The 56,489-nt window shown below is 64.2% G+C and carries 50 protein-coding genes and 1 pseudogene (1 of these 51 running past the window's edge); 20 read left to right on the forward strand and 31 right to left on the reverse strand.

Annotated features, from left to right (window positions below):
* Window positions 1–444: 444 nt before the first annotated feature.
* Complete coding sequence (gene rhtA / locus EGJ22_RS00005) at window positions 445–1,332, forward strand: threonine/homoserine exporter RhtA (RefSeq protein ID WP_029885251.1); 888 nt, start codon at window positions 445–447, stop codon at window positions 1,330–1,332.
* Between the two features lie 189 nt (window positions 1,333–1,521).
* Window positions 1,522–1,803 (forward strand): hypothetical protein, encoded by a 282-nt coding sequence (locus EGJ22_RS00010; RefSeq protein WP_009684158.1) that lies wholly within the window; start codon window positions 1,522–1,524, stop codon window positions 1,801–1,803.
* Window positions 1,804–1,842: 39 nt separating this feature from the next.
* Here the strand turns inward: EGJ22_RS00010 and EGJ22_RS00015 are convergent, their stop codons facing one another.
* Complete coding sequence (locus tag EGJ22_RS00015; protein WP_029885252.1) at window positions 1,843–3,651, reverse strand: aminopeptidase P family protein; 1,809 nt, start codon at window positions 3,649–3,651, stop codon at window positions 1,843–1,845.
* 186 nt (window positions 3,652–3,837) lie between these two features.
* Here EGJ22_RS00015 and EGJ22_RS00020 point away from each other — a divergent pair, with 186 nt between their 5' ends.
* The gene (locus EGJ22_RS00020; protein ID WP_029885253.1) at window positions 3,838–4,950 is read left to right on the forward strand and encodes a DUF3182 family protein; all 1,113 of its coding nucleotides are present in this window, start codon (window positions 3,838–3,840) and stop codon (window positions 4,948–4,950) included.
* Window positions 4,934–5,704, forward strand: coding sequence for a S9 family peptidase (locus tag EGJ22_RS00025; protein WP_029885254.1), 771 nt, complete (start codon window positions 4,934–4,936; stop codon window positions 5,702–5,704). Before EGJ22_RS00020 ends, EGJ22_RS00025 begins: the two co-directional genes overlap by 17 nt.
* On the opposite strand, the gene EGJ22_RS00030 is transcribed toward EGJ22_RS00025, so the two are convergent.
* Both EGJ22_RS00030 and EGJ22_RS00035 read right to left on the reverse strand, forming a co-directional pair.
* The gene (locus tag EGJ22_RS00030; RefSeq protein WP_029885255.1) at window positions 5,683–6,063 is read right to left on the reverse strand and encodes an antibiotic biosynthesis monooxygenase; all 381 of its coding nucleotides are present in this window, start codon (window positions 6,061–6,063) and stop codon (window positions 5,683–5,685) included. The two genes, EGJ22_RS00025 and EGJ22_RS00030, sit on opposite strands and share 22 nt — an antisense overlap.
* Window positions 6,064–6,153: 90 nt before the next feature.
* Window positions 6,154–7,137, reverse strand: coding sequence for a GlxA family transcriptional regulator (locus EGJ22_RS00035; protein WP_029885256.1), 984 nt, complete (start codon window positions 7,135–7,137; stop codon window positions 6,154–6,156).
* Between the two features lie 82 nt (window positions 7,138–7,219).
* On the opposite strand from EGJ22_RS00035, the gene EGJ22_RS00040 reads away from it, so the two are divergent.
* The gene (locus EGJ22_RS00040) at window positions 7,220–7,774 is read left to right on the forward strand and encodes a cysteine hydrolase family protein (RefSeq protein ID WP_029885257.1); all 555 of its coding nucleotides are present in this window, start codon (window positions 7,220–7,222) and stop codon (window positions 7,772–7,774) included.
* 78 nt (window positions 7,775–7,852) lie between these two features.
* Here the strand turns inward: EGJ22_RS00040 and EGJ22_RS00045 are convergent, their stop codons facing one another.
* Window positions 7,853–8,416, reverse strand: a complete 564-nt coding sequence (locus EGJ22_RS00045; RefSeq protein WP_029885258.1) for a helix-turn-helix domain-containing protein — start codon at window positions 8,414–8,416, stop codon at window positions 7,853–7,855.
* 84 nt (window positions 8,417–8,500) lie between these two features.
* On the opposite strand from EGJ22_RS00045, the gene EGJ22_RS00050 reads away from it, so the two are divergent.
* The 7 genes from EGJ22_RS00050 (at window position 8,501) to EGJ22_RS00080 (ending at window position 15,659) form a co-directional block, all read left to right on the forward strand.
* A complete protein-coding gene (locus EGJ22_RS00050) occupies window positions 8,501–9,451 on the forward strand; it encodes a DMT family transporter (protein ID WP_029885259.1) in 951 nt (316 codons plus the stop codon).
* Between the two features lie 150 nt (window positions 9,452–9,601).
* Window positions 9,602–12,517, forward strand: coding sequence for a monovalent cation/H+ antiporter subunit A (locus EGJ22_RS00055; protein ID WP_029885260.1), 2,916 nt, complete (start codon window positions 9,602–9,604; stop codon window positions 12,515–12,517).
* Complete coding sequence (locus EGJ22_RS00060) at window positions 12,517–12,861, forward strand: Na+/H+ antiporter subunit C (RefSeq protein WP_003250128.1); 345 nt, start codon at window positions 12,517–12,519, stop codon at window positions 12,859–12,861. The genes EGJ22_RS00055 and EGJ22_RS00060 overlap by 1 nt, the downstream gene beginning before the upstream one ends.
* Complete coding sequence (locus EGJ22_RS00065; RefSeq protein ID WP_064314351.1) at window positions 12,858–14,537, forward strand: monovalent cation/H+ antiporter subunit D; 1,680 nt, start codon at window positions 12,858–12,860, stop codon at window positions 14,535–14,537. The genes EGJ22_RS00060 and EGJ22_RS00065 overlap by 4 nt, the downstream gene beginning before the upstream one ends.
* Window positions 14,534–15,022 (forward strand): Na+/H+ antiporter subunit E, encoded by a 489-nt coding sequence (locus tag EGJ22_RS00070; RefSeq protein ID WP_009684169.1) that lies wholly within the window; start codon window positions 14,534–14,536, stop codon window positions 15,020–15,022. Before EGJ22_RS00065 ends, EGJ22_RS00070 begins: the two co-directional genes overlap by 4 nt.
* The gene (locus EGJ22_RS00075) at window positions 15,019–15,297 is read left to right on the forward strand and encodes a K+/H+ antiporter subunit F (protein ID WP_029885262.1); all 279 of its coding nucleotides are present in this window, start codon (window positions 15,019–15,021) and stop codon (window positions 15,295–15,297) included. Before EGJ22_RS00070 ends, EGJ22_RS00075 begins: the two co-directional genes overlap by 4 nt.
* Window positions 15,294–15,659, forward strand: coding sequence for a Na+/H+ antiporter subunit G (locus tag EGJ22_RS00080; RefSeq protein WP_009684171.1), 366 nt, complete (start codon window positions 15,294–15,296; stop codon window positions 15,657–15,659). The genes EGJ22_RS00075 and EGJ22_RS00080 overlap by 4 nt, the downstream gene beginning before the upstream one ends.
* Before the next feature lie 12 nt (window positions 15,660–15,671).
* Here the strand turns inward: EGJ22_RS00080 and EGJ22_RS00085 are convergent, their stop codons facing one another.
* The 13 genes and pseudogenes from EGJ22_RS00085 to EGJ22_RS00140 all read right to left on the reverse strand — a co-directional run bounded on the left by EGJ22_RS00085 (window position 15,672) and on the right by EGJ22_RS00140 (window position 34,792).
* Window positions 15,672–15,884 (reverse strand): hypothetical protein, encoded by a 213-nt coding sequence (locus tag EGJ22_RS00085; protein ID WP_029885263.1) that lies wholly within the window; start codon window positions 15,882–15,884, stop codon window positions 15,672–15,674.
* Entirely contained in the window at window positions 15,881–16,351 is a 471-nt protein-coding gene (locus EGJ22_RS00090; protein WP_033744322.1) for a hypothetical protein, read from the reverse strand. Before EGJ22_RS00090 ends, EGJ22_RS00085 begins: the two co-directional genes overlap by 4 nt.
* Window positions 16,352–16,687: 336 nt before the next feature.
* The gene (locus EGJ22_RS00095) at window positions 16,688–16,882 is read right to left on the reverse strand and encodes a hypothetical protein (RefSeq protein WP_029885265.1); all 195 of its coding nucleotides are present in this window, start codon (window positions 16,880–16,882) and stop codon (window positions 16,688–16,690) included.
* A 177-nt stretch (window positions 16,883–17,059) separates the two neighbouring features.
* Window positions 17,060–17,464 carry a TraR/DksA family transcriptional regulator gene (locus tag EGJ22_RS00100; RefSeq protein WP_003250099.1) on the reverse strand — a complete coding sequence of 135 codons (405 nt, stop codon included), beginning with the start codon at window positions 17,462–17,464 and terminating at the stop codon, window positions 17,060–17,062.
* 282 nt (window positions 17,465–17,746) lie between these two features.
* Window positions 17,747–18,520, reverse strand: a complete 774-nt coding sequence (locus tag EGJ22_RS00105; protein WP_029885266.1) for an enoyl-CoA hydratase — start codon at window positions 18,518–18,520, stop codon at window positions 17,747–17,749.
* A 13-nt stretch (window positions 18,521–18,533) separates the two neighbouring features.
* The gene (locus EGJ22_RS00110) at window positions 18,534–19,661 is read right to left on the reverse strand and encodes an acyl-CoA dehydrogenase (protein ID WP_029885267.1); all 1,128 of its coding nucleotides are present in this window, start codon (window positions 19,659–19,661) and stop codon (window positions 18,534–18,536) included.
* Window positions 19,662–19,669: 8 nt separating this feature from the next.
* Entirely contained in the window at window positions 19,670–20,863 is a 1,194-nt protein-coding gene (locus EGJ22_RS00115) for an acetyl-CoA C-acyltransferase (RefSeq protein ID WP_009684177.1), read from the reverse strand.
* A gap of 11 nt (window positions 20,864–20,874) precedes the next feature.
* Window positions 20,875–21,642 (reverse strand): SDR family NAD(P)-dependent oxidoreductase, encoded by a 768-nt coding sequence (locus tag EGJ22_RS00120; protein WP_029885268.1) that lies wholly within the window; start codon window positions 21,640–21,642, stop codon window positions 20,875–20,877.
* Window positions 21,643–21,656: 14 nt separating this feature from the next.
* Window positions 21,657–23,303 carry an AMP-binding protein gene (locus EGJ22_RS00125; protein WP_029885269.1) on the reverse strand — a complete coding sequence of 549 codons (1,647 nt, stop codon included), beginning with the start codon at window positions 23,301–23,303 and terminating at the stop codon, window positions 21,657–21,659.
* A 157-nt stretch (window positions 23,304–23,460) separates the two neighbouring features.
* Window positions 23,461–27,954: an NEL-type E3 ubiquitin ligase domain-containing protein gene (locus tag EGJ22_RS00130; RefSeq protein ID WP_029885270.1), complete on the reverse strand. Its 4,494-nt coding sequence runs from the start codon at window positions 27,952–27,954 to the stop codon at window positions 23,461–23,463.
* 98 nt (window positions 27,955–28,052) lie between these two features.
* Complete coding sequence (locus EGJ22_RS26760) at window positions 28,053–32,549, reverse strand: NEL-type E3 ubiquitin ligase domain-containing protein (protein ID WP_064314416.1); 4,497 nt, start codon at window positions 32,547–32,549, stop codon at window positions 28,053–28,055.
* A gap of 72 nt (window positions 32,550–32,621) precedes the next feature.
* Window positions 32,622–33,635: pseudogene (locus tag EGJ22_RS26345) on the reverse strand (AraC family transcriptional regulator); the annotation flags it as partial.
* 92 nt (window positions 33,636–33,727) lie between these two features.
* On the reverse strand, window positions 33,728–34,792 hold the full coding sequence (locus EGJ22_RS00140; RefSeq protein WP_009684185.1) for an AI-2E family transporter: 1,065 nt from the start codon (window positions 34,790–34,792) through the stop codon (window positions 33,728–33,730).
* Window positions 34,793–34,927: 135 nt separating this feature from the next.
* Between EGJ22_RS00140 and yegQ the strand changes: the two genes are divergently transcribed.
* The 4 genes from yegQ to EGJ22_RS00160 all read left to right on the forward strand — a co-directional run bounded on the left by yegQ (window position 34,928) and on the right by EGJ22_RS00160 (window position 38,246).
* On the forward strand, window positions 34,928–36,292 hold the full coding sequence (yegQ, locus tag EGJ22_RS00145) for a tRNA 5-hydroxyuridine modification protein YegQ (RefSeq protein ID WP_029885272.1): 1,365 nt from the start codon (window positions 34,928–34,930) through the stop codon (window positions 36,290–36,292).
* A 14-nt stretch (window positions 36,293–36,306) separates the two neighbouring features.
* On the forward strand, window positions 36,307–36,735 hold the full coding sequence (locus EGJ22_RS00150) for a DUF411 domain-containing protein (RefSeq protein ID WP_029885273.1): 429 nt from the start codon (window positions 36,307–36,309) through the stop codon (window positions 36,733–36,735).
* Window positions 36,735–37,172: a YqaA family protein gene (locus EGJ22_RS00155; protein WP_009684188.1), complete on the forward strand. Its 438-nt coding sequence runs from the start codon at window positions 36,735–36,737 to the stop codon at window positions 37,170–37,172. The genes EGJ22_RS00150 and EGJ22_RS00155 overlap by 1 nt, the downstream gene beginning before the upstream one ends.
* 75 nt (window positions 37,173–37,247) lie before the next feature.
* Entirely contained in the window at window positions 37,248–38,246 is a 999-nt protein-coding gene (locus EGJ22_RS00160; protein ID WP_029885274.1) for an alpha/beta fold hydrolase, read from the forward strand.
* Window positions 38,247–38,266: 20 nt separating this feature from the next.
* Here EGJ22_RS00160 and zapE read toward each other — a convergent pair whose 3' ends face one another.
* The 5 genes from zapE to EGJ22_RS00185 form a co-directional block, all read right to left on the reverse strand.
* The gene (zapE, locus tag EGJ22_RS00165; protein WP_029885275.1) at window positions 38,267–39,379 is read right to left on the reverse strand and encodes a cell division protein ZapE; all 1,113 of its coding nucleotides are present in this window, start codon (window positions 39,377–39,379) and stop codon (window positions 38,267–38,269) included.
* Between the two features lie 33 nt (window positions 39,380–39,412).
* Complete coding sequence (locus tag EGJ22_RS00170) at window positions 39,413–40,564, reverse strand: PQQ-dependent sugar dehydrogenase (protein ID WP_029885276.1); 1,152 nt, start codon at window positions 40,562–40,564, stop codon at window positions 39,413–39,415.
* 22 nt (window positions 40,565–40,586) lie between these two features.
* Window positions 40,587–40,904: a hypothetical protein gene (locus tag EGJ22_RS00175; RefSeq protein ID WP_009684192.1), complete on the reverse strand. Its 318-nt coding sequence runs from the start codon at window positions 40,902–40,904 to the stop codon at window positions 40,587–40,589.
* A gap of 144 nt (window positions 40,905–41,048) precedes the next feature.
* Entirely contained in the window at window positions 41,049–42,014 is a 966-nt protein-coding gene (gene speB / locus EGJ22_RS00180; protein WP_029885277.1) for an agmatinase, read from the reverse strand.
* A 24-nt stretch (window positions 42,015–42,038) separates the two neighbouring features.
* Window positions 42,039–43,118: an extracellular solute-binding protein gene (locus EGJ22_RS00185; RefSeq protein ID WP_029885278.1), complete on the reverse strand. Its 1,080-nt coding sequence runs from the start codon at window positions 43,116–43,118 to the stop codon at window positions 42,039–42,041.
* A gap of 102 nt (window positions 43,119–43,220) precedes the next feature.
* Between EGJ22_RS00185 and EGJ22_RS00190 the strand changes: the two genes are divergently transcribed.
* Window positions 43,221–44,111, forward strand: coding sequence for a LysR family transcriptional regulator (locus EGJ22_RS00190; RefSeq protein ID WP_029885279.1), 891 nt, complete (start codon window positions 43,221–43,223; stop codon window positions 44,109–44,111).
* Window positions 44,112–44,232: 121 nt separating this feature from the next.
* On the opposite strand, the gene EGJ22_RS00195 is transcribed toward EGJ22_RS00190, so the two are convergent.
* Window positions 44,233–46,659 (reverse strand): TonB-dependent receptor, encoded by a 2,427-nt coding sequence (locus EGJ22_RS00195; protein ID WP_064314352.1) that lies wholly within the window; start codon window positions 46,657–46,659, stop codon window positions 44,233–44,235.
* 124 nt (window positions 46,660–46,783) lie between these two features.
* Window positions 46,784–47,908, reverse strand: coding sequence for a sigma-70 family RNA polymerase sigma factor (locus EGJ22_RS00200; RefSeq protein WP_029885281.1), 1,125 nt, complete (start codon window positions 47,906–47,908; stop codon window positions 46,784–46,786).
* Between the two features lie 134 nt (window positions 47,909–48,042).
* Between EGJ22_RS00200 and EGJ22_RS00205 the strand changes: the two genes are divergently transcribed.
* The gene (locus EGJ22_RS00205) at window positions 48,043–48,525 is read left to right on the forward strand and encodes an LEA type 2 family protein (protein ID WP_009684200.1); all 483 of its coding nucleotides are present in this window, start codon (window positions 48,043–48,045) and stop codon (window positions 48,523–48,525) included.
* A gap of 11 nt (window positions 48,526–48,536) precedes the next feature.
* Here the strand turns inward: EGJ22_RS00205 and EGJ22_RS00210 are convergent, their stop codons facing one another.
* Window positions 48,537–48,800 carry a hypothetical protein gene (locus EGJ22_RS00210; RefSeq protein WP_009684201.1) on the reverse strand — a complete coding sequence of 88 codons (264 nt, stop codon included), beginning with the start codon at window positions 48,798–48,800 and terminating at the stop codon, window positions 48,537–48,539.
* Window positions 48,801–48,922: 122 nt separating this feature from the next.
* On the opposite strand from EGJ22_RS00210, the gene EGJ22_RS00215 reads away from it, so the two are divergent.
* Window positions 48,923–49,243 carry a YqjD family protein gene (locus tag EGJ22_RS00215; RefSeq protein WP_029885282.1) on the forward strand — a complete coding sequence of 107 codons (321 nt, stop codon included), beginning with the start codon at window positions 48,923–48,925 and terminating at the stop codon, window positions 49,241–49,243.
* A 26-nt stretch (window positions 49,244–49,269) separates the two neighbouring features.
* On the opposite strand, the gene EGJ22_RS00220 is transcribed toward EGJ22_RS00215, so the two are convergent.
* Window positions 49,270–49,887, reverse strand: coding sequence for a tRNA-(ms[2]io[6]A)-hydroxylase (locus EGJ22_RS00220; protein ID WP_009684203.1), 618 nt, complete (start codon window positions 49,885–49,887; stop codon window positions 49,270–49,272).
* 154 nt (window positions 49,888–50,041) lie between these two features.
* Here EGJ22_RS00220 and EGJ22_RS00225 point away from each other — a divergent pair, with 154 nt between their 5' ends.
* Complete coding sequence (locus tag EGJ22_RS00225) at window positions 50,042–50,905, forward strand: universal stress protein (protein ID WP_029885283.1); 864 nt, start codon at window positions 50,042–50,044, stop codon at window positions 50,903–50,905.
* A gap of 54 nt (window positions 50,906–50,959) precedes the next feature.
* On the opposite strand, the gene EGJ22_RS00230 is transcribed toward EGJ22_RS00225, so the two are convergent.
* The 5 genes from EGJ22_RS00230 to EGJ22_RS00250 form a co-directional block, all read right to left on the reverse strand.
* Window positions 50,960–51,163 carry a formate dehydrogenase subunit delta gene (locus EGJ22_RS00230; protein WP_009684206.1) on the reverse strand — a complete coding sequence of 68 codons (204 nt, stop codon included), beginning with the start codon at window positions 51,161–51,163 and terminating at the stop codon, window positions 50,960–50,962.
* Window positions 51,160–54,030, reverse strand: coding sequence for a formate dehydrogenase subunit alpha (gene fdhF, locus EGJ22_RS00235; RefSeq protein ID WP_029885284.1), 2,871 nt, complete (start codon window positions 54,028–54,030; stop codon window positions 51,160–51,162). Before fdhF ends, EGJ22_RS00230 begins: the two co-directional genes overlap by 4 nt.
* On the reverse strand, window positions 54,027–55,586 hold the full coding sequence (locus EGJ22_RS00240) for an NADH-quinone oxidoreductase subunit NuoF (protein WP_029885285.1): 1,560 nt from the start codon (window positions 55,584–55,586) through the stop codon (window positions 54,027–54,029). Before EGJ22_RS00240 ends, fdhF begins: the two co-directional genes overlap by 4 nt.
* A complete protein-coding gene (locus EGJ22_RS00245) occupies window positions 55,580–56,062 on the reverse strand; it encodes a formate dehydrogenase subunit gamma (RefSeq protein WP_029885286.1) in 483 nt (160 codons plus the stop codon). The genes EGJ22_RS00240 and EGJ22_RS00245 overlap by 7 nt, the downstream gene beginning before the upstream one ends.
* Window positions 56,063–56,290: 228 nt before the next feature.
* Window positions 56,291–56,489 carry the final stretch of a PaaI family thioesterase gene (locus tag EGJ22_RS00250; protein WP_029885287.1) on the reverse strand. Its footprint extends 299 nt past the window's final position, so the window shows 199 of its 498 coding nt (coding positions 300–498); its start codon lies off the right edge, out of view; the stop codon is at window positions 56,291–56,293.

The following is a 56,489-nucleotide window of genomic DNA, read 5'->3' on the forward strand; positions in this document are numbered from 1 at the left end:
TGTGACTATCAGTCCGTACTCACAAGCACCCACACGAATTGCTTGATTCGATTTGTTAAAGAGCGGTTGGTTAAGAGCGTTTCGTCTCAACCGAGGCGCGCATTCTACGCTTTCCTCATTTGCTGTCAAGCGTTTATTTTGAAGTTTTTTGCGAGAAACTCGTTTAGCTTCAAACACTTGACTCAACACAGTGGCTGGCAGTGCCTGCTACCGCGTTGGAATGGTGCGCATTATAGGGCGGCTTTTTTGTAGGTCAACCTTTAATTTCAATAATTTAGGTTTTCCGCAGAATCCCTGCAGCCGAGCAACAGCGTGCTCGGCCTGCACCCTGCCCTGCACGCTAGCCAGCGCTACAAAACCTCTGCAGGGCACCTTGCCCACTACCCTGCTAATTGCGCACTATATTGCTCACCCGCCCCCCCTCCAAAGGAATGCCGACCTTAAATGAACACCCAGCCCCGCAGCCTGGCCGCCACCCTCTTCCCGATAGGCTTGCTGCTGATTGCCATGGCATCGATCCAGTCAGGCGCTTCTTTGGCCAAAAGCATGTTCCCCATCGTTGGCGCACAAGGCACCACCACCCTGCGGCTGATCTTCGCCAGCATCATCATGCTGCTGATACTGCGCCCCTGGCGGGTTCGCCTGACCGCCAAAACCCTGCGCAACATCATCATTTATGGCATGGCCCTAGGCGGCATGAATTTCCTCTTTTATATGGCACTGCAAACGGTGCCCATCGGCATTGCCGTGGCCCTTGAGTTCACCGGTCCGCTAGCCGTGGCGCTGCTGTCTTCGCGTCGACCCACCGACTTCCTTTGGATCGCATTGGCCATTGTTGGCTTGCTGCTCTTGCTGCCGGCCGGCCATGGCGGGCAAGCACTTGACCCCGTGGGCGCAGCCTATGCCCTGGGGGCGGGTGTTTGCTGGGCACTGTATATCCTGTTCGGGCAACGCGCCGGCGCCGAGCACGGCATCCAGAGTGCAGCCCTGGGCGTGGTGGTAGCCGCCCTGTTCGTCGCACCTATCGGCATCGCCCATGCCGGCAGCGCACTGCTCACCCCGGCGCTGATTCCCGTAGCGCTCGCCGTTGCAGTGCTGTCCACCGCCCTGCCCTACAGCCTGGAAATGGTTGCCCTGACGCGCATTCCGGCGCGCACTTTCGGCACCCTCATGAGCATCGAGCCTGCATTCGGGGCGCTGTCGGGCCTTTTGTTCCTTGGCGAAGTTCTGACAGTCACCCAATGGCTGGCGATCCTGGCGATCATTGCGGCCTCTGTGGGCACCACGCTGTCGATGCGGAAAGAAACCAGCCCACCCATCGCCGCCGACTGATATGAGAAATATTTTCATTTGAGACCGTATTAGTGATTGTCGCGATCGGCCCCGCTGATTAAGCTGTCACAGCATCACGATCTTCACGCGTTCTACTGAAGCGAACACTGGCGCTGAGGAAACTCAGGAAGAACCGAAGCGATAACGACAGGGTCTGACATCGGATTCGCCCTGCATATAAGGACAGGAATGAAACGTATTTTTCTCATCCTGGCCATCTTGGCTATTGCTGGATGTGCCGCCACGGCCAAGACCGAGGTCAAGAAGGGCAAAAAGGGCCTGCATATCAATTGCTCCGGCCTTTCATCCTCGTGGGACAAGTGTTACAGCAAGGCTGCAAGCGCTTGCAGCACCCGCGGTTACCGGGTGGTCGCACGTTCTGGTGACAGCGACGAAGAAGACGGTGACTATTTGTTCGGCATCAACCCAGCGGGCTACACCAGCCGCAGCATGATTGTCATCTGCAAATAGCAGCAAGGGCAGCGCATCGGCTGCCCTCTTTGCCGCGCTTTACAGCGGCGCGGTGCGCGCTTCGAGCCAGCCAAGCGCCTCCCCTTTCAACAACGGGGCCAAACGCTCGCGCACGTGAGCATGATAGCCATTGAGCCACTCCAGTTCGCATTGGGTCAGTCGTTCGGGCAGGAGGCAGCGGGCGTCGATCGGGCACAGTGTCAAGGTCTCGAAGTTCAGGAAGTCACCGAAGGCGCTCGTGCCTGCTTCGCGGTTGACCACCAGATTCTCGATGCGTACCCCCCATTGCCCAGGCCTGTAGGTGCCCGGCTCGATCGAGCTGATCATGCCCGCCTGCATGGCAGTATGGGGCGCCGGTGCCGCCTGGTAGGCAATCACTTGCGGCCCCTCATGCACATTGAGGAAATAGCCCACCCCATGCCCGGTCCCATGCCCGTAGTCGACCTGGTCAGCCCAGATCGGCGCGCGCGCAATGGCATCGAGCAGGGGCGACAGGATGCCACGGGGAAACGTGGCCCGCGACAGGGCGATCATGCCTTTGAGCACGCGGGTGCAGTCTTCCTTCTGCGCCTGGCTGGGAACACCCACCGGCACCATGCGAGTGATGTCAGTAGTCCCCCCCAGGTACTGCCCACCCGAATCGATCAGCAACAGCCCGTTGCCTTCGATGCGTGCATGCGACTGCTCGGTGGCGCGGTAATGCGGCATGGCACCATTGGCATTGAAGGCTGCAATGGTCGAAAAGCTCAGCGACACGAAATTCGCCTGCCGTGCACGTGCGGCACTCAATTGCTCGTCCACGGTCAGCTCGGTGACGACCTCTCGACCAAGGTTGGCTTCCAGCCAGGCGAAGAATTCGCACAATGCCGCCCCGTCTTCCTCCATGACCTGACGGATGTAGGGGAGATCAGCGTCACCCTTGCAGGCCTTGCTCAGGGTGGTGGGGTTCAGCCCCTCGACCAGCGCCACACCCGCCGGCAAGTTGGCCAACAGGCTACAGGTGACGCGTGCCGGGTCCACCAGCAGCCGACTGCCTGCCGCCATGGCAGCCAGCGCCTGCCCTGCTTCGTTGTAGTCGCGCACTTCGACACCGTCGCTCGCCAGTACCTGGCGCAGGTGCGCATCCACCTTGCCTTGGCCAACGAACAGCATGGCCTGCTGCTGGCTGATCAAGGCGAAGGCCAGAAACACCGGGTTGTATGAGACGTCGCTACCGCGCAGATTGAACAGCCAGGCGATGTCATCGAGGGTGGCAATGAAGTGCCAGTCGGCCCCCTTGGCCTGCATGGCCTGGCGCAACTGCGCGAGCTTTTGCGCCCGGCTCGTCGTGGCGTGCGGCTGCAAATGCTGATAGACCGGATTGCCAGGCAGCGCCGGGCGCCCGTCCCACACCTCGCCCAGCAGGTCATGGTCGGTTACCAGCCGCGCCCCGCGCGCCTTCAGGCGCTCTGCCAATTGCCGCGCCGAGGCCAATGCCATGACGGCACCGTCGACTGCCACGGTGCCGTTAGGCTCAGCGTGCTCTCCCAGCCACTCCAGCGCGCCAGGCTTGCCCGGCGACAGCTTCATCAGCTCGATGCCACTGCCGGCCAATTCATGCTCGGCCTGTTCCCAGTAGCGGCTATCGACCCATAGCCCGGCAAACGCCGAGGTCACCACCAGTGTACCCACCGAGCCATGAAACCCCGACAGCCACTGGCGCCCTTGCCAATAGCCGGGCAGGTATTCGGAGAGGTGCGGGTCGGATGAAGGCACCAGCAAGGCATCGACGTGCCTTGCCGCCATGGCCTGGCGCAGACGCATCAGGCGCTGTGGCACGCTGTGTTCAAAGGGGGTCTGCACGTTCATGCGCTCTCCTGCGGCTACATCACGGTTGATCCAATAGGCGGATAATGGAGCAGGCGCCAAAGCCCTGCAATCGCCCAGGCGCGAACCGGAACCGTCCTACACAAGGACCGCCGATCAAGTAGTGCTGAACTTCCCCAGGGTCACGGCTTCACACACTGTACATTCGCCACACACAGGCAGCAGACCATGCCCAGTGCCTGCCCCGCTAAAACTGCAGTCGTGCTGCTCGACACTCGGGAACATACACCCGAGCATGAGCGGGCCGTGCACCTGAAGCTCGCCGAGGGCCTGGCACGCTTGCTGGGCTGCCCCCATGTGCAGCCCACGCGGCTGCCTGTCGCCACCGACAACTACTATTGCATCCCGACCGAAACCCTGACCGACACCGAGCAGGCTGCCAGCCTGGGCGTTGTCAGTGAGTCCGATCTATTCGGCGGCGTGGTGCCCTGCCCCTACATGGCCACCAAAGCCATTTCCCACCCGCTGCCTGCGGGAGCCACCAGCCCTGCGGGCTGGACCGATGGCTTCGCCCGCCAGGCCGGCGACGCCTTGCTGCGCGGTTTTACGGTGTTCAGCAAACCCGATGCCCGCCATGCTGCAGCCTTGCTGTTGCGCGCTGGTCCTGTGCGGGTCAAGCCAGTACGGGCCAGCGCAGGCCGCGGGCAACAGGTGATCACAGAACTGGACCAGCTGACCCCTTTGCTGAACGGTATGGACGACCAGCAGTTGGCGGTATGGGGACTGGTGCTGGAAGAAGACCTGAGCCAAGTGCAGACCTTCAGCGTTGGTCAGGTCAGGGTGGCCGGCCTCACCTGCAGCTACCATGGCACCCAGCAACTCACCCGTGACCATCAGGGCTGCGAGGTGTACGGGGGATCTGACCTGATCGTAGTCCGTGGCGACTATCAGGCCCTGTTGCAACGTCCCCTTGAAGACCACCTGCGGCTGGCCGTGAACCAGGCCATGGTCTACGAACAGGCTGCCGAACGGCATTTTCCGGGTTTTGTGGCGTCGCGGCGCAACTACGATATCGCCCGCGGCACCACTGCCTCTGGCCAGCCATGCAGCGGGGTACTCGAACAATCCTGGCGCCTGGGCGGTGCCAGCAGCGCCGAGCTGCTGGCCCTGCAGGCATTTGCCGACGACCCGGCACTGCAGCAGGTACGTGCGTCCACCCATGAAGTGTTCGGCAGCGCCGACCTGCCCGCGGATGCCACCCTTTTCTACCAAGGAAACGACAGTGAACTCGGACAACTCAGCAAATTTGCGCGGATTCGCGAGCATGGCCATTCAGAGTGAAACCGTCGAACTGCAGGTCGAGAACGACCGCATCGCCGGGACCTTGGTCAGCCCTGGCAGCAAGATGCCAGGTATTCTCTTCGTCCACGGCTGGGGTGGCAGCCAGCAACGTGACCTGGCTCGCGCCCGACACATCACCGGCCTGGGCTGCGTATGCATGACCTTCGACCTGCGCGGCCATGAAAAAACCCAAAGCCAGCGCCTGACCGTTACCCGTGAGCAGAACCTGCAAGACCTGCTGGTGGCTTACGACCGCCTGATCAGCCACCCGGCGGTCGACAGCAACGCCATCGCCATCATCGGCAGCAGCTATGGCGGCTACCTGGCCACCTTGCTGACCCGCGAGCGCCCGGTGAAATGGCTGGCCCTGCGGGTGCCGGCCATGTACTGGGACGAAGAATGGGACAGCCCCAAGCAAGCCCTTGATCGTCAGCGCTTGAACGCCTACCGCCAGCGCCCCTTGGGGCCGGCCGACAACCGCGCCCTGGCCGCCTGCGCCGAGTTCGTCGGTGATGTGCTGCTGGTGGAGTCCGAACAGGACGACTATGTCCCGCACAGCACCTTGATGAGCTACCGCTCGGCATTCGTCAGCGCCCACTCACTGACCCACCGCATGGTCGACGGCGCCGACCACGCGTTATCCAGTGAAGAAAGCCAGAAAGCCTACAGCTCGATGCTGGCGGCATGGGTCAGCGAAATGGTCATCGGTGCCCGCCTGGACCGCTACCCACACTACGCACCGTGGTACGCCTGACCCTCCCCTACCTGGCAATGCAGGCCGCCGTCGGCGCTGCGCACCAAGCTGCGCAAGGTCTGGTAGGCCGCAAAATTGACACCCCGTGCCTGGTGCCGGCGCAACAGCTCGAGGAAGGGTTCCTCGTTGAAATACACGGCCGCCGCCGACCATGCCTGGCGTGACTGCCATTGCAGGTACTGCAGCACCCGGCTGCCATCGTCGCTTGCCTGAATGCTGACGCCTTGCAGGCCTTCGCAGCGCGCTGCCAACACTTCGCTGCGCACCACCAGCGCTTGAGCCAACGCCTGCTGGCACGGGCTTGGCACTTCATATTCGATCATCTGGGTGAACCACAGGGCTTGAGGGTTTGCCGACATCGACAGTCTCCTGGCTACGGGCGCATGCAGCGCGATGCCGAGCAGGGTAAAACCTCAAGTTAAGTCAAGGTCAAGCGGTTTGTGCACGCGCTACGCCGTTACCGCAAAGCGTCGCCGGTACTCACTCGGCGTCAGCCCGGTGATGCGCTGAAAGACTTTGCGAAACGCCCCCGGGTCCTCATAGCCAACCCCCCAGGCGATCTGCTCGACATTGCGCCGGGTGAACTCCAGCAACCGGCACGCGCGCCCTACGCGCACCTGCTGGCAGTATTCGGTGGGGCGCAACCCGGTGGCGGCTCGAAAACGCCGCAGGAACGTGCGCCCTTCCAACCCCGCGCAGGCCGCCATCGCAGCCAGGTCTGCATGCTGCCCGTCACTGCCCTGCAGCCAATGCTGCACTTTCAGGATGGCTTCGTCGCCATGGTCCAGGCGAGGGTTGAACAACGCCCCGGGCAATGCCGCGGTGACAGGTTCAACTGCCAGATAGCGGGCAGTTTCCCGCGCTACCGTCGCCCCCAGAAAACGTTCGAGCAGCCGCAGCCCCAGGTCGGTCCAGGCCATCAACCCCGCCGAGGTAACAATGTCGCCGTCGTCCAGTAGCGGCTGCTGGGTCTGCACGCGCACGTTGGGGAACCGCTGCGCCAGCGCCTGCACGTAGTTCCAGTGGGTACAGGCCGGGCGACCATCCAGCAAGCCACTGGCGGCGATGAAAAACACGCCGATACACACCGACGCCAGCACCGCGCCACGCCCGTGCAACAGGCACAGGGACGACCGATGCTGTTCCAGCAGGTCGCCATGCGGGGCCGATTCCAGGCTTGGCGGGATGATCAGGACACGCACGCCTGCCAGGTCGACAGCCGGGCTGCCAAGCGCCAGTTGCAAGTGACCTGCGACGTCGACCTGCCAGAAGCTGATGCGCACCCGCGGCAACGCGACAGCACCCAGTTCGGCAGCGACCCGATTGGCCACGGTGAAGAGGTCGCGCAGGCCATACAGGGCAGCCTGCTGTACCCCAGGGTAAAGCAACAAGCCGATGTCCAGCCTGGCCGTGTTGTCAGTTTTCACCCGCATAGTGTCGTTCACGCCAATCCTCAGGTCGGGCCCCACAGCCTATAACTAACACCAACCCACGACTACTGCCACAGGAGGCAGCATGAACAAGCACGCGCTGATCATCATCGACATCCAGAACGACTACTTCCCAGGCGGCAAGTGGCCCCTCGATGGGGCTGAGGCAGCGGCCGAAAACGCGGCCCGCGTGCTGGCCGCTGCCCGCACGCGCGGCGACCTGGTGGTGCATGTGCGGCATGAGTTCACCAGCGCCGATGCGCCATTCTTTGCCCCGGGTTCGCCGGGCGCCGCCTTCTACAGCAAGGTCCAGCCGGCTGCAGGCGAGCCGGTGATACTCAAGCACAAGGTCAACGCCTTTCTCGAAACTGGCCTTGAACAAACGCTCCGAACGCATGGCATCGAAGCCGTGACCATCGTTGGCAGCATGAGCCACATGTGCATTGATGCCGCTACCCGGGCAGCCGCCGACCTGGGCTTTGAAGTGACCGTGGTGCACGATGCCTGCGCGACCCTGGCACTGACGTTCGACGGCAAGCAGGTGCCAGCGGCCCAGGTACAGGATACGACCATGGCAGCGTTGGCCTTCGCCTACGCCAAAGTCGTGAAGACGAGCGAAATGGTGGCCGAGCAGGCTTGAGGTGCTCGGGGCGCTTTGCGCCCCATCCCGCCGGCAGATCACTTGCACACCACCACGTGGCGTCGAACCTGCAGGGCCTCAGATCACCACATTACGCACAAACCGCACCGGCACAGTGCCATCGTTCCGGTAGGCGTACTGGCAATTGCTGGGGAATACCTGGAACTGCCCCACCTGCAGGCGATGTTCCATCCCCTCGATGATCAGGGTAAGTTGCCCTGCGCATACATAGATCTGCTCACTCCAACCCTCGGCATCGGCCTCGCTGGCATAACGCTCGCCTGGCGCCAGCGTCCACTCCCACAGCTCGACCTCGCGCCGCGCCGCGCTAGTGCCCAGCAAAACCGCCCGGCTCTGCGGGTGCTCGCCCGCCCAGGCCAGCTCTTCGATACGCCCTGGATCACGCAGGTCCGGCGCCTGAATCAACGTACTGAAGGCCACCCCCAACGCCTCGGCGATCAAATCCAGGGTGGTCAGGCTGACGTTCTTTTCCCCCGCCTCGATGGCCACCAGCATGCGCCGGCTGACCCCCGAGCGTTCAGCCAGCACAGCCTGGCTAATACCAGCGGCGTTGCGCAGGCTGCGAACATTGAGGCTGACGTGTTGCAGCACCGAAGCACGGTGCGCGGATTCTTTGTGCACTATATTGCTCACCGTTGTGTATTGCGCAGTATACTGCCCACTTTGCGGCGATTTTGCGCCGCCTGACGCCGAGTGTGCAAGACCATGATCCAGCCCAGCAGCAAGCCAACCCCCACCGTTACCTTTCGCCTGAGCAGGGCAGAGGTCGTGCTGGTGTTCATTACCATGTTGTGGGGCGGCACCTTTTTGCTCGTCCATAACGTGATGAGTGTCAGCGGCCCGATGTTCTTCGTCGGCCTGCGCTTTGCGGCAGCGGCGTTGTTCGTGGGCGTGGTGTCAGCGCGGGCGCTGCCTGGGCTGACCTTCACCGAGCTCAAGGCCGGCATGCTGATCGGTGTCACGATCATGCTCGGCTATGGTTTGCAGACCATGGGCCTGCAAACCATCAGCAGCAGCCAGTCGGCGTTCATCACTGCGCTGTATGTGCCGTTCGTGCCCCTGTTGCAGTGGCTGGTACTCGGCCGCCGGCCAGGCCTGATGCCCAGCATCGGCATTTGCCTGGCGTTCGCCGGCCTGATGCTGCTGGCCGGCCCGGAAGGCGGCAGCCTGCATTTCAGTGAAGGCGAAATGGTGACCTTGGTCAGCGCTGTGGCGATCGCCGGCGAGATCATCCTGATCAGCCGCTACGCCGGCCAGGTCGATGTGCGTCGGGTCACCGTTGTCCAGTTGGCGACCGCGTCGGTGTTGGCGTTTTTGATGATCGTCCCGACCCAGGAGCGCATCCCCGACTTTTCCTGGCTGCTGCTGGTCAGCGCTATCGGCCTGGGCGCGATGAGTGCGGTAATCCAGGTGGCGATGAACTGGGCGCAGAAGTCGGTCTCGCCCACCCGGGCAACGCTTATTTATGCTGGTGAGCCGGTGTGGGCTGGTATCGTCGGGCGTATCGCCGGCGAACGGCTCCCCGGCGTAGCGCTGCTGGGCGGCCTGCTGATCGTGGTCGCGGTGGTAGTCAGCGAACTCAAGGTACGGCGGCGCAGCGAATGCGCCACAGCGGACGGCGAACAGGTACCGGGTGAGCGTCAGGCAGGCCTATGAAGCAGCCAACTGCAGCTATGCTTTGTAAAAAACTGTTATAAAAAAATCACTTGTCACAGTCTATTTGTAGGATTCTGCGACAGCTTGCGTGTTGGTGATCACCGCCCCCGGCACGTATGATCCTTGCAAACTTCTCCAGAATAGGCCGCTATGTCTTTGATAGTGCTATTGCTTCTGCCGTTCGTGGGCAGTTGCCTGGCAGCCGTGCTGCCGCACAACGCACGAAACGCCGAGTCCATCCTTGCCGGGCTCGTAGCCCTGGTCGGTACCGTCCAGGTAGCACTGCTTTACCCTCAGGTCGCCCACGGGGGCGTGATTCGCGAAGAGTTCCTGTGGCTGCCCAGCCTGGGCCTGAACCTGGTGCTGCGCATGGACGGCTTCGCCTGGCTGTTCTCGCTGCTGGTGCTGGGCATCGGCACGCTGGTGTCGCTGTACGCGCGCTACTACATGTCACCCCAAGACCCGGTGCCGCGCTTCTTCGCCTTTTTCCTGGCGTTCATGGGCGCCATGCTGGGCCTGGTGATCTCCGGCAACCTGATCCAGCTGGTGTTCTTCTGGGAGCTCACCAGCCTGTTCTCTTTCCTGCTTATCGGCTACTGGCACCACCGTGCAGACGCCCGCCGCGGCGCCTACATGGCACTGATGGTAACGGGCGCAGGCGGCCTGTGCCTGCTGGTGGGGGCGCTGCTGCTCGGCCATGTGGTCGGCAGCTACGACCTGGACAAGGTCCTGGCTGCCGGCGACACCATCCGCCAGCACGCGCTGTATCCGGTGCTGCTGCCCCTCATCTTGATCGGCGCCCTGAGCAAGAGCGCACAGTTCCCCTTCCAGTTCTGGCTGCCCCACGCCATGGCTGCGCCAACGCCGGTATCGGCCTACCTGCACTCCGCAACCATGGTCAAGGCCGGGGTATTCCTGCTGGCCCGCCTGTGGCCAGTGCTCTCCGGCAGCGAGGAGTGGTTCTGGATCGTCGGCGGCGCCGGCGCCATCACGCTGTTGCTCGGCGCCTTCGCCGCGATGTTCCAGAATGACCTGAAGGGCCTTCTGGCCTACTCGACCATCAGCCATCTCGGCCTGATTACCCTGCTGCTCGGCCTGAACAGCCCGCTGGCCGCGGTCGCCGCGGTGTTCCACATCCTCAACCATGCCACCTTCAAAGCCTCGCTGTTCATGGCCGCAGGCATCATCGACCACGAAAGCGGCACCCGCGACATCCGCCGCCTCAGTGGCCTGATCCGCCTGGTGCCGTACACCGCCACCCTGGCCATGGTGGCCAGTGCCTCGATGGCTGGCGTGCCCTTGATGAACGGCTTCCTGTCGAAGGAAATGTTCTTCGCTGAAACGGTGTTCATCAGCTCCACCGCCTGGGTCGAAGCCGCCCTGCCGGTAGTCGCCACCCTCGCCGGCACGTTCAGCGTGGCGTATGCGCTGCGCTTTACCGTCGATGTGTTCTTCGGCCCTACGGCCCAGGACCTGCCGCACACCCCGCATGAACCGCCGCGCTGGATGCGTGCACCGGTGGAGTTGCTGGTACTCACCTGCCTGGTCGTGGGTATTTTCCCCGCACAGTCGGTCGGGCCGCTGCTGGCTGCCGCGGCATTGCCGGTGGTCGGCGGCACCCTGCCGGAATACAGCCTGGCGATCTGGCATGGCTGGAATGCGCCGTTGATCATGAGCCTGCTCGCCATGAGCGGCGGTATCGTCTTGTACCTCATGTTGCGCAAGCAACTGCGCCGGGGGCGCTTCCCTTCCCCGCCGGTGATCGAGCGGTTCAACGGCAAGCGCCTGTTCGAATACGGCCAGGTGCAGTTGATGTTGCTTGCCCGGCGCATCGAGCGCCTGCTCACCAGCCGGCGTTTGCAGTCGCAGCTGTTCATGCTGGTGGTCGCCGCATTCCTGGCCGGCCTCACGCCCATGCTCTACAGCGGCCTGAGCTGGGGGGAGCGGCCGAAAATTCCCGGGTCCGGGGTATTCGTGGCGCTGTGGCTGATCGCAATCGCCTGCGCCATCGGCGCTGCCTACCAGGCCAAGTACCATCGCCTGGCAGCCCTGACCATGGTCAGCGTCTGCGGCCTGATGACGTGCATCACCTTCGTCTGGTTCTCCGCACCCGACCTGGCCCTGACCCAGCTGGTGGTGGAAGTGGTCACCACCGTGCTTATCCTGCTCGGCTTGCGCTGGTTGCCTCGGCGTATCGAAGGCGTCTCGCCATCGCCCGGCAGCCTGGAGCGTGCGCGCATACGCCGCTTGCGCGACCTGCTGCTGGCGGTACTGGTTGGTGGCGGCATGGCCTTGTTGTCGTATGCCATGCTGACGCGGCCGACACCCAATGACATTTCCTCGTTCTACCTCAGCCGGGCACTGCCGCAGGGCGGTGGCACCAATGTGGTCAACGTCATGCTGGTCGACTTCCGCGGTTTCGACACCCTCGGTGAAATCACCGTGCTGGTGGCCGTGGCGCTGACCGTGTTCGCCCTGCTGCGGCGCTTCCGCCCACCCAAGGAGAGCATGCAGTTGCCGGCCCAGCAGCGCCAACTGGCGCCTGACGTGGTCACCGACCTGATCAACCCGCGGCATGCCACCGATACCGCACTGGGCTTCATGATGGTGCCAGCGGTGCTGGTGCGCCTGCTGCTGCCCATTGCCCTGCTGGTCTCGATGTACCTGTTCATGCGCGGGCACAACCAGCCAGGGGGCGGTTTTGTCGCTGGCTTGGTAATGTCGGTGGCGTTCATCCTGCAGTACATGGTGGCCGGCACCCAATGGGTCGAGGCGCAGATGAGCCTGCGGCCGCTCCGCTGGATGGGCACCGGCCTGCTTTGCGCAACCCTCACCGGGGGCGGCGCCATGCTGCTCGGCTACCCGTTCCTGACCACCCATACCGCCCACCTGCACTTGCCCTTGCTGGGCGACGTGCACGTGGCCAGTGCACTGTTCTTCGATGTCGGCGTGTACACCGTGGTGGTCGGTTCGACCCTGTTGATCCTCACTGCGCTGGCGCACCAGTCGGTGCGTGCCTACCGCCCGGGTAACCCGGCGAAAACCAACCAAGCAGGAGCCGCCTGATGGAAGAAGTCATTGCAGTCGCCATCGGAGTGCTGGCCGCCTCGGGCGTATGGCTGATCCTGCGCCCGCGTACCTACCAGGTCATCATGGGCCTGTGCCTGCTGTCGTACGGCGTCAACCTGTTCATCTTCAGCATGGGCAGCCTGTTCATTGGCAAAGAGCCAATTATCAAGGACGGCGTGACCCAGGACTTGCTGCATTACACCGACCCGCTGCCGCAAGCCCTGGTGTTGACCGCCATCGTGATCAGCTTTGCCATGACCGCGCTGTTCCTGGTGGTGCTGCTGGCCTCGCGGGGCCTGACCGGGACCGACCACGTCGATGGCCGGGAGCGTGACGAATGAGCGACATGAGTCAACTGATCGTCGCGCCCATCCTGCTACCGTTGGTCACGGCGGCCATGATGCTGCTGCTGGGCGAAAAACACCGCCGCATCAAAGCCCGCCTGAACCTGCTGTCGACCTTCACCGGCCTGGCCATCGCCGTCAGCCTGCTGCTGTGGGTACGCACCCAGGGCCAGGCGGAATCGATCGGCGTGTACCTGCCGGGTAACTGGCCAGCGCCATTCGGTATCGTGCTGGTGCTGGACCACTTGTCTGCGCTGCTGCTGACCCTGACCGGGGTCATCGGCTTCAGTGCCCTGTTGTTTGCCCGCGCCCGCTGGGACAGTGCCGGGGCCAGCTTTCACGCACTGTTCCAGATCCAGCTGATGGGCCTGTACGGCGCGTTCCTCACAGCCGACCTGTTCAACCTGTTCGTGTTCTTCGAAGTGCTGCTGGCCGCTTCCTACGGCCTGTTGCTGCATGGGTCGGGGCGCGCGCGCGTGCGTGCCGGCCTGCACTACATCGCCATCAACCTGTTTGCCTCGTCGCTCTTCCTGATTGGCGCGGCGATGCTGTACGGCGTCACCGGCACCCTGAACATGGCTGACCTGGCCCTGAAGATTCCCCTGGTGCCAGAAGCTGACCGTGGCCTGCTGCACGCCGGTGCAGCCATCCTGGCCATGGCCTTCCTGGTCAAGGCCGGCATCTGGCCGCTCAACTTCTGGTTGGTACCGGCCTATGCATCGGCCAGTGCGCCGGTGGCTGCGCTGTTCGCCATCATGACCAAGGTCGGCCTGTACGCGGTGTTGCGCCTGTGGACGCTGCTGTTCTCCGGCCAGGCCGGCGCTTCGGCCCATTTCGGCGGCCAATGGCTGGTGTACGGTGGCCTGGTGACCCTGGCGGTGGCCGCAGTGTGCATTCTCGCAGCACAGCGCCTGGAACGCATGGCAGCGCTGAGCATCCTGGTTTCGGCCGGCACCCTGCTCGGCGCGGTCGGCTTTGCCCAGCCCGCGCTGACCGGTGCGGCACTGTTCTATCTGGTCAACTCGACCCTGGCACTGTGCGCCCTGTTCCTGCTCGCCGAGCTGGTCGAACGCTCGCGCTCGGCCAACGAAGCGCCGCTGGACGAAGAAGAAGATGTGATGCCGCCCCCGCTGGAGTCGCTGCACCCCCCCAAAGGTATCAACCTCGATGACGAGCAGAAGGCGGTGATCGGCCAGATCATCCCTTGGACCATGGCTTTCCTGGGCCTTAGTTTCATCGCCTGCGCCTTGCTGATCATCGGCATGCCGCCCCTCTCGGGCTTCGTCGGCAAGCTCAACCTGATCAGCGCCTTGTTCAACCCAAACGGCCTGGGCGGCCCCGTCGAGCAGCCCCTGAGTGCCGCCGGCTGGGGGCTGGTAGCGTTGCTGATACTCTCGGGCATGGCCTCGCTGATCGCCTTCGGCCGGGTTGGCATCCAACGCTTCTGGAAGCCCGAAGAGCGCCCGTCACCCGTACTGCGCCGGTTCGAATGCCTGCCGATCGTCATACTGCTCGGCCTGTGCATCTTCCTCAGCCTCAAGGCCGAGCCATTGCTGCGCTACACCCAGGACACGGCCGCCAGCCTGCAGGCGCCAGATGCCTATATCGATGCCGTAATGGCCGCCCGGCCGATCCCTGGCCCGACTTCGCCCAGCGACGAGGTGCTGCCATGAGCCGCATGTTCCCCGCCCCGCTCCTCTCGGTCTCGCTGTTCGGCCTGTGGCTGCTGCTCAACCTCTCGGTCAGCCCCGGTAACCTGCTGCTGGGCGCCGCCCTTGGCGTGCTGGCGCCACTGCTGATGGCCCCCTTGCGGCCGCAGCACGCACACGTCAAGCGGCCGCTGGTCGTCGCCCGGCTTATCGGCCGGGTCGGCGTCGATGTCATCATGTCCAACCTGCTGGTTGCCCGCGGCGTGCTGCGGGCCGGCAAGCAGCCGCCACGTTCGGCATTCGTGCATATACCGCTGGCCCTGCGCGACCCGCACGGCCTGGCGGCACTGGCGATGATTACCACGGTGGTGCCTGGCACAGTCTGGTCGGAACTGGCTCTGGACCGCAGCGTATTGCTGCTGCATGTGTTCGACCTGGACGATGAAGCGGCCTTCGTCCAGCACTTCAAGGACACGTATGAACGCCCACTGATGGAGATTTTCCAATGACAGGCCTGCTCGCCAACGCTGTCCTCGCCAGCCTGTTCATTTTCGCCCTGGCCATGGCCCTGGCGCTGCTCAGGCTGTTCCGTGGCCCGTCTGCCCAGGACCGGGTCCTGGCGCTGGACTACCTGTATATCCTGGCCATGCTGACCATGCTGGTGCTGGGTATCCGTTATGCCAGTGACACCTACTTCGAAGGTGCCCTGTTGATTGCGCTGTTCGGCTTCGTCGGCTCGTTTGCCCTGGCCAAGTTCCTGCTGCGCGGTGAGGTGATCGAATGACTGAAACCTTGGTACTGCCATTCTGGCTGGAACTGATCACGGCGGTGCTGCTGATCACCGGCAGCCTGTTCGCCCTGGTAGGTGCAGTGGGCCTGGTGCGCCTGAAAGACTACTTCCAGCGCATGCACCCACCGGCACTGGCCTCGACCATCGGCGCCTGGTGTGTGGCACTGGCCTCGATCATCTATTTTTCGTGGTTGAAGGACGCGGCGGTGCTGCACGCCTGGCTGATCCCCATTCTGCTGTCGATCACTGTGCCGGTGACCACGTTGCTGCTCGCACGGGCAGCGCTGTTCCGCAAGCGGGTAGCGAAAGAGCCAGTGCCTGAAGAGGTCAGCAGCGGCTGCGACAGTGGCAACTGAAGGTCTGCCGCCTCACACCTGGCTCAGGCGCTGCAACTCGCGGCGCACCATGGCGGCGTAAGGTGGCGGGCCGAGCCTGTACAGCTCTGCCGCCACCCAGTTCAACCAGGCTCCTTGCAATGCATCGCGCCGGGCCAGCATACGCTGCGCCTCGGCTACGGCAGCCGCATGATGCTGCCGATGAAACTCCGCCCGGCTGGCGGGCGCATCATCAGTTGCAGTCATTCACTGGCCTTGAAGGTGGTCAGCTCGCCCTTGCGCCATTTGGCAACTTTGCCGGTTACCGCCTTCAGCAACTTGCCCAGGCCTTCCTGTATCTGTTGCTGCGCGGCGAATACCAACATGACCCCTTGGCCTTCGCGAAACACGATGCCCTCGCCTTCCGGCACGGAAACGAAAGCGTAATCACCCACGCCATAGACATTCAACTTGATTTCCCGGAAGCGCATTTCCAACTTGCCGCCTTCGCGGCTGGGCAATACGGCAGCGCGGAAATGGTCGCCAACTTTCAGTTCCAGGCGCTGTTTATCGTCTACCACCAACGCACTTTCTGTGTCGATTTCGGCCATGTACAGGCCTTCGGGATTCTGTTCGGTTACATAAATGAAGCGGCCCTGGAACAGTTGGGCCAATTTACCGCGCAAGTCGCCGAGGGCGAACAACGCATGGGTATCAAGTGTGCTGACTGCCAATGAAGTAATCCTCAACCGGTTACAACCCGCCCTCACCCAAGCTCGGGGAGGCACGGCCCTGTCTTATCAATAGGCGAAAAGAGTAATAAAGCGATATACGAAATGTCTGTGCCCGCCGACGATGCAGCGCGCAGGAAACTTTACTCTGGTTTGCCAGATTCGCCTTCAACCGAAGGCGTTTGGCCCATTCCCGGCACGGGAAACGTGATGCCTGAGATCACTCGCCAGAAAACACGGCCAGGGCGTGAGCCTGCAAGAAGGCAAACCCTGGTGCGCATTACTGTAGGACAAATATGCCCGAAAACACTGAAACCCGTCGAGAGGCAAACAACATTTTCAGGCGGCGAGCCCTTTCTTCAGTTGTTGCTGCCAGGCAACCTGGCACTCCAACGCTTCCTCGCGCGTGGCAAAAGCGGTACCGCGCCGCTCACCGTTGACCAGCACCACCCAGCAGACACGCCTGCCCAGTGCCTGCATTGTGGCGGGCACACTTGAACCGATCATCACGGCCACATCGACTCGGCTATACATCATTCCCTCCGGAATTTAAGTAGCACCCTAACGATATAGCCATGATACGCCTGCGCCCAAGGATGAAACAGCGCCGCCCGGTACAGCTGTGTTACGCCTGCAGCAACAAAAACGGGGCGTCAACAAACGCAAAAAGCCCCAGGGATCGCTCCGTGGGGCTCGGCACCGCGCGAGGGGTTACACCTGGCGCTGGTGGCGGTCGAGCTGCTCGTGGCGCTCTTGGGCTTCGATGCAGTATTTGGTGGTCGGGCTGATCAGCAGACGCTTCAGGCCGATGGGCTCACCGCTGTCGTCGCACCAGCCGAAGCTTTCGTCGGCAATACGGTCCAGGGCCATTTCCAGCTGAGGCAGCAGGCGCTGGTCGCGGTCGATGGCATTCACCAGCCAGCTGCGCTCTTCTTCGACCGAAGCCACGTCGGCTGGGTCCGACGGCGTGTCCAGGCCTTCGATGGTGGTGCGGCTGAGCTCGATGCGTTCATGGGTTTCGACTTTCATCGCCTGCAGCAGCTCAGTGAAGAAGGCGAGCTGGTCGGCGTTCATGTAGTCATCGGCCGACATGGCCAGCAACTGTTCCTTGGTCATCGATTTCTCTATGAAAAAATGTGCATTTGGGCGATTCAGGTGCCGCCGACGCCTCGGCATCGGCAACGGAATTCTTCAAGCGCCAATCGGCACTCTTTTACAGGGGGCGGCAGTCTAAGGCGCCACGTCGCGTGGAGCAACTGCAAAAGGCTGCGAATTTGCTTTCCGGCACCAGAATCCGCTGGTCGGTGTCGAGCTGGCAGCTGGGGCCAGCGCCCAGATGGGTTGCGCGCCGAGCGGAGCGAAGCCGCCCAGGCGCGAACAGTTGGTCACCCACTTCAATCAACGGTCGTTGAACTGTGCCTCACGCTTGGCAATGAAAGCGGCCATGCCTTCTTTCTGGTCTTCGGTGGCGAAAGCCGCGTGGAATACACGGCGTTCAAACCGCACACCCTCGCTGAGGGTAACTTCAAACGCCCGGTTGACGCTTTCCTTCAACATCATGCTCACCGGAATCGACTTGCTGGCGATGGTCGCCGCAACTTTCAGTGCCTCCTCCACCAGGTCGGCCTGCGGCACGATCCGCGCCACCAGCCCGGCCCGCTCCGCCTCTTCAGCGCCCATCAGGCGGCCGGTCAGGCACAGCTCCATCGCCTTGGCCTTGCCCACCGCCCGTGTCAGGCGCTGCGTGCCGCCCATGCCCGGCAGTACGCCAAGGTTGATTTCCGGTTGGCCGAATTTGGCATTGTCGGCGGCGAGGATGAAATCGCACATCATCGCCAGCTCACAGCCGCCGCCCAGGGCAAAGCCGGACACCGCAGCAATGATCGGTTTGCGGCGGTTGGCGATGCGGTCGGCATCGCTGAACAGGTCATCGACGTAGATCTGCGGGTATTGCAGCTCGGCCATTTCCTTGATGTCGGCACCCGCGGCAAACGCCTTAGCCGAGCCGGTCAGCACCACACAGCCGATATTGGCATCGCGCTCCAGCTGATCGAGGGCCTGGTTGATTTCGCCGACGATCTGCGCGTTCAGCGCGTTCAGCGCCTGCGGCCGGTTGAGGGTGATCAGGCCGACCTTGCCGTGGATATCCAACAGGATGGTTTCGAATGCCATGCAATCTGCTCCTTCATAGGTTGCGCGCAATGACCATGCGCTGAATGTCGCTGGTGCCTTCGTAAATCTGGCAAACCCGAACGTCGCGGTAAATCCGCTCCAGGGGGAAGTCGCTCAGATAGCCATAACCGCCCAGGGTCTGCAAGGCGTGCGAACAGACCTTTTCGGCCATTTCCGAGGCAAACAGCTTGGCCATTGATGCTTCCACCAGGGCTGGGCGCCCGGCATCGCGTAGCGCAGCGGCGTGCAACACCATCTGCCGGGCCACCGCGATCTGGGTCGCCATATCAGCCAGGCGGAACGCCACCGCCTGGTGCTCGACCAACGCCTTGCCGAAGCTTTGCCGCTCGTTGGCGTAGTCACGCGCCACTTCAAACGCGGCCCGGGCCATGCCCACCGCCTGGGAAGCAATACCGATACGGCCACCTTCAAGGTTGGCCAGGGCGATCTTGTAGCCCTCACCCTCGGCACCCAGCCGGTTGGCCACCGGCACCCGCACATTGTCGAAGACGATCTGGCAGGTGTCGGAAGCATGCTGGCCGAGTTTGTCCTCTACCCGTGCCACCTGGTAGCCGGGTGAATCGGTGGGCACGATGAAGGCGCTGATGCCGCGCTTGCCGGCATCCGGGTCGGTTACGGCAAACACGATCACAATCCCGGCGTTCTGGCCGGAAGTGATGAATTGCTTACTGCCATTGAGCACGTAATGGTCGCCATCCAGACGGGCGCGGGTCTTCAGGCTGCTGGCGTCAGAACCCGCCTGGGGTTCGGTCAGGGCAAAGGCACCGAGCATCGCGCCGCTGGCCAGCGGCGCCAGGAACTGCGCTTTCTGCTGCTCGCTGCCGAAGTGCAGGATCGGCATGCAGCCCACCGAGTTGTGTACGCTCATGATGGTCGAGCACGCGCCATCACCTGCAGCAATCTCCTCCAGGGCCATGGCATAGGCCACGTAGCCGGTGTCGCTGCCACCCCAGGCTTCCGGCACCAGCATGCCGAACAGGCCCAGCTCGGCCATTTCGTCGATCGCCTCCCTGGGGAAGCGGTGCGCCTTGTCCCACTGTTCTGCAAACGGCTTGAGGCGCTCCTGGGCGAAAGCACGGACCGCGTCGCAAATCTGTTGTTGCTCGTCAGTTACCAGCATGGTTCACCTCAGTACAGGCATTCGACCGCCATGGCCGTGGCTTCGCCACCACCGATGCAGATGGCCGCTATACCCCGGCGCAGGTTGTTCTGGCGCAGGGCCGACAGCAACGTCACCAGGATGCGTGCCCCGGATGCCCCGATCGGGTGGCCGAGGGCACAGGCGCCACCGTGGATGTTGACCTTGTCATGGGGCAGGTCGAGGTGTTTCATGGCCGCCAGGGTGACCACGGCGAAGGCTTCGTTGACCTCGAACAGGTCGACCTCGGCCAGTTTCCAGCCCGTGCGCACAAGCAGCTTGTCGATAGCACCGATGGGCGCAGTGGGGAACAAGGCCGGGGTATCGGCGAAGGCCGAATGCCCGTGAATCACCGCCAAAGGCTTGAGCCCCCGCTTGTCGGCTTGGGAGCGGCGCATCAGCACCAGCGCCGCAGCCCCATCAGAGATCGAACTGGCGTTGGCCGCGGTCACCGTACCGCCTTCACGGAAGGCCGGTTTGAGCTGCGCAATCTTGTCCAGCCGCGCCTTCGGCGGCTGTTCGTCGTCCTTGATGACGCGCGTTTGCTTACCCTCGGTGACCTCCACCGGAATGATCTCGGCGGCAAAACGGCCACGCTTGATCGCGTCCTGGGCGCGGGTCAGCGAGGCGATGGCAAACTGGTCCTGGGCCTCGCGGCTGAAGCCGTTGGCCTGGGCACAGTCTTCAGCAAAGGTGCCCATCAGGCGGCCCTTGTCGTAGGCATCTTCCAGGCCATCCATGAACATGTGGTCGATGATCTTGCCATGGCCCATGCGGTAACCACCGCGGGCCTTGTCCAGCAGGTAGGGGGCGTTGGTCATGCTTTCCATGCCACCGGCCACCACCACCTCGGCGGTGCCCGCCAGCAGCAGGTCATGGGCCATGATCGCGGCCTGCATGCCCGAACCGCACATCTTGTTCAGGGTGGTGCAGGTGGTGTGCTTGTCCAACCCGGCACCCAGCGCCGCCTGACGCGCCGGGGCCTGGCCCTGGCCGGCCGGCAGGACGCAGCCGAACAGCACCTGCTCGACACTGGCGGCATCGATGCCGGCGCGCTCGACTGCGCCACGGATGGCGGCACTGCCCAGTTGCGGCGCGGTCAGGCTCTTGAGGTCGCCTTGCAGGCCACCCATGGGCGTGCGCACGGCGCTGACGATCACAATCGGGTCATTGCTGAGGGTCATGGTCATCCTCCTTATTTAGCAGCCATGCGCAACGCACCGTCGAGGCGGATCACCTCACCGTTGAGCATGCTGTTCTCGATGATGTGCCGCGCCAGCGCGGCATATTCCTGCGGGCGGCCCAGGCGTGGCGGGAACGGCACCCCAGCGGCGAGGGAAGCGCGTACGTCTTCGCTCATGCCGGCCATCATCGGTGTTTCGAAGATGCCCGGGGCGATCGTCATCACACGGATACCGAAGCGGGCCAGTTCGCGGGCTACCGGCAAGGTCAGGCTGGCGATGGCGCCCTTGGACGCGGCATAGGCCGCCTGGCCGATCTGGCCATCATACGCCGCGATGGAGGCGGTGTTGATGATCACGCCACGCTCGCCATCCTCGCCGGCAACGCCTTCAGCCATGGCGGCGGCAGCCAGGCGCAGCAGGTTGAAGCTGCCGACCAGGTTGACGTTGATCACCTTGGCGAAGCTGGCCAGGCCATGCGGCCCCTGTTTGCCCAGCACTTTCTCGGCGCCTACGATACCGGCGCAGTTGATCAGCCCGTGGAGGCTACCGAACGCACTGACGGTTGCATCGACTGCTGCCTGGGCAGCCTGCTCGTCGCTGATGTCAGCCACCGCGAAACGGGCATGCTCGCCCAGTTCACGCGCCTTGGCCTCAACGGCCTGGGCATTGAGGTCAACCAGCATGACCTTGGCACCCGCCTCCATCAGCATCTGCGCAGTGGCAGCGCCCAGCCCGGATGCCGCGCCGCTGACGATGAAGTGTTTGTTCGCTATTTGCATGGTCGGTTTTCCTTTCAGGCGCTGGCAGGGGTGGCCTGCGGCGCTTGTTGTTTGGCGACTTCCTGGTTGCGCAGGATGAAGCGTTGCAGCTTGCCGCTCGGGGTCTTGGGCAGGTCGCTGACGAATTCGATTTCGCGGGGGTAGGCGTGCGCGTACAGGCGCTGACGCACATGCTGACGCAATGCCTCTTGAAGTTCGGGGGTGCCGTGATAGCCGCTGGCCAACACCACGAACGCCTTGATCAACTCGGTGCGCTCCGGATCCGGCTTGCCGATCACCGCAGCCTCGATCACTGCCGGGTGTTCGATCAACGCGCTTTCCACGTCGAAAGGGCCAACACGGTAACCAGAGGTGGTGATCACATCGTCACTACGCCCGACGAAGCTGATGCTGCCGTTGCGGTTCAACTCGACAGTATCGCCGCTCAGGTAGTACTTGCCGACAAAGGCCTTGGTCGGCAAACCCTGGTAGCCAGCGAACCAGCATAGCGGCGACCGCTCGCGGTCGACCGCGAGAATGCCTGGCTCGCCGGCCGGCAGCTCGCGCCCCTGCTCGTCCAGCACCACGATCCGATGGCCCGGGATGGCGAAGCCGGCCGAGCCCGGGTGCACCGGGTGCTGCAGGCCATGATGGTTGCACAGCACCATGCCCAGTTCGGTCTGCCCGTAGTGGTCGTGGATGGTCACCCCCAATTCGTCGGCAAACCAGCGAATCACTTCCGGGTTCAGCGGCTCACCGGCACTGCTGACAACGCGCAGGCGGCCTTTGATAGGTGCCGCGAAGGCATCGCCGGCCGCGATCAGCAAACGGTAAGCGGTGGGCGACCCGGCCAGGTTGGTGATGCCCAGCGTTTCGATCACCCGCACACAGCTTTCGACACTGAACGGGCCATCGTAGAAGGTGGTGGCATGCCCCAGGGACAGCGGCCCGGTGACGGCGTAGTACAAGCCATAGGCCCAGCCGGGGTCGGCCAGGTTCCAGAAGTTGTCTTCGCGGCGCAGGTCGATGGCATCGCGCATGTAGCCCTGGAAGGCGACGATGGCACGCAACGGTACTTCCAGCGGCTTGGCCGGGCCGGTGGTACCGGACGTGAACATCAGCAGGAACGGGTCGTCGCCCGAGCGCATCACAGGCTCGCATTCAGGCGCGGCGCCGGCCAGGCACTGCTGGAAATCCAGTTCGCCACTGCGGGCGTTCACCGTGATGACCGTCGGGCAGGCGTGTACATCGTCCAGCTTGCCCCGGTTGACGCTGTCTGTGACAACGACACGGGCGCGGGACTGTTCAAGACGGTGCTCGATGGCCTTGGGCCCGAAGGCGGTGAACAAGGGCTGGTACACCGCCCCGATGCGCCAGGTGGCCAGGATGCTGACCAGCAACTCGGGGGTGCGTGGCAACAGCCCCGCCACCCTGTCGCCCGCCTGCACGCCTTGCGCCTTGAGCACATTGGCGAACCGGGCGGCCAGCATGTGCAATTGCTCGAAGCTGTAGCGGGCAGTGTGGCCATCGCGATCGACATGCAGCAGTGCCACCTTGCCATGGCCTAGGTGGCGGTCACAGCACTCGACACACGCGTTAAGGGTTTCGAGGTTGCCGTGCAGTGCCCCAGCTACGGTGTTGCCAAGCTCGAACAGGCGGACAGCCTCGGCGTAATCACGCATCGTCGGACTCCTGGTTTGTTGTTTTTGGAGTTAACCATCGGTCCGACGATGTTCGCGCCGCGCGTCACCCGCGGCAATGGCCAAAGCTGTCAATCTGGGTGACCGGTTTGGCCGTGCGCAGGCCGTGCAATGCGCTCGCGCGCTACCCTGCGGCGGGTCAAGCCCTGTTCAGGCGTTCCCGGGTCAAGCGCAGGGCCAATGCTTCCAGCGCCTCCTGGCGGTCGCGCATCAGTGTTCGGGCCTGGGCGTCGTAGGCACCACTGCCCAACTGCTGCATACGCTCTTCCAGCGCCTCCATGGCCTGCTCGAATTGCTGCTGGATCAGGGCGAAGTCCTGTGGGTGTTCGGCGCGCAACACCTCAATCCAGAAGTCCCGCTGGCTGATGTAGCGCGTGATGTCTTCACTCGCCTCCCCTGCCAGCACTGCGTTGCAGGCACGCTCCAGGTCGGCTTCAGAGACCACGGCCAACGCACCGAACAGCATGTACCGTGGCTGGCCGATCAGGTTCAAGCGTTCAGCCAGCCCTGTGCGGTAGGCCAGGCTGACCTCGACTTCCTCTTCGGCATGATCGCCGCGCTGCCAACGGCCATCCGCGTAGCGGCTGTTGATGTCCGCCCTGGCCAGTGCCAGTACGGTGTCAAGGCGGTACAGGCGCCGTGCCAGCAACAGCCGCGCATCACGGGTAGCCACAGGCTCACCGCCCTGGGTGGCGTGCAGTACCTGGTACCGGACCTCCAGGTTGCTGAAGCAATTGGCGAGATTGTCGGCGCAGGCACGTGGTTCGTCGGCCAGCGCGAACAAGGCTTCGCGCAGGTCGCGGTCCACCGACAGCGCCTCGACCAGGGTCCACACCCTGGCGCCTAATTGTTCAGGCGCAAGGCGGAACTCGGCACTCTGGGTCATGCCCACCAGCAGTTCGAAGAATGCATCACTGCCCGGTTCACTGCGCAAGGCCTGCCACTGCTCGCGGCCCACGGCCTGGTCAGCCTCTGCGCGCGTGCCCAGCCATGCGTGCATGGCCTGCGCTTCTGCACCTTCGCCAAGCATGAGCGGGACGGGCACGATTTCAGGTGCATACAGTTGCTCGCGCAACGCAGTGGGCAGCGCGTTGCCTTCCACGTCCACGACTTGCCTCACCGCGGCCGGGGCGTCGAGCAATGCCTGGGGCAGCTCGGCAATCTGGTTGTCGCGCAGATCGGCATACTCCAGGCGCGCGCACCATTGCAGGCCTGAAGGCATGCTGGTCAGCCCGGTACGCCGCAAGCGCAGCCGCTGCAGCCGGTGCAGCCCCGATACATCCAACTGTAGAGCGCCCAGCGGGTTGTCGTTCAGGTCCAGTCGGCGCAAATTGACGCAGCGCAACAACGCAGCCACTTGCCCGGCGCTGGGGCGGATGTTGTTGTTGCGCAGTATCAGCTGGGTCAGCTCGGGCATCTCTTCAAGGCCCTCAGGTAGCTCACGCAGGGCATTGTCGCTCAGGTCGAGCGTGCGCAGGTGCCGGAAGCAGCCCAGGAAACCAGGGGGCAGCGCAGGAACGTGCAAACCTGCCAGTGTCAGTTCCGCCACATGGCCAAAGCTGCTGCCCTGCGGCAACGTCGGCAACTCCCCTACCGCCATGTCAGCCACGTGCAGCCGCAGGCCGACCGGGTTGTTTTGCGCATCGAACACCCGCTCACCTTCCAGCCGCCAGGCGCGGAGCAATGCAGAGGCCAACCGCCGGCGCGCATGCCGGGCCGGGCCCATGACGCGGAACATCCAGCGCTGCAGCTCTTCGTTAAGGCGCCGGAATTCCTGTTCCTGCAACAACAGGCTGTCGAAGGGCGAGCCGTCGATCTCCGCCATGATCCCCAGGTAACGATCGACATCGTCATCACTGAACGACGGGTAAAGCCCACGCAGGCGGTTGCGCAATATCTGCTCGATTGACGATGCGGAAGGTAGTCTGCTGGCGCCGCCGCCGAGCAGGTAACCCAGGCGCCCGTCAGGCAAGCGTCGCATCGAGGTGCCCAGCGCCCGCGCTTCACGCCACCCAAGCAGCTTCAGCAGGTCCGAGGAACGCTCAGGTATCGCGCCTTGCAGGGCCAGGCGCAAGCTGTCGGCAGCAGCCCCACCCGTGGTACCCAGGCGCTGGCGAGACGCGCTCGGCAGGCACGCCGCCAGGACCTCAAACAGCCCAGCGGGTTCTGCCACCTCCCGTTCGGCAGGCAGGCCCTGTTCGTCATACAGGGTAAAGGCCCCGTCGCGCCAGACCATGACCAGCGTCTGCTGGCTGCCCGCCTGGGGCAGCAACCGTTCCTGCAAAGGGCCGAACACTGAGCGGTCCCGCAACTCAAGGTTGAGCATGCTTTGCGCAGACCCCTGCCGACGCAGCAGGGCAAACGCCAGCGCGACCGCATCGGGGTGATAGCTGCAGCGCAGGTAGAACGCCTCGCGCGCCCTTGTCAGGCGGGCCAGTTGCAACGAGGCACGGGCCTGTTGCGCCAAGCCCAGGGGGACCCGGCCGGTGCTTTCCATCTGCGCCCGCATGGCATCGCTGGCGTGGCTCAGCACGTCGAGCGTGTAGGCGTGCGGCAAGCCGGGATAGTCGCGCGCCAGCAGGCTTTGCAAAGTGTCTGCACCGAGGTGGCAACACGAGAAATACTCGAACATCCCTTCGCGCAGGCTCTGCGCATGCAACGCGATCTGCGCGAGCTGGGCAGGCAGCGTATCCGCGTCTATATCCAGCTCATGCACGCACCACTGCAACAGCTCGGTATCGTTCACGGTGGTATCGAGCTGCTGGAAAAACGTTACGATCCTGGCATCCACCGCAAACCGCTCGAGGGTGTCGCGCAGCTGAACCGGAAGGGGCCGCTCCTCAACCAGCAAACCGCGCAGAAAAGCCTCGTCGACATCGGCCACTTTCAGTATCTGCGTCAATCGCTCTGGGGCAAGTGACTGTGCGGCCGGCCACAATCGCGCCAGCAGACGTGCAGTGCCCTGCCATTCCAATGGCCGTTCGGTCACCAGGCGCCAGGCGCGCTCGCCATTGGTTTGCAAGGCTGGCCCGTAAACATCGGGACCCTCCCGGTGCAACAACCGCCAGGTACCGTTGCGATCCTCGCGCACGCTGTACAATGCCTCATCGCAACGCCACCAATGGCCGCTGCCATCGGTCAACAGACCGTTCTCCAGCGTGGTCAATGGCGCTGCTGGCAGCGCCTGGCGGTAAGGGGCCAGGTCATCGTGCCACAAGCGTGCCTGGCCCGCCTCGTTGGTCACCGGGTGCAGTTGCCCGACAAAGGCGCTGTGCAAGGCATAGGCCCCGCCAAGCACAGCGCCGTTGACCGCCAGCGAGGTGGCCACCTGCATCATGTGCTGCAAGGCTTCGTGCTGATGGCCCTGGCTCCAGTCACTGAAACCTTCGAACACCTGCCCCAGCAGTTGCCTTGCCATGTCGGCCATCAACAGCGTGCCAACCACCGGCACGAACAACCCGGCCAGGTTGAGCAACACCTCGCCGACGCCCTCCAGGGCACGCAACCGCTCAGCCGCAGCTTCGCTATCAGCCTGTTCGGTGGGCACCGCCAGGTATTGGGCATCGGCCTTGATGCGCTGAATGTGCCAGGCGGCCATCTGCTCGAAGATGGGCGTCGACGTCGAGAGCCTGCGCGGTTGCAGATCAGGTTCGTCGTCTAGCAGGCGTGTGGCGAGCAACGCCTGGTAACCGGCACGCTCGCTGAGCGCAATCCGCCGTGCAAACGCGCTGCGGTACTGGGGAGCAGCCATTGCCGCAACCAGTGCGCGGTTGGCGGTGGGCCAGTCAGGGTAGTACTGCAGTGGCCGAGCCTGATCATCCGGCAGGTACAACAGCACCCCTTTGAGCATCAGCAACCGCCCCGCCCCACTGACCGCAATCGACCACGAATCGAGCAGTTCAATGACCAAGGCGCCGTCCACCCGGCAACCCAGCACCTGCAGCCCGCCCACCCGTACATAATGGCTGCCCGGGTGCGTAGGGGTGTCGCCACGACCCAGTTGGCGCAGCATCCGCACTTCATTGATCTTGAGCTGCCCTTTGAGGGTGGCAATTTCTGTAGCCAGCGCCAGTTCCAGGCGCTTGTCCAAGGCCAGGTCGCGTTCAAAGGCCGCGTTCATGATCGCTGCCAGATGCCCCTGGTAGGCCTTGCCGATATCGGCTTCCCGGCAAGCGGCCACGACCGCGTCGATAGTTGCAGGCAGGGCTTGTTCTTCACGCTCGGGCGCAATGGGCGGCCGTACCAGCGCGGTCTGCTCGAAGAACGACTCCCTGGGCTTGAAGTTCTGTAACAGCTTTTCCAGCGCAGGCACCCTGACGAAGTACGATTCGAACTGGCGGATGCCGCCAAGGTCCACACGCAGGCGCCGGCGCTCTTCACGCCAGGTCAGCCGATCAAGCGGTACACCAAGGCCCAGGGCACCGTTCAGGCGCGCCTCGGCAAACGCCATCAGTGGCTGCAGGTGTTCGGTAGCACTGCTGAGTGTGCGCTGGCTGGCGAGGTGCGCATCCAGTGCAGACTGCAGCGCAGCAAGGCCGACAGGGCTGGCCTTGCTGAGCCAATCAGGCAAGCGGTTGGCAATGAAGCGCTCTACCGGGTGTTGGAGCCAGGGTTTTACAGGTTGCGAGGGCATGTCAGTGTTCCTTGACGGGGATCATGACCCCCGACTGTGCCGCCTTCGCCAGCGGCGATGGCAGCAGGAAACGATCGCCTGCCGCCAACGCCCGGCAGTCACCCCGAAGCGCGCTCAGTCCTACTGCCCGACCCCATGGGCAGGTCCATCGCCTCGCGGGTCAAACGCAACAGCAACGCTTCGATCGCCGCCTTGCGCTCTTGCGCCAGCCTGTCGAAATCGCGCAGGTAGGCGCCTTCATTGGCCGCCTCCGTGCTCAGCCCCTCCATGCGGCCCCAGTAAGGCGCTTCCACGGCATTGAACGCTGCTGGTTGTTCGCGCCGTAGGTACTCCTGCCAGAAATCACGTTGCGCGATGAAGCGGGGCAACTGCTCGGTAGCCTCCGCTTCACGCACCGTTGCAGCCGCTGCAGCCAGTTGCTGCCGGCTGACGGCGGCGATGGTCTCGAACTGCATCGTTCTCGGCTGCCCTGGCAGGTCCAGCTCTTGAGCCAGGCCGGTGCGATACGCCAGGCTGACCTCGACTTCATCGACATGCTGCCCTTGCGCCAGGCGCGCCTTCACATCCTCTCGGGCCAGGCGCTCCACCTGTTCCAGACGAAACAACTGCCTGGCCACACGCAATCGGGTGAGCCGTGCGGCCACGGGTTCAGCCTGTTGCAATGACTGGCGCAGATACAAGCGCACTTCCAAGGCACTGAAACAGCTCGCGACGCTGTCGGCACAGGTTCGCGGGTCGGCAGCCAGGTTGAACAGTTCTTCGCGCAACACCGTGTCGTTCTGCATCGCCTCCAGCATGCGCCACACACGCCGCCCCAGGTCATCGGGAATGACCTGATAATCGCGCGTGTCGGTCAGCTCCGTCAGCAACCGGAAGAACGCATCGCTGCCTTCTTCACGCTGAACGCCATCCCACCGGGCCTCACTGAAACCCCGCTGCGGCGCAGCGACCAACGCCAGCCAACGCTCGCGTGCGGTGGCGATGGCCAGCAAAGGCTCGTCAACGGCAGCCTCCACTGCGCCTGCGGCCCGCATGCGCTGCCTGACGGCATTCGACAGCGGGTTACCCGATAATTGCACCGCCAGCCGCAACCCCTCAGGCGCTTCCAGCAGCGGCTCTGGCAGTGCACCGATATGGTTGTCGCGCAAATCCGCGAGCTCCAGCAAACGGCAGCGGTGCAACTGCGCAGGTACCGTCTGCAAGTTGGCGCCGCGCATGTGCAGCTCGCGCAGGCGCCCCAAGGTGTCCAACTGCAGCGCAATGGCGCCCAGGGGGTTGTGATTCAGATCGAGGACACGCAGGCGCGTCAGGCTGCCGAGGGTTGCAACACCCGCCGCCGTCATGCGGATCTGGTTGCCCGCCAGGCTGAGGTTGGTCAGGTGCGACAGGTGCCTGAGCTCGGCAGGCACCTCGCTCAGGCGATTGCCACTCATGTTCAACCAGCGCAGTTGGGTGAAACAGCGCAGGAAGCTGGCCGGCACATGCTCCACGGCCAGGTCGCTGAGTATCAGTTCAGCAAGATGGTTGAAATCGGTGCCTGCGGGCAGCTCCGGCAGGCTGCGCAAGGGTACGCCCGTCAGGCTCAGGCGCATGCCCTGAGACTCGCCGTGCTGGTCGACGATCCGCTCGCCGATCAGGCGCCAGCTGCGTCGCAGTTCGCCTGCAGCAGACAGCCGCGCCGCCTGGCTGGCACTGTTGCGAGTACCCTCCACCCACCGTGTCAACGCGTCGCTGAACCTGCGGTACTGTTGTTCCTGCAGCAACAGATTGCAGAACGCCGAACCTGGCCGCTCCAGCAGCAGCTCCAGAAAGGTCTCCACTTCCTCTTCATTGAAACCTGGATAGAGGCTTCGAATGCGGGTACGCAACACGCGCTGGCTGAAGTTACCCGCTGCGCCCCTGCCGCTGAGCACGTAGCCGACCCGGCCATCGGGCAGGCGCCGAACAGGGTTTGGCGGCACGCCAACGTCACTGGCACCCAGTAATTTCAACAGCGCAGCACGCCCCTGCGGTAGCCAGCGTTGCAGGGCCAGGCGCAGTGCACTGTACGCCTGGTCGCCCTGCCAACCCAGGCGTTGCCTGTCTGCCGTGGGCAGGCAGGCCAGCAGCGCTTCGTAGAATTCAAGCGGCCGCTGCGCGCTGGCCTGTAGCTCGGTACCGGCCACGTCATACAGGCGGTAGTGGCCCTCCTGCCGGACCATCACCACGTTGGCGGCGGTTTGTTCCGGCCCAGGCAGTTGCGCCAGCCGACGACCCGCAAGCGACCCCTCACGCAGCTCCACCTGCGCTGTTGCCGGCCACTTGGCATGCTCGCGCAACAGGCTGAACACCAACTCGTCCAGGCCGGGGTGATGGCTGCCAGCCAGAAACAGCCCTTCACGCATGCGCGTCAGCCTGGCCACCTGCAACAGCTCGCGGGCCTGCTGCGCCACCGCCAACGGCAGGCGCGCCTGGGTGCGCAGGATGACCCGCTGCTCGGTCGAGATATGCCGCAGAACCTCCAACACGTAGGCGTCAGGTAAGCCCGGAAAATCGCGGCGTATGAGCCAGGCCTGGGCGTCTGCCTCCAGATAGCGGCAGCCCAGGTAGTCCAGCAGCCGTGGGCGCAGGCTGGCCGCATGCCGGGTAACCTGCACCACCTGCTCATCCCGCGGCAGCGCTTGCAGGCCAAGGGCGTCCAGGCACCATTGCCACAGCTGACCGTCCGCACTGCCCACCTGGGCGAAGAAACGCTCGATTCTTTCACCTGCAGCAAAGCGCTCCAACGTGTCACGTAACACAACCGGCATCGGACGCTTCTCCACCAGCAAGCCACGCAAATGCTCCTCGGATACGTCGGCAACCCTGAGCACCTGCGCAACGCGCGCCGAGCCCAATGATGATGCAGGCCACAGGCGCTGCAGCAGCCTCTGGGCGCCTTGCCATTCCAGCGGCCGTTCGCTGGCCAGTTGCCAGGAGGCTTCAGCGTTCCACTCCAGGGCAGGGCCGAAGGCCGTGTCATCGGTGACGTCCTGCAAGCGCCAAGGGCCATGCTCACCCTGCGCCCGTACCCGCCAGTAGCTACCGTCGTGGTACCACCAGTGCCGAACCCCATCGCTCAGCAGGCCATTGTTCAGTTCGCGCAGCGTTCCGCTCGGCCGCGCGCTCTGGTAACGCGTCAGGTCGTTAGACCAAAGCCGTTGCTGCCCTGCATCGTTGGTGACGGGCTCCAGGCCATCGACAAAAGTACTGCGCACGAAGCCACGCGCCACCACCGTGGCGCCACCGGCAACCGCCGCCGTTACCGCCAGGTTCTCCGCCACCCCCAGCAAATGCTCGATAGCCTCATGCTGATGGCCCAGGCTCCAGTGCCTGGCCCCTTCGTAAACCTCCGACAAGGTCTGCACGACCATGTCGGCAAGCAGCAATGCGCCAACCGTCGGCACGAACAACCCCGCCAGGTTGAGCAGTGCCAGCCCTGCCGACGCCAACGCGTGCTCACGTGCCAGCGTCTGGCTGGAATCGGCATCAGCGGTGGGCACCGCCAGGAACCGCGCATCCTCGCGAATCCGTTGCAACTGCTGTAACGCCAGGCCTTCGAACCGTCCCTGCGGCAAGTTGGCGAAGGTCGGCTCCAGGTCAGGTTCATCATCGGCCAGCCGCTTGGCCAGGGTGGCGACGAACCCTGCCCGCTCATGTAATGCAATGCGTTCCACCAGCGCCGCATACCGAGCGGGATCCTTGAACATCTCGACCAGCTCGAAGTTCACCACACGCCAGGAGACCAAGTGCCGGAAGGCAGCGTGGGCATCGTCCGACAGCACCAGTTGCACACTGCCGGCATACCGCTGGTTGTGGTTGGCAACCTCAACCACCAGTGCCCCGTGCACCGTGCAACCCAGCACCTGCAACGGGCCGCAGCGCACGGTGCGGCCGTTTGAAAGGGCAGTTCTGCGGCCTGCCACTATATCGCGCACTATCTGTACATCCTCTGCTGGCAGAAGCCCGCGGGTGGCGGCTATCTCCAGTTGCAAGGCCAGGGTTCGGCGCAGGCTGGTGGCCAGCGTCTGCTCAAAGGCAGGGGTGAACAACCGGGCCAGGTGTTCCTGGTAGCGTGCGCCCACATCGGTACTGCGGCAGGCCTCTACAATCCGTGCCGCATCATCGAGGGCCACCCGTTCCGGCACGTCGGTAGCGGGGTCTGCGGGGTATACCAGTGCCGTCTCCAGATAAAAGGATTCGCCGCTGGCAAAGTTTTGCATCAACCTCTGCAATGCCGGCACCCTCACGAAGTAGGACTCATCCGTGGGCAATTTTCCTGGCTCGACCTTGAACCTGCGCCGCTGCTCGCGCCATTCCAAGCGGTCAAGATCCAGCAGCGCGCCGCCTTCCCGGTGAAGGCCCTGCGTCAGCAAGCGGCGGGCAAACGCATCGATCGGCTGCAACTGCCGGAGTACAGCCGACATTTCAGCCTGGCTTGTGAGGTAGGCGCTATAGGCATCGCGCAGCGCCATGATTTGTGAGGCGCTGGCCCGCCTCAACCAATCAGGCAGTATCTGGCTGATGAAATCATCCGTCGCGCGTTCGAGCTTGGGGTGCAGGGGTGCCTGTGGCATGAAGGGGTGCTCCTTTGGCTGGAAACCCCCGACGCTGACGCATTGGCGCTGTGTGCAGCAGACGGAATCAGTTGCGTGGCGAGCCTGGACCACCGCGCGATATTGCCCCGGGTTGCAGCCAAACCACTTGCGAAAGGCCTTGTAGAACGAACTGGCATCGGCAAAACCCAGCCGTTCGGCAACTTCGCCCATGGTTGGCTCGGCGCCGACCAGCCAGGTGGTGGCAAGCTCGCGCCGCACACTGTCCTTGAGCCCCTGGTAGGTCTGCCCCTCTTCGGCCAGGCGCCTGCGCAGCGTAGAAGCAGACAGGCACAGCGTTTGCGCCAGGTGCTCCAGCGCTGGCCATTGTGCAGGTGCCTGGCGCAGCAGATCGGTACGAATGCGCCGCGCCAGGCTGGACGGGTCACGGTAACGCACCAGGATGTTGGCGGGCGCTTCGGCAAGAAAACGCTGCAATTCCTGCTCGCTGCGCCGCACTGCCAGGCCAAGGCAATCGGCGGGGATGATCATGCGCGTACGCGGGCGGCCGAACTGCAGGCTTTCGGAAAACATCACCCGGTAATCATCACAGAACGGTGGCTCGGCGCAGCGCAGGTCGATCGCTAGGATGGGGATGCGCCGCCCGGCCAGCCAGCAGGCCACGCCATGCACGATCATCCAGAAGGTGAAGTAGGTGAAGGCACGGCGCGGCTCCGCGCGCGGTTCGTTGATAACGATCTCGGCCAGGCCCGGTTGGCGCACCAGGCACGGCTGCAGGTCTTCGAGCATCAGTGCCAGAAAGCCCAGGGCCGTTTCCAGGCCCTGCCCCAGGGTTGGCTGAGCCATGCTCGCACGGCACATGAACGCCAGGCTGCCAGTGCGCAGCCCGCGAGGGTCCATGGCAAAGAACTCGTCATTGCAGCGCCGGGCCAGCAAGCGCCACAGGCGCGCATAGGATTGCGCGGCAACGCGCGCCTCGGGCAGGTCGAGGCAACTGGCATCGATGCCGGCACGCGCCAGCAGGGCGGCATTGGCTTCGCCCGCTGGGCAGGTCTGCATCAGCGCCTCACGCACCAGTTGCATGGAGATCGTATCTTTCGTGCTCATCGGTTGTTCCGGGCCCAGTCACCGGCCATCTTAGGCCGCTGGCGCGAAAACACCAGCCCTTGGGCACACCGCGCAACTGCCATGGCCGGCCGTCACTGCGGCAATTGCACCTGTGGCTTTGCCTCGGCGAAGATCGCCCAGCTGGACATGAACAGCGCCGCGATCAACGGCCCGATAACGAAGCCGTTGAGCCCGAACACCGTCAACCCACCCAATGTGGATACCAGGATCAGGTAGTCCGGCATGCGCGTGTCCTTGCCTACCAGAATCGGCCGGAGCAGGTTATCCACCAAGCCGATCACCAGCACCCCGAACGCGGTCAGGATGATGCCCGGCAATATCGCCCCGGTCAGCAGGAAGTAGACGGCCACGGGTGCCCAGACAATGCCCGCGCCCACCGCCGGCAGCAGCGACAGCAACGCCATCAGCACCCCCCAGACCAGCGCACTGGGAATATCCAGCACCCAGAAGATGAAGCCACCCAACGCACCTTGGGTCACGGCCACCAGCACGTTGCCCTTGACCGTGGCCCGCACCACGCGGTTGAACTTCAGTTGCAAGCGGCGTTTCTGGTGCTCGGGCAGCGGCACGGCCAGGCGCACACGGCGGGCCACATCGGCGCCTTCACGCAGGAAGAAGAACAGCAGGTACATCATGATGCCAAAGCCGATCAGGAACTCGAACGTACCTTGGCCAAAGCTGAAGGCCTGGCTGGCCAGCACCTGGCTGCCCTGGGTCGCCCACTTGGTGATCTTGTCGCGCAAACCATCGAGGTTGCCCACGCCCAGGTGGTCCAGCCCGTTTTGCGCGAACGCCGGCAGCATGTCCTTGCCCCGTTCGACGTAACCGGCAATGTCCAGCTGCCCGCTTTCGATCCGTTGGTACAGGGTCGCGCCTTCCTGCACCAGCAGCAGGCTGGTGATGATCACCGGCAGCACCGCCACCAGCAGGCAGATCATGGTCGTGGTGATCGCTGCCAGGTTGCGCCGGCGACCAAAACGCATCACCAGGTTGCGCTGCAGCGGGGCAAACAGGATAGCCAGCACAACCGCCCAGAATATCGCGCCGTAGTACGGCAGCAGGATCCACACGAATGCGATGGTCACCAGCGCCAGGAGAACCGCGAGGGCTTTGTTCTGTAGGGCAGTTTCGTTCATTGCAGGTCCTCGAATGGCGTATGCGATATTAGTTCGCGCCGCTTGGCCAAAAGTGCCGCTACATCCGTTGATATATATCAAAACATGCGCCAGCCCCGTGCCTTAGCATCCGCGCCCTTTGCCCCGGTGCGCACCATGACACTGATCAGCAAGCCCGAACTCCTGGCCCCTGCCGGCACCCTCAAGACCATGCGCTATGCCTTTGCCTATGGCGCCGACGCGGTCTATGCCGGCCAGCCGCGCTACAGCTTGCGGGTGCGCAACAACGAGTTCGACCACACCAACCTGGCACTGGGCATTGCCCAGGCCCACGCGCTGGGCAAGCGCTTCTACGTCGTGGTCAACATCGCCCCGCACAACGCCAAGCTGAAGACATTCCTCAAGGACCTGGCACCGGTGATCGCCATGGCGCCGGACGCGCTGATCATGTCCGACCCCGGTTTGATCATGCTGGTGCGCCAGCATTTTCCAGACATGCCGGTGCACCTGTCGGTACAGGCCAACACGGTAAACTGGGCCAGCGTGCAGTTCTGGCAAGGCATGGGCCTTGGCCGGGTGATCCTGTCACGCGAGTTGTCACTGGAAGAAATCGGCGAAATCCGCCAACAGGTGCCGGGCATGGAGCTGGAAGTGTTCGTGCATGGCGCCCTGTGCATGGCCTACTCCGGCCGCTGCCTGTTGTCGGGTTACCTCAACAAGCGTGATGCCAACCAGGGCACCTGCACCAACGCCTGCCGTTGGAAGTACGATGCCACGCCCGCCACCGAGAACGCCGTGGGCGACATCGTTCGCCAAGTGCAGCCCACCCTGGGCCTGGGCGCCCCGACCGACCAGGTGTTCCTGCTGCAGGAAAGCAACCGTCCCGGTAGCGAAATGCCGGCGTTCGAAGATGAGCACGGGACCTACATCATGAATGCCAAGGACCTGCGCGCCATCCAGCACGTGGAACGCCTGGTCAGCATGGGCGTGCATTCGCTGAAGATCGAGGGCCGCACCAAGTCGCATTTCTACTGCGCCCGCACCGTGCAGGCGTACCGCCAGGCAATCGATGACGCAGTGGCCGGGCGCCCCTTCGACCGCGCGCTGATGGACAACCTGGAGTCGCTGGCACAACGGGGCTACACCGAAGGTTTTCTGCGCCGCCACGTGCACGACGAGTACCAGAACTACCAGCGTGGCAACTCGGTGTCCGAGCGCCAGCAGTTCGTTGGCGAGCTGACCGGGGTGCGCGTCGACGGCCTGGCCGAGGTCAAGGTGAAGAACCGCTTCAGGGTGGGCGACCACCTCGAGCTGATGACCCCGCGCGGCAACTACCATTTCGACTTGCAGCGCCTGTGCAACGGTCAGCGGCAGGCCATCGAGGTAGCGCCGGGTGATGGCCACGTGGTCTACCTGCCGATTCCGGAACAGGTCGCCCTCGACCACGCATTGCTGATGCGTGACCTTGCCCCGAAGCAGCCACCCGCTGAGAATCCTGTACTATGGACCGGTTTGCTCTGAAGGAGTGTTGCGACATGCTGCGTAAACATCTGTTGACCCTGGGCCTGCTGGCCATGAGCGGCCTGGCCCAGGCTGGCGACACCATCGACGTGTACCGCGACCCCAACTGCGGCTGCTGCAAGGCCTGGATCAGCCACCTGCGCGATAACGGTTTCACCGTCAACGACCATGTCGAACCGAACATGAGCGTCGTCAAGCAGCGCCTGGGCGTGGCCCCACGCCTGGCTTCGTGCCATACCGGTGTGATCGACGGCAAGTTCGTCGAAGGCCACGTGCCGGCCGAACAGGTACGCCTGTTGAGCCAGCGCAACGACCTCAAGGGCCTGGCCGTGCCGGGCATGCCGATGGGCTCACCGGGCATGGAAATGGGCGACCACAAGGATGCCTACCAAGTGATCGGGGTGACCCAGGGCGGCCAGGACACCGTGGTCGCCAACTACTGATGCTCGGCCTGTGGGCGCTGTTTTTCAGTGCCTTTGGCGCCGCCACCCTGCTGCCGCTGCAATCGGAAGCCGTGCTGGTCGGGCTGTTGCTGGGCCAGCCCGAGGCCTGGGCCACCCTGCTGCTGGTCGCCACCTTGGGCAACGTGCTCGGTTCGGTGGTGAACTGGCTGTTGGGCCGGGCCATCGAGCACCTGCGCGACAAGCGCTGGTTCCCCTTCAGCACCGCGCAGTTGGCGCGTGCGCAGCAGCGCTACCAGCGCTGGGGACAATGGTCGCTGCTGCTCAGCTGGATGCCGGTGATTGGCGACCCCTTGACGCTGATTGCCGGGATCATGCGTGAACCGTTCTGGCGCTTCCTGCTGCTGGTGAGCGTGGCCAAAGCAGGGCGCTATGCAGTGCTCACCATGATCACCCTGGGCTGGTTTCACGCTCGGTAACACCTTTCGCCCTCCCCTTGGTCCATGGGCTGTTACAGTGCTTTTTTCCTACAAGGTTCTACAGGGAGTTCCCCCATGCTGCGCGCAACAGCTCTGGCCTTGGCGTGCCTGGCCGGCGGTTCGGCCGTCGCTGCCGAATCGCCCACCTTCGGCCCCCAGCTCGAAGGTTTCCGCTACCCGCATCCGCTCCAGCATTTCGACTTCAAGTCCCAGGGCCAGGCCCTGCAGATGGGCTACATGGACGTGCCTGCACAAGGCCAGGCCAACGGCCACAGCGTGGTGTTGATGCACGGCAAGAACTTCTGCGCCGCTACCTGGGAAACCACCATCGAGGCGCTTAGCAAGGCCGGCTACCGAGTGATCGCCGTCGACCAGGTCGGCTTCTGCACGTCCAGCAAACCGGCGCACTATCAGTACAGCTTCCAGCAGCTGGCAGACAATACCCATGCCCTGCTGGATCGCCTGGGGGTCAAGCGTGCCAGCGTGCTCGGCCACTCAACAGGCGGCATGCTCGCCACCCGCTACGCGTTGATGTACCCGCAACAGGTCGAGCGGCTGGCGATGGTCAACCCGATCGGCCTGGAAGACTGGAAGGCGCTTGGCGTGCCCTACCGTACCGTGGACCAGTGGTATGCCCGCGAGCTGAAGCTCAATGCCGAGGGTGTACGAGAATATGAGCGCAAAACGTATTACGCGGGCCGCTGGAAGCCGGAATACGAGCGCTGGGTGCAGATGCTGGTGGGGCTCAACCAGGGCCCCGGGCATGAAGCGGTGGCGTGGAACTCGGCATTGATCTACGACATGATTTTCACCCAGCCGGTGTACCACGAGTTCAAGGACCTGCAGATGCCCACCTTGCTGTTGATCGGCGACAAGGACAGCACGGCGATCGGCAGTGATATCGCGCCGCCGCAGGTCAAGGCCAGGCTGGGCAAGTACGCCGAACTGGGGCCGCAGGTGACCAAGCTGATCCCCAAGGGTGAGCTGATCACCTTCGAAGGCATGGGGCACGCGCCGCAGATCGAAGAGCCGGTCAGGTTCAACCGCACGCTGATCGAATGGTTGGGGCGCTGAGCGCTGAGCGGCTGTCGGGCTTAGCCCCCTCCAAACCGCTGCAGTTGCATCTCCCGTAGCCGGCTCAGGGTGCGTTGAAAAGGGAACGCCAGGTAACCCTGGGTGTAGAGGGCATCCAGCGGTACGTGCGCTTCCAGGTACAATGCCACCCGGCGGTCATAACACTCGTCGACCAGGGCAATGAACCGGCGCACCGCGTCGTCGTTGGGCGACAAGGCGGGTAGCTGGCGATCGCCCGCCGCTACCCGCAACGCCGCATCCTCGGTGCCACGGGCAATGCGCCCCGCCCGCTGTTCACCGCCCAGCGCCGGCACTGCCGATAACAGAATGGCTGCAAAACGGTCGCACAAAGCCATGAAATCCACAGCTGCCAGGGGTTGCTCGCACAGGTCGGCAAAACGGCACCAGATGGCGTGGTCATTGCGGCGCACCACTTGGACTTGCCGGGTGCCGATCGGCAACGGCCGGTCGGTGCCGCCATCGTCGGGGCCAAGCTGGCGGAACACCTCGCCCAGCCGGCTGGCCTGCCCCGCCTCTACCACCCAGTAGCGCTGCTGCGCTGCGCCGGGGTGCAGGCGGTGATCCTGCCCGCCAGCCACCGGCAGCACCTGCATATGGCGCTGGATTGCGGCGATAGCCGGCACGAAGCGCTCGCGGTTGAAACCGTCGCGGTACAGTTGCTCGGGTGGCTGATTGGACGTGGCGACAACCACCACGCCCTCGTCGAACAGCACCTGGAACAGCCGGCCAAGAATGATCGCATCGCCAATGTCGTTGACGAACAGTTCGTCGAAGCACAACACCCGGATCTGGCCGGCGAGCTCCCGGGCCAGCGCTTGCAATGGGTCGGCAGTGCCGTTCAGCTGAAACAGGCGCTGGTGCACCCACGCCATGAAATGGTGGAAATGCTGGCGTCGGCTGGGCACGGTCAGGCAGCGATGGAACTGGTCCATCAGCCAGGTCTTGCCACGGCCGACCGGCCCCCATAGGTAAATACCCTGGGCCGGGCGGCCCTGTTCAAGGGCCTGAAAACAGCCCTGCAAGGCGTCAACGGCGCGCGCCTGGGCAGGGTCGGCGACATAGCCCTGGGTCGCCAGGGCTTGCTGGTAAAGGAATTGCGGGGTCATGGCCATGCCGCATTCTACACGGCCTAGGGCGCGCCAGGTTCAGGGCTCCTTGCTCAGGCCGACCTTGAGCAGCGCGCCATCCTTGTCATCGGTGAGTACGTACACATACCCATCCGGCCCCACCCGTACATCGCGGATGCGCGCTTTCAGATCACCGAGCAGGCGCTCTTCATGCACCACCTTGTCACCCTTCAATTGCAAGCGGATCAGTTCCTGCGTGGCCAGCGCACCAATGAACAGGTTGTGGTCCCACGCCTTGAAGGTGGGGCTGTCGTAGAACGCCATCCCGCTGATGCCCGGCGACTTCTCCCAGACATGGTGTGGGTCGACCATACCTTTGACATGCTTGCCCTTGGCCTCGGGAATCGGCAGCAGCGAATAATTGATGCCATGGGTGGCGACCGGCCAACCGTAGTTCTTGCCGGCCTCGGGAATATTGATTTCATCACCACCGCGCGGGCCGTGTTCGTGGGTCCACAGCTTGCCAGTCCAAGGGTTGAGCGCAGCACCTTGCTGGTTGCGGTGGCCATACGACCAGATTTCCGGCCGCACATTGTCCCTGCCGACAAACGGGTTGTCCTTGGGCACCTTGCCATCCGGCCAGATTCGCACGACCTTGCCCTGCAGTTTGTCCAGGTCCTGCGCGGTAGCGCGCTGGTTGTTCTCGCCCAGGGCGATGAACAGGTAGCCATCGCGGTCGAACACAAGCCGCGAGCCGAAATGGTTACCCACCGACAGCTTGGGCTGCTGGCGGAAGATCACGTTGAAGTTCTCCAGCCGGGCGCGGTCTTCGGACAATTGCCCGCGGCCGACCGCCGTGCCGGCCTTGCCGTCACTGCCCTCCTCGGCGAAGGACAGGTAGACCGTGCGGTCTTTGGCGAAGTCTGGCGACAACGCTACATCCAGCAGGCCACCCTGGCCCTCGGCCCACACTTTCGGCACGCCATTGATGGGCGGGCCGACCTTGCCCTCGGCGTTGACCAGGCGCAGGTTGCCGGCACGCTCGGTGACCAGCATGTCCTTGCCACCCGGCAGGAAAGCCAGTGCCCATGGGTTGCGCAGGCCATCGGCCACGGTGCTGACGGTCAGGCTGCCTTCTTCACTGGGAAACTGCTGTTCGGACGCGGCCTGGGCCAGCAGGGGCAGCAGCGCAGCGGCGGTCAGGGTGGCTAGCCAGGGTGCTCGGAGCATGCACAATTCCTTTCAAGTGGGCTTATGGCGCACGCGGGTTGTCGCGCGCTGGCCGGGACGGTTCCAGGTTCGGGGTTTGCTGCTGGCGACGCAGGTTGTCGCCATTGCCGATGCCGCGGTTGTCCAGCGTGGGCACACGCTGTTGCGGCTCGGTAGACGGGCCGCGCACCGGCGGGGTGGCCGGCAGGCTGCCTTGGCGGCTGTTGGGGTTGGCGCGCTGAATCGGGCTGTTGTACGGGTTGCGGTAGTCGGCAGCGAGCTGCAACGGTGGTTGCGGAGCCGCGTGCACGGGCAGGCACAAGGCCAGGCCAAGGGCCAGCGTGGGCAATGTCGGACTCATGCTTCACCTCCTGTACGAAAACGCGGCGCCTGCTGGCTTTGATAGCCTGAGGCGCCAGGGGTTCGCGGCCAGATGTGTGAAAGCAGGTGGAGTTGCATCCTGATGTTTCAGCAGGCGCCGTGGGGGCCGCTGGCGGCCCCGCCCTCATTGGCCGGTATCGACCTTGTGCCGCGCGGCATACAGGCACAGCATCTCCATCGCCAGGGTTGCCCCGGCCAGGGCGGTGATGTCGGCATGGTCGTAAGCCGGTGCCACTTCCACCAAGTCCATGCCTACCAGGTTGATGCCGCGCAGCCCGCCGAGAATCTCCAGTGCCTGCACCGTGCTCAAGCCACCACACACCGGCGTGCCGGTGCCAGGCGCGTAGGCCGGGTCCAGGCAGTCGATATCGAAGGTCAGGTACACCGGGCGCTCGCCCACGCGCTGGCGAATCGCCGCAATGACCGCCTCGGTGCCCTGCCGGTGCACCTGCCGGGCGTCCAGGATGGCGAAGCCCTGGCTGTCGTCGTTGGTGGTCCGCAGGCCGACCTGCACCGAGTGGGCGGGGTCGACCAGGCCTTCACGGGCGGCATGCCAGAACATGGTGCCATGGTCGATGCGTTTGCCCTCCTCGTCCGGCCAGGTGTCGCTGTGCGCATCGAAATGCACCAGCGCCAGCGGGCCATGGTGGCGGGCATGGGCCTTCAACAGTGGGTAACTGATGAAATGGTCGCCGCCCAGGGTGAGCATCGCGCAGCCGGCTTGCAGAATGCGTTCGGCATGGGCTTCGATGCTGCCGGGTACCGACTGCGGCGTACCGCTGTCGAAGGCGCAGTCGCCATAGTCGATCACCGCCAGGTGGTCGAAGGGGTCGAACGCCCAGGGCCAGTGGCGGGCCCACGCCTGCTGCACCGAGGCGGCACGAATGGCCCTGGGGCCGAAGCGTGCGCCGGGCCGGTTACTGGTGGCGGTATCGAACGGTACGCCGCTGACCACCACATCCACCCCACGCAGGTCGCGGCTGTAGCGGCGGCGAGCAAAACTGGTGATGCCGGCATAGGTACTTTCGGCGGCAGTGCCATACAGGCTGTCGCGGGTAATGGCCTGGTCGTTGTTCAAGGCTTGCTCCACGGTCGGGCTCCTCGGTCTGCAGGGTTATTGGCGGCTGCGAAAGGCAGTCCACAGGCGGTTGCGCTGGCGCAGGTCGGCCAGGGCCATGCTGCGGTCGGCGAACAGCCGCTGACGAACTTCGGCCGGTGGGTAGATATCCGGGTCGGTGCGCACGGCTTCATCCACCAGCGGCGTGGCGGCCTGGTTGGCGTTGGCGAAAAACAGCGTGTTGGTCAGCGCCGCCACCGACTCAGGCTTGAGCATGAAGGCGATGAACGCCCGCGCCGCCTCCGGGTGAGGTGCATCCTTGGGGATGGCCAGGTTGTCTTGCCACACCAGCGTGCCCTCGCGGGGGATGCGGTAGATCACCTCGAACGGCTTGCCGGCACGCCGGGCCTGGTCGGCGGCCATGGCGGCATCGCCGTTGTAGGTCAGCGCCAGGCACACGCTGCCGTTGGCCAGGTCGCTGATCTGCCGGCCATTGGCAACGTAGCTGATCGACGGCTGCAATTGGCCCAGCAGCTTCTGTGCAGCTGCCAGGTCGTCCTTGTTCTGGCTGTACGGGTCCTTGCCCAGGTAGTTCAGGGCCACGCCGATCACTTCCTGCGGCGAGTCGGGCATGGCGATACCGCAGTCTTTAAGGCGGCTGGCGTACTCGGGCTTGAACAGCAGGTCGAGGCTGTCCAGCGGTACCTCGCCCAGGCGCTGGCGCACCGCCTGTACGTTCACCCCCAGGCCCAGCGTGCCCCAGGTGTAAGGCACCGCGTAACGGTTGCCGGGGTCGGCCTCGGCGAGCTTGGCCAGCAGGTCGCGGTCGAGGTTGGCATAGCCAGGCATGGCCTGAGCCTGCAACGGCTGCAGGGCATTGGCCTTCAGCGCCCGCGCCAACATTGTGGCGGACGGCACGACAACGTCGTAACCGCTGCCCCCGGTAAGCAGCTTGGTTTCCAGCACTTCGGTGGTATCGAAGGTGTCGTAGCGGACCTTGTAGCCGGTCTCCTGCTCGAAGCGCTGCAGGGTCTGCGGGGCGACATAATCGGCCCAGCTGTAAAGGTTCACGACTTTCTCTTCGGCTTGCAGCGGCAAGGCCAGTACCAGCGACAACAGGCACAACGATGAACGCATGACAGACACCTCGGCAAATGGGTGGATGCCGCGAGCATGTCAGCCGGGTTACATTGAAGAAATGGCAAGTTTGCAAAGCTGACATTCACCAGGAGCAATGCAATGCTCGGACAAGTGCATGACCCCGACCTGCACCTGCTGCGGCTGTTCGTCACTGTAGCCGAGGCCGGTGGCTTCAGCGCTGCACAGGGGCTGCTGGGCTTGAGCCAGCCAACCATCAGCCAACGCATGGCCCAGCTGGAAACGCGCCTGGGCTACCGCCTGTGCAGCCGGGGCAAGGGGGGGTTCCGGCTGACCGAGAAAGGCCGGATGCTGTTGGAAGCCACGCGCGCGCTGCTGCTGAACATCGAGCAGTTCCGCCAGCAGGCCAACGGTGTTGCCGGACGACTGCTGGGCACCGTGCGCATCGGCCTGGCGGAAAACCAGGACAAGCAGGTTAGCCTCAAGCTGGCGGCGGCGATCGCGGCATTTCGCCGCCGCGTCGAGTCGGTGCAACTGGAACTGATCAGTGCGCCACCGGCGGAGCTGGAGCGGTTGTTGCTGGAGCAGCGGCTGGACTACGCCATCAGCTATTTTTCCGGTAAACAGGCAGCGTTCGACTACCAGCCCTTGTTCGAGGAACGGCAGCGGCTGTATTGCGGCAAAGGGCATCCCTTGTTCGGCGTGCCGCAGGTGCCGCGCCAGCGTTTGCTGGAGCAGGACCAAGTGCGCCACCCGTACCGTTTCATCGAAGGCGACGAGCCGTTCCAGAGCAGGCACGGCATGGCGGTGGCGGAACAGATCGAGAGCGTGCTGACGTTCATTCTTTCGGGCAGGCACATTGGTTATCTGCCGTGTCACAGCGCCCTGGCCTGGGAGGCCGAGGGGCAGCTGTGGGCACTGGACCCGGGGCTGGATTTTGTCGTGCCGTTTACCCTGGCCCGGCACCGGGCGCAGGTGGCCGGCGAGGCACAGCAGGCATTCGCCGTAGATGTATTGGCGGCCTTCGCCTGAAAGCCAAGCACGGTGCCTGCAGGAGCGGCCTTGCGTCGCGAAGGGCCGCAAAGCGGCCCCGGCAACCCATACTGAATGCTCAACCCAAAGGGCCCCAGGCACCCCTGCCCTGCGCCCTGGCTCAGTAAGCCATGCTCCAGGTCAGCGTATAGGTGCGCCCGCGCCCCTGGTAGTCGTACAGGTACGCCGGCCCGTAGGTCGGCGAATAGAAGAGCGTCGCGCGCTGCCCCCAGACCGTACTGTACTGCTTGTCCAGCAGGTTCTGGATACCCGCGCTGAAGGTGCCGAAACCGATGTCCTGGCTGGCCAGCAGGTCGAAGGTGGTGTAGCCGTCGATCTCATGGTCGGCATCGTCCCTCAGGCTGAATGCATGGTTGGCCTGCAACCGCGCGCTGCGGCCGTCACCCTTCCAGCCAACGAAACCGGTGGCCTTCGACAACGACGCATAGCGGGCATCGCGTTTGATCCAGCCGCCGTCGACCGCCTCTTCCTCGGAGCGGGTCAGGTGAAGCGTGCCGCCCGCTTCCCAACCACTCTGGAAGTGGCGGGTCAATGCCCCTTCAAAGCCGAAGTCACGGCTCTTCTGCTCTTCGACATTGATGGTCAGCGTTTGCGAGTCGACGTTGATGATCTTGTCCGACCAGATGTAGTACAGCGCTGCCTGGGCGTCCCAGTCCAGGTCGGCATAGCGCCAGCCCAGCTCCACCTGACGGCTCTTGATCCCGGCCAGGGGGTTGTCTGCCACGCTCAGGCCCGGCTTGCCATAGTACTTGGCCGGGTCTGGCAGGTCGAAGCCTTCGCCATAGTTGGCCCACACCTGTTGGCCATTCTTGAAGTCGTAAATGGCGCCGACGTTGAACAGGTTGACCTGGTAATCGTTACTGCCGCCGGGCACGCCCTTGAAGTCGCTGACATCCACGTCCATCTGCTGGCGCCGGGCGCCGCCAGACAAGGTCAGGTTGTCGGTGGCGCGCCAGTCCAGCTGGCCATACAGCGAAACGCCATCCACCCGATAGCTCGGGTAACGTGCGGCCTTGCTCTCCTTCTCCAGGTCCAGGCCACCGGATTCGGACGAGGTCTGTGCGTTGAAGGTGGTCTGCTCGGCACTGAAGCGCTCGCGGTCCAGGTCCACGCCATAGGTCAGTTTGAGCGTGTCCCATTGCTTGGCGAACAACCCCTTGAGGCTGGAAACCTCGAAGTTCTGCTGCGAGGCAGCAAAATACACCCCCCGCGAGCCTGTAGGGGTGGCCCGGTTGTAGTACGGGAACGGGTAGAAGTTGTCGTCTTCCTTGCGGTACGACGCTTGCAGGTAGAAGTCCTGGCCGAGCACGTCGCTGTGGTGGTAGTTGGCGTTGAGCAGCAGGCGCCGGGTGCGCGGCTCCAGGCCGGCTGAATAACCGCTGCGCAGCTCGGCATCTTCCAGGTCGGAGGGCGCGTTGTAGTTCAGGTTGGGGAAGTAGATACCGGTGCTGCCGTGGTTGCCCGAGTCGTAATACTGGGCCAGCAGGTCAAGGCTTTGCTGCTCGTTCAACTGCATGCCCAAGCTGCCGAGCACATCGACCGTGCGGTTGTACTGCAGGTCGGTCTGGGTGTTGTCGATGAATATCTGCTCGCCGGCCCCGTCGTAGAACGCTTCGTTCTGCTCGCCGGAGATACCCAGGCGGGCATTGACCCGCTCGTTGCCGCCGCTGATCGACTGGGCAAAGCGGGTGGCCAGGTCGTCGCTGTTGTTGAAGCCGCTGCTGGCACCTAACTGGGTCTCGAAACGGGCCGGCCCGGGTTCGCCCTTCTTGGTGACGATGTTGATGATACCGCCGGTGGCGCCCCCGCCGTAGATGGCGCTGGCACCAGACAGCACTTCGACGCGCTCGACATTGAACGGCGAAATGCTGTCGAACTGGCGTGACAGCCCCCGCGAGCTGTTCTGGCTGACCCCGTCGATCATCACCAGCACATTGCGCCCACGCATGTTCTGGCCGTAGTTGGTGCGCCCTTCCGGTGCCAGGTCCAGGCCCGGCACCAGCTTGCCGATGGCTTCCTTCAGGCTGACGCCACTGTCGATCTGTTCGCGCAGTTGCTGTTGGTCGACCACCCACACGGTCCCGGGGATTTCGCTGATTGCCGTACTGGTACGCGAAGCCACACTGACTTCGATCGGCTTGAGGTTGACCGCCTGCGGCGCAGCCTCGGCCTTGCGCAGGGTCACCGTGCGGGCATCGCTGAATTGCCAGCGCATGCCACTACCGGCCAGCAATTGTTGCAGCGCCTGCTCGACACTGTAGCTGCCGCGCAGGGCCGGGCCGGCCAGGCCGGCGACATCGCCGGTGGTGTACAGCAAGTGCAGGCCGGCCTGGTCGGCAAACGAGGTCAGGGCTTGGTCCAGCGGCTGCGCAGGCAGGTCGAGCTGAACCTGCCGGGCCTGCAGCTGGGCGTTTTCGGCGGTGGTCGAAGCAGCCGCCTGCAGCGGGCCGGTCAGCATGGCCAGGGCACTGCAAGACAACAGGGCATGGTGAAGTGAACCGCGGCGGCGGGGCAAAGGCTTGGGCATCAGAGACACGTAGGCGCTTCCTGGCAAGTCGTAAATGAGAATGAGTTGCTGATCAGTCCCACTACGACGATCTGGCTTGCAGGAACTTGCAGTGGCCACTGCAAATTTTTTCTGCGCTGGCCGCTCAATGCACCACGGCCAACCAAGGCAGGTAGGTCACCTTCAGCCCATACCGCTGCTCCAGGGTGCGCAACAGCGCCTGCGGCTCATCCAGGTCGAAGACCCCACTCACCTCCATCGCCGCCAGCTTGCTGTCGGACAGCACGATGCGCCCGTGCCGGTAACGCTCCAGCTCTTGCAGCACCTGCCCCAACGGCTTGCCATTGAAAATCAGCTTGCCGCGCTGCCAGGCCAACTGGGCACCGGCATCCGCCGCTACTGCCAACGGCTGCTCGCCGACCTTGGCCTCGCCCCGTGCCAGTACCACGTGCCCATCACGGCGCACGCTGAAGGTGGCGGCACGGCCCTGCACCGCTGCACCGGCCATGTCCACCACGAACGGCCGGGCATCATCGGCCATTTCGAACAGTGCCTCACCTGCAGCCAGCACCACGCGCCGCTCATGCTCGCTGAATACCACACGCAAGGCGCTGGCACTGTTCAGGGTGACCCGCGTGCCATCGGCCAACGTCACGACCTGCCGCTCACCCACGCCAGTGTGGTAATCGGCCAACAACACCGGCGCCTGCTGCCAGGCGACCAGGGCAGTGACCAGCAATACCCCGCAGGCCGCTACGCCCGCCTGCTGCAGCCACCGGCGGCAATGGCGCAGGGCCTGGCCAATGTACTTGGCCACCATGCTTTCCGACACGCCAAGGCGTTGCGCGACCTGCTTCTGGGTCAGGCCGTCGACGCGGTTCAGCAACAAGGCCTGGCGGGCCTTGCAGGGCAACTGCAACAGCGCCTGATCGAGCAGTTGCAGGCGCTCACGCGCCAGCAACACCGCCTCGGGCGCTGGCGCTGGGCAGGCTAGCTCGCCTGCCCCGTCGCAATCATCGTGGCTGGCCGCGATGCGTTGCTCGCGGCGCAGGGCGTCGATGGCCAGGTTACCCGCCACGCGGAAGATGAAACTGCGCGCGTGCAGCACCGGCAACGCCTGCTCGTCGATGTTCACCAGCTTGAGGTAGGTTTCCTGCGCGACGTCGGCGGCACGCTGGCGGTCGCTCATGCGCCGGGTCAGGAACTGCAGCAAGTCGTCGTAGTGCTCCTGGAAACTCGCCAGCAGGCCCGACACAGGTGAAGTCAGCATGGGTTTGGGAACGACCAGTAAGAGAAGTTATCGGCTGTTAATGAGAAACAGTATCTTTCATCTAACCCAACACTTTCAACGCCGGCGCGCATTTGCCACACTGACGGCTCGTTCACTTAGGCAAGGTCGTACCCATGGTTGCCCGACTGCACCGCTACACCCGCCTGCTCATCGCCCTGTGCCTGACCAGCAGCCTGGCGGCCTGCGCGCTCCTGCAGCCACGCGACCCGCTGAATATCAGCGTGATCGGCATAGAACCGCTGCCGGGGCAGGAACTGGAGTTGCGCATGGCCGTGAAAATGCGGGTGCAGAACCCCAACGAAGAGGCAATCGACTACAACGGCATCGCCCTCGACCTGGAGGTGAACGGCCAGCCACTGGCTGCCGGGGTCAGTGACCAGCAGGGGCACATTGGCCGCTACGACGAGGCAGTGATCGTGGTGCCGGTGAGCATCACGGCGTTCTCTTTCCTGCGCCAGGCCTATGGGCTGGGCCAGGTGGGTACCCTGCAGGGCCTGCCCTACAAGCTACGCGGCAAGCTGGCCAGCGGGCCACTGGGCACCGTGCGCTTCACCGACGAGGGCAAGCTGGACCTGCCCAAAGGGACCACCTGGTAACCAGCGGGCGCTCAGCGGTTGGCGCTGGCTGCTGCCATCAGCTTGTTGACTTCGCTGCGGACCATGCTGGCGTATTCGGGCGGCGACATGCCCTCCAGCTCAGCGCGCACCCACTCGGCCCACTTGCCTTTGCGCCGTGGCTTCTCGGCGATCAGCCGGGCGGCTTCGCCCTTGGCCTTGCCCAGGTTGGTCTGCCACATTTCGAACAGCCGGGCCTTCTCTGCCTCGATCTGCGCCCGTTCCTCGAAGCTCATGTTGGCCAGATTGAAACTCATGCATCACCTGCTAGACCGTAAATGGCGGCTATCTTACACCAACGCGCCAACCTCACGCCGACGCAACTTTTCCGGCGCGCAAGTATCCATTGTTCAAACCACCCATCGACGAGGACACTTTAATGGCCCGGAAAAAAGCCACGCTGGCCGACAGCGATCAAATCAAGGACCAGGTCTTCAGTGAGTTGCAGGCGCTGATCGAAGAATCGGAGAAGCTGCTCAACGACAGCGCTGCCCTGGTTGGCGAAGAAGCCGACAGCCTGCGCGCGCAGGTCAGCCTGAAGCTGAAACAGGCACGCCAGGCCGCCGCAAACATGCGTGACAAGGCGCAGCCCATGGTCAACGCCACGCAGGACTACATCGGTGGCCACCCGTGGCAAACCGTGGCCATTTCCGCCGGCCTCGGCATGGTGGTGGGCCTGCTGCTGGGCCGGCGCAACTGACCGGGCGGCCGCGCCGGCGGCACGCTTCAGGCGGCTTGCGCCAGCGGAATCCCGCTGTGGAAGCGCAGCTCCTGGTCGGGTGACTGGATAAGCTCCGCTTCCGCCGCGCGCACCAGTTCAATGCGGCGGGCAATGTCCGCCGCATCCCCATAGTGGTGCGCCAGTTTCAGGTAGCCTTGGTAATGGCGCGCCTCGCTTTTCAGCAGGCCATGGTAGAAACGGCCCAGCTCTTCATCCAGGTGCGGCACCAACGCGGCAAAGCGCTCGCAGCTGCGCGCTTCGATGAACGCCCCGACTACCAGCGTATCCACCAGCTTGACCGGCTCATGGGCGCGCACCAGCCGGCGCAGCCCCGATGCGTAGCGCCCCGCCGACACCGGCCGCAGCGGCACGCCACGGCGTTTCATCAGGCGCAGCACCTGCTCGTGGTGCACCAGCTCCTCGCGCGCCAGGCGCGACATCATGTTGATGAGGTCAAGGTGGGTGTTGTACTTGGCGATCAGGCTCAGGGCTGTGCTGGCGGCCTTGAATTCGCAGTTCTTGTGGTCGATCAGCAAGGTTTCCTGGTCGGCCAGCGCTGCTTCGATCCAGGCGTCTGGCGTCGGGCAGCCCAGGAAGGCATCGATTTCGGGGGTCAGGGACATGAGCATGCAACCACACGGAACAGGCAGGGCTGGCGATTATACCGGCGGCGGCGGTCGGCGCCAGTGGCTATGCTTGATGTGTATCAAGCGCCCGCGCGGGCAGCGGGGACTATAGTCAGGCATTGGTCGCCCCCTTTGACTGGAGTTAACGCCCATGCAAGCCATCCGCAGCATTCTCGTGGTGCTCGACCCCGAACACGCCCACAGCCGGGCACTGACCCGGGCCAAGCTGATTGCAGGCGTCACCGGCGCGCGCCTGCACCTGCTGATGTGCGACAAACGGCATGACCACAGCGCGCTGTTGAGCGTGCTGAGCCGCCAACTGCACGACGACGGTTATGACAATGTCTCCCACGAAGAGGCCTGGCGCGATAACCTGCACGACACCATCATCGACGTGCAGCAGGCCGAAGGCTGTGAGCTGGTGATCAAGGAACACCGCCCCGACAACCCGCTGAAAAAGGCCCTGCTCACCCCCGGTGACTGGAAACTGCTGCGCCAATGCCCGTGTGCCGTGCTGATGGTCAAGAGCGAGCGGCCGTGGACTGGCGGCAGGATTCTGGCCGCGGTGGACGTTGGCAACCAGGACGAGGATCACCGCCGCCTGCACGCCAGCATCATCGACCATGGCCATGACATCGCCGCGCTGGCCAAGGGCGAGCTGCATGTCATCAGCGCACACCCGTCGCCCATGCTGTCGGCGGCCGACCCGGTCTACCAGTTGAGCGAAACCATCGAGGCACGCTACCGTAAAGCGTGCGAGGCGTTCCAGGCCGAGTACGGCATCAGCGAGGAACGCCTGCACGTGGCTGAAGGACCGGCAGATGTGCTTATCCCCCATACCGAGCAGCGGTTGGATGCGGTGGTGACCGTGATCGGTACGGTGTGCCGCACAGGGATTACCGGGGCGTTGATTGGCAATACTGCAGAGGTGGTACTCGATGAGCTGAAGGGCGACGTGCTGGTGCTCAAGCTTGAAGAAACCAGCACCAAGCTGGCCGAACGGGTCCGGGGTTGACGCCCCCTGCAGGCGCGCCACAGCGGCGCGCCTGCACAAGGCCGCAGGTACCCGTCAGCCCAATGCTTCACGCACCTTCGGGTCCAGCCCCTCCCCGTCGTTGGCTGCAATCCACTCCAGCAACTGCCTGCGCATGGCCGGCGTCCAGAAGCTTTGCAGATGCTGGCGTACCCCTTGCACGGCCAGCGCTCGGTTAGGCTCGCTGTCGAAGTAATGGGCAATCTGGTTGGCCATCTTGACCAGGCTGGCGCTGCTCATTGGCGTACCTCGGCTTTCTCCGCTGTGCGGCGCTCCTGCAGCAGGCGCCGCTGTTCGTCACTGAAGTCCTGATAGCGCTGCTGCCATTGCGAAGGCTGGAACACTTTGACCACCTCCACCGCCGTGACCTTGTACTCGGGGCAGTTGGTAGCCCAGTCGGAGTTGTCGGTGGTGATCACGTTGGCCCCCGACTCGGGGAAGTGGAACGTGGTGTACACCACCCCCGCGGCCACCCGCGCACTGACCTTGGCGCGCAGCACCGTCTGCCCGGCACGGCTGCCAATGCCGACCCAGTCGCCGTCCTGGATACCCCGGCTTTCGGCATCGGTGGGGTGGATTTCCAGGCGGTCGGCGTCGTGCCAGGCCACGTTGCCGGTGCGCCGCGTCTGCGCGCCGACGTTGTACTGGCTGAGGATGCGCCCGGTGGTCAGCAACAGCGGGTAGCGGCTGTTGACCTTTTCGTCAGTCGGCACATAGCCGGTGAGCATGAAGCGGCCCTTGCCCCGTACGAACTGGTCGATGTGCATGGTTGGCGTGCCATCCGGCGCGGCCTCGTTGCAGGGCCATTGCAGGCTGCCATGGCGTTCGATTTCGGCGTAGCTGACCCGGCGGAAGGTCGGGGTCAGGCGGGCGATTTCATCCATGATCTCGGACGGGTGGCGGTAGTGCATCGGGTAGCCCAGGGCGTCTGCCAGGGCGATGGTAGCTTCCCAGTCAGCCTTGCCGGCCAGCGGTTCCATGACTTTGCGCACCCGTGAAATTCGCCGCTCGGCGTTGGTGAAGGTGCCGTCTTTTTCCAGGAACGAACTGCCCGGCAGGAACACGTGGGCGAACTTGGCGGTTTCGTTGAGGAAGATGTCCTGTACCACCACGCACTCCATCGCGAGCAAGGCAGCGGTAACGTGCTGGGTGTTGGGGTCACTTTGGGCAATGTCTTCACCCTGGCAGTACAGCGCCTTGAAGCTACCGTCCAGCGCTGCCTCGAACATGTTGGGAATACGCAGGCCTGGGTCGGGCTGCAAGGTCACGCCCCAGGCCTGCTCGAACTCTTCACGCACCGCCTGGTTGGAGATATGCCGGTAACCGGGCAACTCATGGGGGAACGACCCCATGTCGCACGAACCTTGCACGTTGTTCTGGCCGCGCAGTGGGTTGACCCCTACCCCTTCCCGGCCGATGTTGCCGGTGGCCATGGCCAGGTTGGCGATGGCCATCACCGCGGTGCTGCCCTGGCTGTGCTCGGTCACCCCAAGGCCGTAATAGATGGCCGCATTACCGCCGGTGGCGTACAGCCGGGCGGCGGCGCGGATCTGCTCTGGCGCTACGCCACACACCGGGCCAAGCACTTGCGGGGCGTTCTCGGCACGGCTGACGAAGTCGCGCCAGCGGGCGAAGTCTTCGGTTTCGCAGCGGGCATCGATGAAGCCCTGGGCCAGCAGGCCCTCGGTGACGATCACATGGGCCAAGGCGTTGAGCATGGCCACGTTGGTGCCAGGGCGCAGTTGCAGGTGCAGCTCGGCACGGGCGTGCGGCGCGTCGACCAGGTCGATACGCCGTGGGTCGATCACGATCAGCCGCGCGCCCTGGCGCAGGCGGCGCTTTAGCTGCGAGCCGAACACCGGGTGGGCGTCGGTAGGGTTGGCACCGATCACCAGTATCACGTCGGCCTGCATCACCGAGTCGAAGCTTTGCGTACCTGCCGACTCGCCGAGGGTCTGCTTCAGGCCATAACCGGTCGGTGAATGGCAGACCCGGGCACAGGTGTCGACGTTGTTGTTGCCGAACGCCGTACGCACCAGTTTCTGCACCAGGTACGCTTCTTCGTTGGTGCAGCGGCTGGAGGTAATGCCGCCAATGGAGTCACGCCCATACTTGAGCTGGATACGGCGCAATTCGCTGGCGGCGTAGTTCACCGCCTCGTCCCAGCTGACCTCTTGCCACGGGTCCTCCAGGCGCTTGCGGATCATCGGTTTGGTGATGCGGTCCGGGTGGGTCGCGTAGCCCCAGGCGAAACGCCCTTTGACGCAGGCGTGGCCATGGTTGGCACCGCCGTTCTTGTCCGGGACCATGCGCACCAGCTTGTCCCCTTTCACTTCTGCGCGGAACGAGCAACCCACACCGCAGTAGGCACAGGTGGTGACCACCGAACGCTCGGGCTGGCCCAGTTGCACCAGGCTTTTTTCCGTCAGGGTCGCGGTTGGGCAGGCCTGCACACAGGCGCCGCACGACACGCACTCCGAAGCCAGGAAATTGTCCCCGCCGGCCGCCGCCACCCGTGACTCGAAACCACGCCCGGTGATGGTCAGGGCGAAGGTGCCCTGGATGTCCTCGCAGGCGCGCACGCAGCGGCTGCAGACAATGCACTTGCTCGGTTCATAGTCGAAATACGGGTTGGAAACGTCCTTTTTCTCAGCCAGGTGGTTGGCGCCGTCATAGCCATAGCGCACCTCGCGCAGGCCAACCTGCCCGGCCACGGTCTGCAGCTCGCAGTTGCCGTTGGCCGAACAGGTGAGGCAGTCCAGCGGGTGGTCGGAGATGTACAGTTCCATCACGTTGCGGCGCAAGCCGGCCAGGCGCGGGGTTTCGGTGCGCACCACCATGCCTTCGCTGACCGGCGTGGTGCACGACGCCGGGTAGCCGCGCATGCCTTCGATTTCCACCATGCACATGCGGCACGAGCCAAAGGCTTCAAGGCTGTCGGTGGCACACAGTTTGGGGATGCTGGTGCCGAGCATGGCCGCGGCGCGCATCACCGAGGTGCCGGCCGGCACACTGATGGCACGGCCGTCGATGCTCAGGCTGACCTGCACGTCGCTGTCGCGAGCCGGGGTGCCCAGGTCGGTTTGCGGGTCGAAGAAGTTGATCACTGTGCGGCCTCCGTGGTGGTCAGCCCGAAATCGGCGGGGAAGTACTTGAGGGCGCTGGCGACCGGGTAGGCGGTCATGCCACCCATGGCGCACAGCGAACCGTACTGCATGGTGTCGCACAGGTCGCGCAGCAACAGGGCGTGGTCATGGCGCTCGCCCGTTTCGCTGCTGGCGATCAAGCGGTCGACCACCTCCATGCCCCGTGTCGAGCCGATGCGGCACGGGGTGCACTTGCCGCACGACTCCTCGGCGCAGAACTGCAAGGCAAAACGCGCCATGCTGGCCATGTTCAGGGTGTCGTCGGCGACCACCACACCGCCATGGCCGAGCATCGCGCCCAGGGCGGCGAAGGCTTCATAGTCCAGCGGCGTGTCGAAGTGGCTGGGTGGCACCCAGGCGCCAAGCGGGCCGCCGACCTGCGCAGCTTTCAGCGGCCGGCCGCTGGCCGTGCCGCCCCCGTAGCCCTCTACCAGCTCGCGCAGGGTCAGGCCAAAAGCCCGCTCCACCAAGCCGCCGTGGCGCACATTGCCGGCCAGCTGGAACGGCATGGTCCCCAGTGAGCGGCCCATGCCGAAGTCACGGTAGAACGCGGCGCCCTTGGCCAGGATGATCGGCACCGAGGCCAGGGTGAGCACGTTGTGGACCAATGTCGGCAAGCCGAACAGGCCTTGCAGCGCGGGCAGTGGCGGCTTGGCGCGGACGATGCCGCGCTTGCCCTCGATCGATTCGAGCAGTGCGGTTTCTTCACCACAGATGTAGGCGCCGGCCCCCACCCGTACCTGCAGCTCGAAAGCCCGGCCGCTACCGGCTACGTTGGCCCCCAGGTAACCGGCCGCACGGGCGATGGCAAACGCCTGCTCGAGCACACGGATGGCATCGGGGTATTCCGAGCGCACATAGATGTAGCCCATGTCGGCGCCCACGGCGAGGCCGGCAATGATCATGCCTTCGATCAGCAGGAACGGGTCGCCCTCCATCAGCATGCGGTCGGCAAAGGTGCCGGAGTCGCCCTCGTCGGCATTGCACACCACGTACTTCTGGCCTGCGCCAGCGTCCCGCACGGTGCGCCACTTGATACCCGCCGGGAAGGCCGCACCACCGCGGCCGCGCAAGCCAGAGTCCAGCACGGCAGCGACCACTTCGGCGCCGTCCAGCGCTACCGCGGCTTCAAGGCCGGCGAAACCGCCGTGCGCCCGGTAGTCGTCCAGCGACAACGGGCGAGTAATGCCGGCGCGGGCAAACAGCAGCCGTTGCTGGGTCTTGAGGTAGGGGATGGCCTCGACCGGCCCAAGCGCCAGCGGGTGCTCGGCGGGCTCACCGGCCAGGGCATCGAGCAGCGCCGGCACGTCTTGTGCGGTAACCGGGCCAAAGCCGAGGCGGCCTTGCGCACTGTCGCACTCGACCAGCGGCTCCAGCCAGTACAGCCCACGCGAGCTGGTGCGCTGGATTTCCAGCGGCAACTGGCGCCGCTCGGCTTCGCGCTGGAAGGCCTCGGCGACCTGGTCGGCGCCCACGGCGCGGGCGACCGAATCACAGGCAATGAACAGCTTCAGCATGCTGCATCCTCCTGGCAGGCATTGACCAAGGCGCGCAAGCGCTCGGGGGTGAGCCGTGCATGCACCTGGCCGTCGAGTTCCAGCGCGGGTGAGCAGGCGCAGGCGCCCAGGCAATATACCGGGCGCAGGCTGATGGCGCCGTCGGCACTGGTGCCATGGTCGTCGAGTGCCAGCTGTTCACGCAGCTGCGCCGCGAGTGCCTCGGCGCCACGGCTCTGGCACGACTCGGCGCGGCACAGGCGCAAGGTATGGCGTGCCGGCGGCGCAGTGCGGAAATCATGATAGAAACTGATTACCCCACGCACCTCGGCCAGGCTGAGGTTGAGGGCATGGGCCAGTTCGGGAACGGCGGCATCGGGGATGTAGCCCAGGTCATGCTGGATAGCATGCAGCATCGGCAACAGGGCGCCGGGGGTGTCTTTGTCGCGCGCCAGAATGCGCTGGATAACGGGCAGGTGGAGCAATTCATCAGGCATACAGCGGACCTCGGCATCACGGACCCTGCCTGTTTTGTTGTAATGGCAGGTATCCAGCGTGTTCTGCTGCGGCACGCCGGCAACGTCACGGTTGCGCGATGGCGGCGGCCTCCTCGCTGACGGCCGCGCATCTGCGTGCGCTGGTCCGACGGCATCCTGCAAGCATGGCACTTATGCCGCCGAAGGGTTGCGTACGAGCGACCAGGCGCATTCTGAAACCGACGCTGGTCAGCCCTGGCCGTGGGCCTTGAGCTTGAGTTTTTCGGTATCGACGCGGACGAACACCGAGTCCGCCGTCACGGTCAGCACATCGCCAGCCCAGACTTCACAGATCACCCGGCTCTTGCGCCCTACTTCACCTTCTACCCGGGCCTTGAGCAGCAATTCGATGCCCATCGGGGTGGGTTTCAGGTAGGTCAGGTTGAGC

Origin of the sequence: Pseudomonas sp. p99-361 (assembly GCF_003935475.1) — a bacterium.
Taxonomy (GTDB): Bacteria; Pseudomonadota; Gammaproteobacteria; order Pseudomonadales; family Pseudomonadaceae; genus Aquipseudomonas; species Aquipseudomonas juntendi.

Excerpts from the sequence above, each read along its gene's own strand:
- EGJ22_RS00175 (WP_009684192.1), bottom strand. The coding sequence starts at position 40,904 with ATGAGTCCGACATTGCCCACGCTGGCCCTTGGCCTGGCCTTGTGCCTG.
- EGJ22_RS00020 (WP_029885253.1), top strand. The coding sequence starts at position 3,838 with ATGCCCAGTGCCTGCCCCGCTAAAACTGCAGTCGTGCTGCTCGACACT.
- EGJ22_RS00200 (WP_029885281.1), bottom strand. The coding sequence starts at position 47,908 with ATGCTGACTTCACCTGTGTCGGGCCTGCTGGCGAGTTTCCAGGAGCAC.
- EGJ22_RS00140 (WP_009684185.1), bottom strand. The coding sequence starts at position 34,792 with ATGAACGAAACTGCCCTACAGAACAAAGCCCTCGCGGTTCTCCTGGCG.
- zapE (WP_029885275.1), bottom strand. The coding sequence starts at position 39,379 with ATGGCCATGACCCCGCAATTCCTTTACCAGCAAGCCCTGGCGACCCAG.
- EGJ22_RS00030 (WP_029885255.1), bottom strand. The coding sequence starts at position 6,063 with ATGTCGGCAAACCCTCAAGCCCTGTGGTTCACCCAGATGATCGAATAT.
- EGJ22_RS00065 (WP_064314351.1), top strand. The coding sequence starts at position 12,858 with ATGAGCGACATGAGTCAACTGATCGTCGCGCCCATCCTGCTACCGTTG.
- EGJ22_RS00015 (WP_029885252.1), bottom strand. The coding sequence starts at position 3,651 with ATGAACGTGCAGACCCCCTTTGAACACAGCGTGCCACAGCGCCTGATG.
- EGJ22_RS00210 (WP_009684201.1), bottom strand. The coding sequence starts at position 48,800 with ATGAGTTTCAATCTGGCCAACATGAGCTTCGAGGAACGGGCGCAGATC.
- EGJ22_RS00205 (WP_009684200.1), top strand. The coding sequence starts at position 48,043 with ATGGTTGCCCGACTGCACCGCTACACCCGCCTGCTCATCGCCCTGTGC.
- EGJ22_RS00185 (WP_029885278.1), bottom strand. The coding sequence starts at position 43,118 with ATGCGTTCATCGTTGTGCCTGTTGTCGCTGGTACTGGCCTTGCCGCTG.
- EGJ22_RS00040 (WP_029885257.1), top strand. The coding sequence starts at position 7,220 with ATGAACAAGCACGCGCTGATCATCATCGACATCCAGAACGACTACTTC.
- EGJ22_RS00050 (WP_029885259.1), top strand. The coding sequence starts at position 8,501 with ATGATCCAGCCCAGCAGCAAGCCAACCCCCACCGTTACCTTTCGCCTG.
- EGJ22_RS00220 (WP_009684203.1), bottom strand. The coding sequence starts at position 49,887 with ATGTCCCTGACCCCCGAAATCGATGCCTTCCTGGGCTGCCCGACGCCA.
- EGJ22_RS00105 (WP_029885266.1), bottom strand. The coding sequence starts at position 18,520 with ATGGCATTCGAAACCATCCTGTTGGATATCCACGGCAAGGTCGGCCTG.
- EGJ22_RS00240 (WP_029885285.1), bottom strand. The coding sequence starts at position 55,586 with ATGCTGAAGCTGTTCATTGCCTGTGATTCGGTCGCCCGCGCCGTGGGC.
- EGJ22_RS00130 (WP_029885270.1), bottom strand. The coding sequence starts at position 27,954 with ATGCCCTCGCAACCTGTAAAACCCTGGCTCCAACACCCGGTAGAGCGC.
- EGJ22_RS00215 (WP_029885282.1), top strand. The coding sequence starts at position 48,923 with ATGGCCCGGAAAAAAGCCACGCTGGCCGACAGCGATCAAATCAAGGAC.
- EGJ22_RS00035 (WP_029885256.1), bottom strand. The coding sequence starts at position 7,137 with ATGCGGGTGAAAACTGACAACACGGCCAGGCTGGACATCGGCTTGTTG.
- EGJ22_RS00010 (WP_009684158.1), top strand. The coding sequence starts at position 1,522 with ATGAAACGTATTTTTCTCATCCTGGCCATCTTGGCTATTGCTGGATGT.
- EGJ22_RS00055 (WP_029885260.1), top strand. The coding sequence starts at position 9,602 with ATGTCTTTGATAGTGCTATTGCTTCTGCCGTTCGTGGGCAGTTGCCTG.
- rhtA (WP_029885251.1), top strand. The coding sequence starts at position 445 with ATGAACACCCAGCCCCGCAGCCTGGCCGCCACCCTCTTCCCGATAGGC.
- EGJ22_RS26760 (WP_064314416.1), bottom strand. The coding sequence starts at position 32,549 with ATGCCACAGGCACCCCTGCACCCCAAGCTCGAACGCGCGACGGATGAT.
- EGJ22_RS00225 (WP_029885283.1), top strand. The coding sequence starts at position 50,042 with ATGCAAGCCATCCGCAGCATTCTCGTGGTGCTCGACCCCGAACACGCC.
- EGJ22_RS00075 (WP_029885262.1), top strand. The coding sequence starts at position 15,019 with ATGACAGGCCTGCTCGCCAACGCTGTCCTCGCCAGCCTGTTCATTTTC.
- EGJ22_RS00110 (WP_029885267.1), bottom strand. The coding sequence starts at position 19,661 with ATGCTGGTAACTGACGAGCAACAACAGATTTGCGACGCGGTCCGTGCT.
- EGJ22_RS00085 (WP_029885263.1), bottom strand. The coding sequence starts at position 15,884 with ATGACTGCAACTGATGATGCGCCCGCCAGCCGGGCGGAGTTTCATCGG.
- EGJ22_RS00190 (WP_029885279.1), top strand. The coding sequence starts at position 43,221 with ATGCTCGGACAAGTGCATGACCCCGACCTGCACCTGCTGCGGCTGTTC.
- EGJ22_RS00230 (WP_009684206.1), bottom strand. The coding sequence starts at position 51,163 with ATGAGCAGCGCCAGCCTGGTCAAGATGGCCAACCAGATTGCCCATTAC.
- EGJ22_RS00160 (WP_029885274.1), top strand. The coding sequence starts at position 37,248 with ATGCTGCGCGCAACAGCTCTGGCCTTGGCGTGCCTGGCCGGCGGTTCG.
- EGJ22_RS00060 (WP_003250128.1), top strand. The coding sequence starts at position 12,517 with ATGGAAGAAGTCATTGCAGTCGCCATCGGAGTGCTGGCCGCCTCGGGC.
- EGJ22_RS00080 (WP_009684171.1), top strand. The coding sequence starts at position 15,294 with ATGACTGAAACCTTGGTACTGCCATTCTGGCTGGAACTGATCACGGCG.
- EGJ22_RS00170 (WP_029885276.1), bottom strand. The coding sequence starts at position 40,564 with ATGCTCCGAGCACCCTGGCTAGCCACCCTGACCGCCGCTGCGCTGCTG.
- EGJ22_RS00150 (WP_029885273.1), top strand. The coding sequence starts at position 36,307 with ATGCTGCGTAAACATCTGTTGACCCTGGGCCTGCTGGCCATGAGCGGC.
- EGJ22_RS00095 (WP_029885265.1), bottom strand. The coding sequence starts at position 16,882 with ATGTATAGCCGAGTCGATGTGGCCGTGATGATCGGTTCAAGTGTGCCC.
- EGJ22_RS00195 (WP_064314352.1), bottom strand. The coding sequence starts at position 46,659 with ATGCCCAAGCCTTTGCCCCGCCGCCGCGGTTCACTTCACCATGCCCTG.
- EGJ22_RS00155 (WP_009684188.1), top strand. The coding sequence starts at position 36,735 with ATGCTCGGCCTGTGGGCGCTGTTTTTCAGTGCCTTTGGCGCCGCCACC.
- EGJ22_RS00115 (WP_009684177.1), bottom strand. The coding sequence starts at position 20,863 with ATGACCCTCAGCAATGACCCGATTGTGATCGTCAGCGCCGTGCGCACG.
- EGJ22_RS00245 (WP_029885286.1), bottom strand. The coding sequence starts at position 56,062 with ATGCCTGATGAATTGCTCCACCTGCCCGTTATCCAGCGCATTCTGGCG.
- EGJ22_RS00120 (WP_029885268.1), bottom strand. The coding sequence starts at position 21,642 with ATGCAAATAGCGAACAAACACTTCATCGTCAGCGGCGCGGCATCCGGG.
- EGJ22_RS00070 (WP_009684169.1), top strand. The coding sequence starts at position 14,534 with ATGAGCCGCATGTTCCCCGCCCCGCTCCTCTCGGTCTCGCTGTTCGGC.
- EGJ22_RS00025 (WP_029885254.1), top strand. The coding sequence starts at position 4,934 with ATGGCCATTCAGAGTGAAACCGTCGAACTGCAGGTCGAGAACGACCGC.
- EGJ22_RS00100 (WP_003250099.1), bottom strand. The coding sequence starts at position 17,464 with ATGACCAAGGAACAGTTGCTGGCCATGTCGGCCGATGACTACATGAAC.
- yegQ (WP_029885272.1), top strand. The coding sequence starts at position 34,928 with ATGACACTGATCAGCAAGCCCGAACTCCTGGCCCCTGCCGGCACCCTC.
- EGJ22_RS00125 (WP_029885269.1), bottom strand. The coding sequence starts at position 23,303 with ATGCGTGATTACGCCGAGGCTGTCCGCCTGTTCGAGCTTGGCAACACC.